At 39.6% G+C, this 51,121-nt stretch carries 49 protein-coding genes and 1 tRNA gene; 19 read left to right on the top strand and 31 right to left on the bottom strand.

The genetic code is table 11. From position 1 onward, the window contains the following. Nucleotides 1–131: 131 nt before the first annotated feature. From D0T57_RS02360 to htpG, 3 genes are all read right to left on the bottom strand, one after another. Complete coding sequence (locus D0T57_RS02360) at nucleotides 132–713, bottom strand: non-canonical purine NTP diphosphatase (protein WP_163270494.1); 582 nt, start codon at nucleotides 711–713, stop codon at nucleotides 132–134. Further along, a complete protein-coding gene (locus D0T57_RS02365; RefSeq protein ID WP_163270498.1) occupies nucleotides 710–1,912 on the bottom strand; it encodes a pyridoxal phosphate-dependent aminotransferase in 1,203 nt (400 codons plus the stop codon). The genes D0T57_RS02360 and D0T57_RS02365 overlap by 4 nt, the downstream gene beginning before the upstream one ends. Before the next feature lie 313 nt (nucleotides 1,913–2,225). Continuing rightward, nucleotides 2,226–4,115, bottom strand: a complete 1,890-nt coding sequence (htpG, locus tag D0T57_RS02370; protein ID WP_163270500.1) for a molecular chaperone HtpG — start codon at nucleotides 4,113–4,115, stop codon at nucleotides 2,226–2,228. A gap of 357 nt (nucleotides 4,116–4,472) precedes the next feature. Here htpG and D0T57_RS02375 point away from each other — a divergent pair, with 357 nt between their 5' ends. Further along, a complete protein-coding gene (locus D0T57_RS02375) occupies nucleotides 4,473–5,003 on the top strand; it encodes an RNA polymerase sigma factor (RefSeq protein WP_163270502.1) in 531 nt (176 codons plus the stop codon). Between the two features lie 286 nt (nucleotides 5,004–5,289). Here the strand turns inward: D0T57_RS02375 and D0T57_RS02380 are convergent, their stop codons facing one another. The 5 genes from D0T57_RS02380 to lepA form a co-directional block, all read right to left on the bottom strand. After that, nucleotides 5,290–5,724 carry a polymer-forming cytoskeletal protein gene (locus D0T57_RS02380; RefSeq protein WP_163270504.1) on the bottom strand — a complete coding sequence of 145 codons (435 nt, stop codon included), beginning with the start codon at nucleotides 5,722–5,724 and terminating at the stop codon, nucleotides 5,290–5,292. Between the two features lie 482 nt (nucleotides 5,725–6,206). Further along, the gene (locus D0T57_RS02385) at nucleotides 6,207–6,935 is read right to left on the bottom strand and encodes a hypothetical protein (RefSeq protein ID WP_163270506.1); all 729 of its coding nucleotides are present in this window, start codon (nucleotides 6,933–6,935) and stop codon (nucleotides 6,207–6,209) included. A 55-nt stretch (nucleotides 6,936–6,990) separates the two neighbouring features. Next, nucleotides 6,991–8,883 carry a biosynthetic arginine decarboxylase gene (speA, locus tag D0T57_RS02390; RefSeq protein WP_163270508.1) on the bottom strand — a complete coding sequence of 631 codons (1,893 nt, stop codon included), beginning with the start codon at nucleotides 8,881–8,883 and terminating at the stop codon, nucleotides 6,991–6,993. 77 nt (nucleotides 8,884–8,960) lie between these two features. Further along, nucleotides 8,961–9,473, bottom strand: a complete 513-nt coding sequence (locus D0T57_RS02395) for a flavin reductase family protein (protein WP_163270510.1) — start codon at nucleotides 9,471–9,473, stop codon at nucleotides 8,961–8,963. A 315-nt stretch (nucleotides 9,474–9,788) separates the two neighbouring features. Further along, nucleotides 9,789–11,576, bottom strand: a complete 1,788-nt coding sequence (lepA, locus tag D0T57_RS02400; RefSeq protein ID WP_163270511.1) for a translation elongation factor 4 — start codon at nucleotides 11,574–11,576, stop codon at nucleotides 9,789–9,791. A gap of 218 nt (nucleotides 11,577–11,794) precedes the next feature. Between lepA and D0T57_RS02405 the strand changes: the two genes are divergently transcribed. The 4 genes from D0T57_RS02405 to D0T57_RS02420 all read left to right on the top strand — a co-directional run bounded on the left by D0T57_RS02405 (nucleotide 11,795) and on the right by D0T57_RS02420 (nucleotide 16,320). Next, nucleotides 11,795–11,879: transfer RNA gene (locus D0T57_RS02405), tRNA-Ser, on the top strand. Between the two features lie 220 nt (nucleotides 11,880–12,099). Then, nucleotides 12,100–13,272: a site-specific integrase gene (locus tag D0T57_RS02410; protein WP_163270513.1), complete on the top strand. Its 1,173-nt coding sequence runs from the start codon at nucleotides 12,100–12,102 to the stop codon at nucleotides 13,270–13,272. A gap of 165 nt (nucleotides 13,273–13,437) precedes the next feature. Then, complete coding sequence (locus D0T57_RS02415) at nucleotides 13,438–13,731, top strand: hypothetical protein (RefSeq protein WP_163270515.1); 294 nt, start codon at nucleotides 13,438–13,440, stop codon at nucleotides 13,729–13,731. Nucleotides 13,732–13,752: 21 nt separating this feature from the next. Continuing rightward, nucleotides 13,753–16,320: a hypothetical protein gene (locus D0T57_RS02420; protein ID WP_163270517.1), complete on the top strand. Its 2,568-nt coding sequence runs from the start codon at nucleotides 13,753–13,755 to the stop codon at nucleotides 16,318–16,320. 36 nt (nucleotides 16,321–16,356) lie between these two features. Here D0T57_RS02420 and D0T57_RS02425 read toward each other — a convergent pair whose 3' ends face one another. The 15 genes from D0T57_RS02425 to D0T57_RS02495 form a co-directional block, all read right to left on the bottom strand. Continuing rightward, complete coding sequence (locus D0T57_RS02425; RefSeq protein ID WP_163270519.1) at nucleotides 16,357–16,881, bottom strand: hypothetical protein; 525 nt, start codon at nucleotides 16,879–16,881, stop codon at nucleotides 16,357–16,359. A gap of 178 nt (nucleotides 16,882–17,059) precedes the next feature. Continuing rightward, nucleotides 17,060–17,416 carry a hypothetical protein gene (locus D0T57_RS02430; protein ID WP_163270521.1) on the bottom strand — a complete coding sequence of 119 codons (357 nt, stop codon included), beginning with the start codon at nucleotides 17,414–17,416 and terminating at the stop codon, nucleotides 17,060–17,062. A 206-nt stretch (nucleotides 17,417–17,622) separates the two neighbouring features. Continuing rightward, nucleotides 17,623–19,569 (bottom strand): hypothetical protein, encoded by a 1,947-nt coding sequence (locus tag D0T57_RS02435; protein WP_221412273.1) that lies wholly within the window; start codon nucleotides 19,567–19,569, stop codon nucleotides 17,623–17,625. A gap of 227 nt (nucleotides 19,570–19,796) precedes the next feature. After that, nucleotides 19,797–20,075, bottom strand: coding sequence for a hypothetical protein (locus D0T57_RS02440; protein ID WP_163270524.1), 279 nt, complete (start codon nucleotides 20,073–20,075; stop codon nucleotides 19,797–19,799). Nucleotides 20,076–20,112: 37 nt separating this feature from the next. Beyond that, entirely contained in the window at nucleotides 20,113–21,558 is a 1,446-nt protein-coding gene (locus D0T57_RS02445; protein WP_163270526.1) for a hypothetical protein, read from the bottom strand. After that, nucleotides 21,555–21,998, bottom strand: coding sequence for a hypothetical protein (locus D0T57_RS02450; protein WP_255490462.1), 444 nt, complete (start codon nucleotides 21,996–21,998; stop codon nucleotides 21,555–21,557). Before D0T57_RS02450 ends, D0T57_RS02445 begins: the two co-directional genes overlap by 4 nt. Further along, nucleotides 21,995–22,432 (bottom strand): M15 family metallopeptidase, encoded by a 438-nt coding sequence (locus D0T57_RS02455; protein WP_185154610.1) that lies wholly within the window; start codon nucleotides 22,430–22,432, stop codon nucleotides 21,995–21,997. The genes D0T57_RS02450 and D0T57_RS02455 overlap by 4 nt, the downstream gene beginning before the upstream one ends. After that, nucleotides 22,422–22,922: a hypothetical protein gene (locus D0T57_RS02460; protein ID WP_163270528.1), complete on the bottom strand. Its 501-nt coding sequence runs from the start codon at nucleotides 22,920–22,922 to the stop codon at nucleotides 22,422–22,424. The genes D0T57_RS02455 and D0T57_RS02460 overlap by 11 nt, the downstream gene beginning before the upstream one ends. Further along, nucleotides 22,906–23,250 carry a hypothetical protein gene (locus D0T57_RS02465; protein WP_163270530.1) on the bottom strand — a complete coding sequence of 115 codons (345 nt, stop codon included), beginning with the start codon at nucleotides 23,248–23,250 and terminating at the stop codon, nucleotides 22,906–22,908. Before D0T57_RS02465 ends, D0T57_RS02460 begins: the two co-directional genes overlap by 17 nt. Then, nucleotides 23,250–24,527, bottom strand: a complete 1,278-nt coding sequence (locus tag D0T57_RS02470) for a WD40 repeat domain-containing protein (RefSeq protein ID WP_163270532.1) — start codon at nucleotides 24,525–24,527, stop codon at nucleotides 23,250–23,252. Before D0T57_RS02470 ends, D0T57_RS02465 begins: the two co-directional genes overlap by 1 nt. Beyond that, on the bottom strand, nucleotides 24,527–25,735 hold the full coding sequence (locus D0T57_RS02475; RefSeq protein WP_163270534.1) for a hypothetical protein: 1,209 nt from the start codon (nucleotides 25,733–25,735) through the stop codon (nucleotides 24,527–24,529). The genes D0T57_RS02470 and D0T57_RS02475 overlap by 1 nt, the downstream gene beginning before the upstream one ends. A gap of 3 nt (nucleotides 25,736–25,738) precedes the next feature. Further along, nucleotides 25,739–26,401 carry a hypothetical protein gene (locus D0T57_RS02480; protein WP_163270536.1) on the bottom strand — a complete coding sequence of 221 codons (663 nt, stop codon included), beginning with the start codon at nucleotides 26,399–26,401 and terminating at the stop codon, nucleotides 25,739–25,741. A gap of 124 nt (nucleotides 26,402–26,525) precedes the next feature. After that, entirely contained in the window at nucleotides 26,526–27,062 is a 537-nt protein-coding gene (locus D0T57_RS02485) for a hypothetical protein (protein ID WP_163270537.1), read from the bottom strand. A gap of 65 nt (nucleotides 27,063–27,127) precedes the next feature. Further along, complete coding sequence (locus D0T57_RS02490) at nucleotides 27,128–28,513, bottom strand: hypothetical protein (protein ID WP_163270539.1); 1,386 nt, start codon at nucleotides 28,511–28,513, stop codon at nucleotides 27,128–27,130. 28 nt (nucleotides 28,514–28,541) lie between these two features. After that, nucleotides 28,542–29,342, bottom strand: a complete 801-nt coding sequence (locus D0T57_RS02495) for a hypothetical protein (protein ID WP_163270541.1) — start codon at nucleotides 29,340–29,342, stop codon at nucleotides 28,542–28,544. A 167-nt stretch (nucleotides 29,343–29,509) separates the two neighbouring features. On the opposite strand from D0T57_RS02495, the gene D0T57_RS02500 reads away from it, so the two are divergent. The 3 genes from D0T57_RS02500 to D0T57_RS02510 are packed head-to-tail and all read left to right on the top strand — an operon-like array spanning nucleotide 29,510 to nucleotide 31,145. After that, nucleotides 29,510–29,887, top strand: a complete 378-nt coding sequence (locus tag D0T57_RS02500) for a hypothetical protein (protein ID WP_163270543.1) — start codon at nucleotides 29,510–29,512, stop codon at nucleotides 29,885–29,887. After that, nucleotides 29,884–30,387: a rhomboid family intramembrane serine protease gene (locus D0T57_RS16045; RefSeq protein ID WP_163270545.1), complete on the top strand. Its 504-nt coding sequence runs from the start codon at nucleotides 29,884–29,886 to the stop codon at nucleotides 30,385–30,387. The genes D0T57_RS02500 and D0T57_RS16045 overlap by 4 nt, the downstream gene beginning before the upstream one ends. Then, a complete protein-coding gene (locus D0T57_RS02510) occupies nucleotides 30,384–31,145 on the top strand; it encodes a hypothetical protein (protein WP_163270547.1) in 762 nt (253 codons plus the stop codon). Before D0T57_RS16045 ends, D0T57_RS02510 begins: the two co-directional genes overlap by 4 nt. Here D0T57_RS02510 and D0T57_RS02515 read toward each other — a convergent pair. The 5 genes from D0T57_RS02515 to D0T57_RS02535 are packed head-to-tail and all read right to left on the bottom strand — an operon-like array spanning nucleotide 31,126 to nucleotide 45,693. Next, nucleotides 31,126–31,629 carry a hypothetical protein gene (locus tag D0T57_RS02515; RefSeq protein WP_163270549.1) on the bottom strand — a complete coding sequence of 168 codons (504 nt, stop codon included), beginning with the start codon at nucleotides 31,627–31,629 and terminating at the stop codon, nucleotides 31,126–31,128. The genes D0T57_RS02510 and D0T57_RS02515 overlap by 20 nt on opposite strands. A gap of 3 nt (nucleotides 31,630–31,632) precedes the next feature. Continuing rightward, nucleotides 31,633–33,627 (bottom strand): hypothetical protein, encoded by a 1,995-nt coding sequence (locus D0T57_RS02520; RefSeq protein WP_163270550.1) that lies wholly within the window; start codon nucleotides 33,625–33,627, stop codon nucleotides 31,633–31,635. Between the two features lie 7 nt (nucleotides 33,628–33,634). Then, entirely contained in the window at nucleotides 33,635–43,756 is a 10,122-nt protein-coding gene (locus D0T57_RS15760; protein WP_163270552.1) for an LPD38 domain-containing protein, read from the bottom strand. A gap of 12 nt (nucleotides 43,757–43,768) precedes the next feature. After that, the gene (locus D0T57_RS02530; protein ID WP_163270554.1) at nucleotides 43,769–45,175 is read right to left on the bottom strand and encodes a hypothetical protein; all 1,407 of its coding nucleotides are present in this window, start codon (nucleotides 45,173–45,175) and stop codon (nucleotides 43,769–43,771) included. A gap of 11 nt (nucleotides 45,176–45,186) precedes the next feature. Beyond that, nucleotides 45,187–45,693, bottom strand: a complete 507-nt coding sequence (locus tag D0T57_RS02535) for a hypothetical protein (protein ID WP_163270556.1) — start codon at nucleotides 45,691–45,693, stop codon at nucleotides 45,187–45,189. Between the two features lie 196 nt (nucleotides 45,694–45,889). Between D0T57_RS02535 and D0T57_RS02540 the strand changes: the two genes are divergently transcribed. The 6 genes from D0T57_RS02540 to D0T57_RS16050 all read left to right on the top strand — a co-directional run bounded on the left by D0T57_RS02540 (nucleotide 45,890) and on the right by D0T57_RS16050 (nucleotide 47,834). Further along, nucleotides 45,890–46,270: a hypothetical protein gene (locus D0T57_RS02540; protein ID WP_163270558.1), complete on the top strand. Its 381-nt coding sequence runs from the start codon at nucleotides 45,890–45,892 to the stop codon at nucleotides 46,268–46,270. Further along, the gene (locus D0T57_RS02545) at nucleotides 46,263–46,619 is read left to right on the top strand and encodes a hypothetical protein (RefSeq protein WP_163270560.1); all 357 of its coding nucleotides are present in this window, start codon (nucleotides 46,263–46,265) and stop codon (nucleotides 46,617–46,619) included. The genes D0T57_RS02540 and D0T57_RS02545 overlap by 8 nt, the downstream gene beginning before the upstream one ends. A gap of 5 nt (nucleotides 46,620–46,624) precedes the next feature. Then, nucleotides 46,625–46,774 carry a hypothetical protein gene (locus D0T57_RS02550; RefSeq protein WP_163270562.1) on the top strand — a complete coding sequence of 50 codons (150 nt, stop codon included), beginning with the start codon at nucleotides 46,625–46,627 and terminating at the stop codon, nucleotides 46,772–46,774. Nucleotides 46,775–46,898: 124 nt separating this feature from the next. Next, nucleotides 46,899–47,258, top strand: coding sequence for a hypothetical protein (locus tag D0T57_RS02555; RefSeq protein WP_163270564.1), 360 nt, complete (start codon nucleotides 46,899–46,901; stop codon nucleotides 47,256–47,258). A 154-nt stretch (nucleotides 47,259–47,412) separates the two neighbouring features. Continuing rightward, the gene (locus D0T57_RS02560; protein ID WP_255490463.1) at nucleotides 47,413–47,700 is read left to right on the top strand and encodes a helix-turn-helix domain-containing protein; all 288 of its coding nucleotides are present in this window, start codon (nucleotides 47,413–47,415) and stop codon (nucleotides 47,698–47,700) included. A 23-nt stretch (nucleotides 47,701–47,723) separates the two neighbouring features. After that, nucleotides 47,724–47,834, top strand: coding sequence for a transposase (locus tag D0T57_RS16050; RefSeq protein WP_221412274.1), 111 nt, complete (start codon nucleotides 47,724–47,726; stop codon nucleotides 47,832–47,834). A 638-nt stretch (nucleotides 47,835–48,472) separates the two neighbouring features. Here the strand turns inward: D0T57_RS16050 and D0T57_RS02570 are convergent. The 3 genes from D0T57_RS02570 to D0T57_RS02580 form a co-directional block, all read right to left on the bottom strand. Beyond that, complete coding sequence (locus D0T57_RS02570) at nucleotides 48,473–48,676, bottom strand: hypothetical protein (protein WP_163270566.1); 204 nt, start codon at nucleotides 48,674–48,676, stop codon at nucleotides 48,473–48,475. 115 nt (nucleotides 48,677–48,791) lie between these two features. Continuing rightward, nucleotides 48,792–49,376 carry a helix-turn-helix domain-containing protein gene (locus D0T57_RS02575; protein ID WP_163270568.1) on the bottom strand — a complete coding sequence of 195 codons (585 nt, stop codon included), beginning with the start codon at nucleotides 49,374–49,376 and terminating at the stop codon, nucleotides 48,792–48,794. 6 nt (nucleotides 49,377–49,382) lie between these two features. Then, nucleotides 49,383–49,754, bottom strand: coding sequence for a hypothetical protein (locus tag D0T57_RS02580; RefSeq protein ID WP_163270570.1), 372 nt, complete (start codon nucleotides 49,752–49,754; stop codon nucleotides 49,383–49,385). A gap of 163 nt (nucleotides 49,755–49,917) precedes the next feature. Here D0T57_RS02580 and D0T57_RS02585 point away from each other — a divergent pair, with 163 nt between their 5' ends. The 5 genes from D0T57_RS02585 to D0T57_RS02605 form a co-directional block, all read left to right on the top strand. Then, nucleotides 49,918–50,136, top strand: coding sequence for a hypothetical protein (locus D0T57_RS02585; RefSeq protein WP_163270572.1), 219 nt, complete (start codon nucleotides 49,918–49,920; stop codon nucleotides 50,134–50,136). Nucleotides 50,137–50,150: 14 nt separating this feature from the next. Next, nucleotides 50,151–50,411 carry a hypothetical protein gene (locus D0T57_RS02590; protein ID WP_163270574.1) on the top strand — a complete coding sequence of 87 codons (261 nt, stop codon included), beginning with the start codon at nucleotides 50,151–50,153 and terminating at the stop codon, nucleotides 50,409–50,411. 111 nt (nucleotides 50,412–50,522) lie between these two features. Further along, the gene (locus D0T57_RS02595; RefSeq protein WP_163270576.1) at nucleotides 50,523–50,663 is read left to right on the top strand and encodes a hypothetical protein; all 141 of its coding nucleotides are present in this window, start codon (nucleotides 50,523–50,525) and stop codon (nucleotides 50,661–50,663) included. A 4-nt stretch (nucleotides 50,664–50,667) separates the two neighbouring features. Continuing rightward, a complete protein-coding gene (locus tag D0T57_RS02600) occupies nucleotides 50,668–50,901 on the top strand; it encodes a hypothetical protein (RefSeq protein WP_163270577.1) in 234 nt (77 codons plus the stop codon). Between the two features lie 26 nt (nucleotides 50,902–50,927). Continuing rightward, a partial coding sequence (locus D0T57_RS02605; protein WP_368666893.1) for a hypothetical protein occupies nucleotides 50,928–51,121 on the top strand: 194 nt, incomplete at its 3' end.

Below are 51,121 nucleotides of genomic sequence, written 5' to 3' on the forward strand. Positions count from 1 at the left end.
GTAGAGATGACAGACGATCTACTTATCTTTACGTCAAAAGATGAGTCTGATATAATAATCCGTCTCAGGCGGCTGAAAGAAGAATATTAGTAACTTGGCAATGTGCATTCGTGTGAAAATTAAACAGTTACTTAAAGTTTAGCTAAGAATTCACACAATTTTTTTACAGCCAAAGCCCTGTGGCTTACTTGGTTTTTTATGTCGTTGCCCAGTTCGGCAAAAGTTTGGTCGTAACCATCGGGCATAAACACGGGATCGTAGCCGAACCCAGCCGATCCTTTTTCTTCTTCAATGATCCTGCCCTCTATTTTTCCTTCGAAGAGGTGTCCTCCCCCGGTCAGTACAAGGGCTATAACGGTGCGGAAGCGGGCTTTTCTGTTTTCCACTCCCTGCATTTCGTGCAACAGTTTTTTCATGTTTGCTTTGGCATCGTGCCCGTCTCCTGCATATCGCGCCGAATAGACGCCCGGAGCGCCATTCAGGGCATCTACTTCCAGTCCGGTATCGTCGCCGAAACAGTCGAAACCATATTTTTCTTTTATATAGCCGGCCTTTATCAGTGCGTTTTCTTGCAGTGTAGTTCCTGTTTCGGCTATGTCTTCGGTACAGCCTATATCTTTAAGGCTCAATATTTGGAACGAATCGCCGACAACGTTCCTTACTTCTTCCAGTTTGTGGGCGTTGTTGGTGGCAAATACTAATTGAGGTTTCATTTCTCTTCGAGTGAATTGTAGGTTTCCAATGCTTTTTCCAATACGTTCAGCGCATTTGCAAGGTCTTCCTTGTTGAGTACATAGGCTATCCGTACTTCATTTTTACCTAGTCCGGGAGTAGTATAGAAACCTGAAGCAGGAGCCATGAAAATAGTTTGTCCTTCGTATTCGAAATCCGAAAGGCACCATGCACAAAATTTATCGGCATCGTCGACCGGAAGGCGTGCCACAGTATAAAATGCGCCCATAGGGATGGGAGAGTAAACCCCCGGAATACGGTTGAGTCGGTCGATAAGGAATTTGCGGCGTTCCACATATTCATCGTACATATCCCTCAGGTATTCAGGATCGGCATCGAGCGATGCTTCGGCTGCTATTTGCCCGATAAGGGGAGGGCTGAGGCGTGCCTGGCAGAACTTCATCACGGTTTTGCGCAGTTCCTTATTTTTGGTAATCAGTGCACCTATACGGATGCCGCATTCGCTGTACCGTTTCGAAACGGAGTCGATAAGCACCACGTTTTCTTCTATCCCTACCAGATGGCAGGCTGAAATATATGGCGAACCTGTATATATAAATTCGCGGTACACCTCATCCGAAAACAGGTAGAGGTCATATTTCTGAACCAAATGTTTTATCTGGTTCATTTCGGCACGCGAATATAAGTATCCTGTCGGATTATTGGGGTTGCAGATCATTATACCCTTTGTGCGTTCGTTGATTAGTTCCTCAAATCTTTCGATAGGGGGAAGCGCAAAGCCTTCCTCTATGCTCGATGGCACTGTGCGGATAATGGCTCCTGCCGACACGGCAAATGCCATATAGTTGGCATACGCAGGTTCGGGAACGATAATTTCGTCACCCGGGTTGAGGCAGGCAAGGAATGCAAAAAGTACAGCTTCCGAGCCGCCGGTAGTGATGATGATATCGTCGGCCGATACGTTTATATTATATTTAGCATAATAGTTTACCAGTTTTTCCCTGTACGAACGGTTGCCGTCGCTGGGGCTGTATTCCAGTATCTTCCGGTCGATATTCCTTATCGCATCAAGTGCCGCTTCGGGTGTAGCCAGATCGGGTTGCCCGATATTCAGATGATACACTTTCAGTCCCCGGGCTTTAGCCGAGTCGGATAGGGGAGCCAGTTTCCGTATTGGTGAACTTGGCATTTCGACACCTCGCTGCGAAATTTGTGGCATAATGAAATCGTTAAGATAATTATTGTTTACAATGAGACGCAAAGATAAGTATTAGTTGCGATTTATAGGCTACAAGGTGTGATAATTTCTTTTCAGTTTATTTCCTAACAAAACAAAGGAAGTGTCCCAAAAGTAATCATCTGCTTCATTGCATCATTTATTAGCCATCGGTCACATGTTTTAGTATGCTTCCTTCTGTTTAAAAATGAGCGGCTTCGCATTTAATCACTTTTTGAACACTTCACTACATAAAACACAAAGAAGGTGTCCTTTATTACTTTTGGGGCACCTTCTTTGTCTATACCATATATTATTATATACTATCCATATTTCGCTTGATAAATTTATCCAACGCTTCGCCTTTCAGCATGCCATTGGATAACAGGGCGAGGTCTATCAGTTGGCGGATGCTTGCATCTTCGTTAGCATAGGCTTCTACAGCCTCCTTTTCCTTGCCTGTGGTTTCGGTTAGTATATTCTTTATTATAGGATGCTCGGTATTCAGCACAAGGTTGTAATTGTTTGGCATATCGCCGTAGAAATTCATACCTGTCTGCATGGCCGACATTTCTTTCATGCGGCGCATAAATTCGTTTTGCGTGATTTGTACAGGTTGGGCATTCATGTCCAACGCTTTATATTCCACGGTAAATTCAGTTTTATCTATAGTCGGCATTTGCGAAAGGAATGCATCTTTCAGCGCATCTTTTTCCTTGTCGGTAAGCGAAACCTCTTTCGAGTCCTCTTTCTGTATCAGGTTTTCAACCGTATCGCTATCTACACGAACAAAGCGGCTTTTCTCGAATTTTCGTTCAAGCAGGCCTGCCATGTGTACATCGAGTTGCCCGTCGAACAAGATTACATCGTAGCCTTTGTCTTTGGCTGTACCTATATATGAATATTGTTCATCGCGGTTGCTGGCATACAGGTAAATCAGGTTTCCGTCTTTGTCGGTCTGATTGGCAGAAATTAGTGTTTTATATTCTTCGAAGGTGAACGCTTTGCCATCAGTATTTTTCAGCAAGCAAAATTTCTGTGCACGCTCGTAAAATTTCTCATCTGTCAGCATACCATACTCAATGAATATTTTGAGGCTGTCCCATTTCTCTTCGAACTGTGTGCGGTCATTCTTGAAAATTTCCTCGAGCCTGTCGGCAACCTTCTTGGTGATATGACTTGAGATTTTTTTCACATTCTGGTCGCTTTGCAGGTATGAGCGCGAAACATTTAATGGTATATCCGGCGAATCTATCACCCCGTGCATCAGTGTAAGGAATTCTGGCACAATACCTTCCACCGAATCGGTGACGAATACCTGATTGCTGTACAACTGTATCTTGTTGCGGTTGGGATCTACATTGCTCTTTATTTGCGGAAAGTAAAGGATACCTGTCAGTTTGAAAGGATAGTCTACATTGAGGTGTATCCAGAACATCGGTTCGTCGGTAAATGGATACAACTCCTGATAGAATTTCTTATAATCCTCATCTTTCAGGTCGGCAGGCTTGCGCGTCCATAGCGGATTGGTGTCATTTATTACATTATCTTCCTCTTTTTCAACCGATTTGCCGTCTTTCCATTCTGTTTTTTTGCCAAATATGACAGGCACGGGAAGAAAACGACAGTATTTTTTGAGTAATTTTTCTATCTCGCTATTTTCCAGGAAATTTTTATTTTCATCATCTATATATAGAATAATGTCGGTACCCCTGTCATTTTTCTCTACGGCCTCTATTAAAAATTCAGGAGAACCGTCGCAACTCCATTTTACTGCTTCTGCGCCTTCTCTAAACGATTTAGTGACTATTTCTACCTTTTTGGATACCATAAACGAGGAATAGAAGCCCAATCCGAAATGCCCGATGATGGAATTGGCGTCATTTTTATATTTATCAAGAAACTCATTGGCTGAAGAAAAGGCTATCTGGTTGATATATTTATCTATTTCCTCGCTAGTCATACCTATTCCCCGGTCGGATATGGTAAGAGTCCCGTTTTCTTTGTCTAATTTCACACTTACAGCTAGATTTCCTAGCTCACCTTTGTATTCGCCTAAAGATGAGTATGTTTTGAGTTTTTGGGTGGCGTCAACGGCGTTGGAAACTAGTTCTCTGAGAAAAATTTCATGGTCGCTATACAGGAATTTCTTGATAATTGGGAAAATATTCTCAGTAGTTACCCCAATTTTTCCATTTTTTTTCATAATTAATTTGTTTATTATGTAAATATTCACTTATTTTGTATCGTATAAAGCAAATGGAGTGCCAAAAGGCTTATATATGTCAAAATGACCGAGCTCTTTAATGTATTATTTATTGTGGATCCAATTTTAATAAATAATATTTATGACATATATATCCTATCATTCTTCTTGCAATATGTTGAATAAAAGCAAATTATACAAGCATGCGTGTTTCTTATTACTGTAATGATGTAACTGTGATAAAATTTCTATATTTTTAGAAAAAAGTACACGATCTTTGTCTTGTTATTTTAAAGGAAATTGAAAAGGAATTATTAACAGCTGACATAGCTAGTATGTCGTAACAACTACAAAATTATGGCAACATTGGAAAAAAACAAACTGTTTGAAAATAAATTGATTGAGTTGCAAAACAATATGATGAATTTTGCACTTACTCTGACTTCTAACAGAGAAGAAGCGAAAGATCTGTTGCAGGAAACTACTTTGAGAGCCCTTGATAACAAAGAGAAATATTATGAGAATGTAAATTTCAAAGGATGGGTTTTCACTATCATGCACAATATATTTGTCAACAACTACCGCCGCGTGGTGCGTAGCCAGACTATGATAGACCAAACTGAAAATCTCTATCACTTGAATATGCCACAAGATTCGGGCTTCGATACTCCTGAAGGTGCATATACGATTGCCGAAATCATGAAGGTTATCAATAGCTTTGCCGACGAATACCGGGTGCCTTTCAGCATGCATGTATCGGGCTATAAGTATGAAGAAATTGCACAGCAACTAAAATTGCCGATTGGTACTGTCAAAAGCCGTATCTTCTTTGCACGTAAGAGGTTGCAAGAGCTCTTGGCTGATTATAAATATCAAGATAGAGAATAACGGCTAGCCCTAAAAACCGTTAGGGGTTTGATTAGGCGAATAACTAATAATTTACGAAAAGAGGCTGTCCTGCTTTTGGGATAGCCTCTTATCTTATTATTGACTTCTCTGGCACCTGGTGGGGTTGCGGTAAACATCATACTCCCAGTTAGTTATGCAAAATGACCCGCCCATTTCTGTATGGACAATATAGCATCATTGTCGCCAAAGCCACTTGTAATTTATTCAGAGCCGCTCTTAAATCTGCTTTTTTATTTTTCATCAACGGTTCAAAAAGACTAGCCCCCTATTCGGCTACATCTTCCTCCTGAACAGCAACAAACGGTTGCTCCAGACTTTGCTGGTCTGTCATCCTGCAATTTCCGTAGAAATTAGCACCTGCTTCTATTTCAATGTTTTCGGCAGTTATCTCACCTTTGAAGAAGGATGTAGATTTCAAGCGCATGATTTCGGTAACTACAGCATCTCCTATAATCTTACCCATCAATTCTATGCTTGCCGCCTTTATATTTCCTGTTATACAGCCATCTGTACCTATTATGACTTTCCCTTCGCACGAGATATTCCCTTCTACATGGCCATCTATCCTCAAGTCGTCTTTTGATACCACATCGCCCGTAAATGTTGTAGATGGTGATAAAACACTGTGCGACCGTCCTAATGGGGCTACCGGAGCTGATGATGTAATTGTGCTTTCGTTCCTATTGCTTTTTTTAAACATACGTTAGTCTTTATATAGTTTATTCGTTCAGTTAGTGCGATCCAAATATAGTAATATATTTTCTTTTAGCAAAAACGTAGATCGCTTTTAAATTGTTAAATACATGCCCGTTGGTTTATCTTCATGCCTTAGTTTCAATATCAAGAGTAGACCATATAGACAGAAAATAAGCTATAAAGGAATAGCACAAACATAATGGCAAAAAGATTTATAATTACCAATGCCAGCGACTTTAGGTTGACCAATGCCCGGTTGCCACCATAAAACCTGCGGCAGCCCCTAAAGAAATAAAATGTAATATACATCATCAGAAATATCCACATCAATGCACTCAACTCTATATCGATATGCTCGAATATGTACAAAATATTCGGCTAGTTGACTGCCATTTTAGAGATAATTTTTTCTTCCGCGAAGCGATAGTAGCGGGCTACTTGAGCTGAGTGAAGGAAAAACTATTCGTATAAAATCTAAACAGTTACTTACTCTGTTTCTATTTCTATCGACAATACTTCGGAAGGTTTGGTTATTTGTGTTCCCGAATATTGCACAACAGCAGTCTTTCCATCTATGGTAAGCGTTGCATCCTGGTTGCTTATCTTCTTAATCTTTTTAGGCATATGGTATTTTACTATCAGCTTACCTTGTGCAAACATCTTTTTCATAGATTCATCTATCTTTCCGTCATCTTCGTCATCGTTTTCTCCCGACGATTTTGTGATGCGTTTAAAAGTTTTGCCGTCCCATGATAATTGCGAGTGTGCGCTAAATCTTTCGATAGGGAACTTGCCTGAAGGATTTGCCTTAAGTTCTTGCGCTTTGCTGCTGAGCTTGCCCAACGAAGCAAAAGCTTTGCTATAAGCATCGGTATTTTCAAACTCGCCAAACAGAGATATCTTTAATATACCAGTTTCGTCATCGTTCTGGATACGCACAAAGAGTGGTTCTATATTTTTCAGATCTTCTTTTATATCATCTGATATCTGTAAGGAGTCTTTTGCCATTTGGGCGAAACTGATTACACTGTCTTTGGGCAGCTTGGTTTTCGATGGCATCGACGATTGCGATACCATAGCCATCATTTCGCTGGCATCTAATGTCATATTGTATTTCAGCCCGTTGTTCTCCAGCAGATAGATATCTTCGTAAACCGAACAACTTGCAAGAAATATAGTAATAATAAGCGAAAGCGTAAATAATATCTTTTTCATGATATTTGATTAAAAAGGCTCCATCTCTTTTCGACAGAAGACGGAGCCAATATTATTATTCTAAATAAGTATAACCGTAAAGGCCCGAACGATAATTAGACAGGAATTCCTTACCCTCTTCTACCGTAATAGTACCTTGCTTGACGCTCGACGTAACCCATGTTTCTACTGTGCGTACAAGCTTCTTTGCGTTATATTGTGCATAGTCAAGCACTTCGGCTACAGTTTCGCCGTCGATCATCTGCTCTATCTTATAGCCGTCTTTATCTACGGAAATATGCACAGCATTGGTATCGCCGAAAAGGTTGTGCAGGTCGCCCAGAATTTCCTGGTAAGCACCCACAAGGAACACACCCAGATAGTATGCTTCATTTTTCTTCTTGGCGTGGACAGGCAGGTACGACGATTGGTTGCCGTTCGATATAAAGTTGTCTATCTTTCCGTCCGAATCGCAGGTTACGTCTTGCAATGTAGCCGTACGGTCGGGTTTCTCATCCAGACGATGGATAGGTATAATAGGGAACACCTGGTCGATAGCCCATGAGTCGGGCAACGACTGGAACAACGAGAAGTTGCAGAAATACTTATCCGGCAACAGTTTCGATAGTTGCTTCAACTCTTCGGGTGCATGCTTGGCACGTCCTGCAATCTGAAATATCTCGCGGGCGATGGAGAAATACAGGCGTTCTACCTGTGCGCGCGTTTTCAGGGTAAGCATACCCAGGCTAAACAAGTCGAGTGCCTCTTCGCGTATCTGCTGGGCATCGTGCCATGCTTCGAGCATACGGGTCTGGCTCAGGTTGTCCCATATTTCATACAGTTCGCGCACCAATTCATGGTCGTCTTCCGAGATATCTGCATTGTCGTCCCATTCGGGCAAGGTTGCGGTTTCCAGCACCTCGAATACCAGGATTGAATGGTGGGCGGTCAGCGAGCGTCCCGATTCTGTTATAATATTGGGATGAGGTATGTCATTCTTGTTGGCAGCATCGACCATCGTAGCGATGGAGTCGTTCACGTATTCCTGTATGGAATAGTTCACGCTGCTTTCGTTGTACGACGAGCGTGTGCCGTCATAGTCTACGCCCAAACCTCCGCCAATGTCTACAAACTCTACCTTGAAGCCCATAGCATGCAATTGCACATAGAATTGGGCAGCTTCGCGCAAGGCTGTCTTTATGCGGCGTATTTTGGTAATCTGGCTACCGATGTGGAAATGTATCAGGCGAAGCGATTCCTGCATATTGTTCTTTTCGAGATATGCCAACGCTTCGAGCAATTCGCTTGAGTTTAGCCCGAATTTGCTGCCATCGCCTCCCGATTCTTCCCATTTGCCACTGCCCGAACTTGCCAGCTTGATGCGTATGCCTATATTCGGCACTATTTTCAGCCGCTTGGCTATTTTGGCTATCAGGGGTATTTCGTTTAATTTTTCTACTACGATAAATATGCGTTTACCCATTTTCTGCGCCAGCAGAGCCAGCTCTATGTAGCTTTCGTCTTTATAGCCATTGCAAATGACGAGCGAATCCGAATCGGTATTGATGGCTATCACGGCATGCAACTCCGGTTTAGAACCCGCTTCGAGCCCGATATTGAATTTCTTACCGTGGCTGATAAGCTCTTCTACCACAGGGCGCATCTGGTTTACCTTTATGGGGTAGATAATATGGTTTTGCGCCTTGTACTCATATTCCTCGGCAGCTAGTTTAAAACAGGTCGAAATTTTTTCGATGCGGTTGTCCAGTATATCGGGAAAGCGTATCAGTACGGGAGCCGATATGTCACGAAGTTGCAGTTCGTCCATCAGTTCCTTCAAATCAACAGCTACCCCGTCTTTACGTGGAGTTACCACAACATTACCTTTCTCATTCACCGAAAAGTAATTGATACCCCATCCTGCGATGTTATAAAGCTCGGATGAGTCTTCGATACGCCATTTTCTCATTCTTTCGTGTAAGTGTAATAATAATTTAATTTGTTTTTAATGTCCGGTGTTCTGATATACTAATTCAGCCGGCATCTTCAATCGCGGCTTTCCATAATTTTTGTTATCTCGGCAATATACAGGTAATGAAAATCCTTTGCCGGGTACCATTGCCCTACCAGCTCTTTATCCAGAAAGGAAGCTTCTTCTATTTCTTGTACAAACAGCTTTTTGACAAACATAGCTGTATGGGCTTCGGCAAAATAGGGTACGCCGTCTTCGAAGAGCGGGTTAAAACCAACTTTTGCTATTTTATCTTCGTCGCGTCCTGAGGTTTTGCCCAGATAGCCGAGTTCCTTGAGGTACTTCTTGTCGAAGAAGGTTAGTGAAAACGAATCCGCACTATCCACAAATTCTTTGGTATAACGTTGCGGACGGATTACCACATAGGCTACTTCTTTGTTCCACATCACGCCAAACCCGCCCCAACTGGCGGTCATGGTATTTATACTGCCATCAGGTTTTGCTGCCGTAATGAGCATCCATTTGTTTTTCAACCCGAATGTATCGGGAGTAAAATCTTTTATATTTATTTCCTTAAAATCAGCCATATACTTATCCTTTAAAATACATTATATTGTTAAAAAGTAACAGATGTAACAGTTATTTTTAGTTATCAGTTAACAATATTTTTTCTCTTTAGATACAAGTAAACAAGATACGAGATACAGGTTATGTTTTACCGGAAACCAAGTCGTTAACTCGTCTACGGGTATCTTGTATCTCTCTAAAAAGTAACAAAAGTAACACATTTCTGCTGTTTTTTTATTGTTACTTTTTTTAGGTAGTACATCTTACTATCACCCTATAGATAAAAAAGTTGCAATAAAGTTGTGATTATAATTGCCCTTTCGTAAAATGCAAAACTAATCGAGTTTCAATACTGCAAGGAACGCTTTTTGTGGTACCTCTACGTTACCTACTTGTTTCATCCGTTTCTTTCCTTCTTTTTGTTTCTCAAGAAGCTTGCGTTTGCGCGAGATATCGCCTCCATAACATTTGGCCGTCACATCCTTGCGAACAGCCTTGATCGTTTCGCGGGCGATAATCTTCGCACCTATGGCGGCCTGTATGGCTATGTCGAATTGTTGACGTGGTATCAGTTCTTTCAACTTCTCACACATACGGCGTCCGAAATTAACTGCATTATCTATATGGGTAAGAGTCGACAATGCATCAACAGATTCCCCATTGAGCAGTATATCCAGTTTCACCAACCTGGCTTCGCGATAGTCGTGCATGTGGTAGTCGAATGATGCGTATCCTTTCGAGATACTTTTCAGCTTGTCGTAAAAGTCGATTACGATTTCGCCGAGCGGTATATCGTATATGATTTCTACACGGTCGCCCGAAATATATTCCTGCTTGATGAGGATACCGCGCTTGCCGAGGCACAGGGTCATGATAGGCCCTATGTATGTGGTGCTGGTAATTACCGATGCCCGTATGTATGGTTCTTCGATGTAGTCGATGAGGGTTGGGTCGGGCAATCCGGCGGGGTTATGCACTTCTTTGGTATTGCCTTTCTTGTCGTGCACAATGTAAGATACGTTGGGCACGGTGGTGATTACATCCATATTGAACTCGCGGTCGAGCCTTTCCTGTATGATTTCCATGTGCAACAACCCAAGGAATCCGCAACGGAATCCGAATCCCAATGCAACGGACGATTCGGGCTGAAAGGTGAGTGAGGCGTCGTTCAACTGCAATTTTTCGAGTGATGCGCGCAGGTCTTCGAAGTCTTCGCTCTCTATTGGATATACTCCGGCAAATACCATTGGTTTCACTTCTTCGAAACCTTCGATGGCTTTGCTGGCCGGCTTTTTTACATGGGTGATGGTATCTCCCACTTTTACTTCTTTCGATGTCTTTATTCCTGATATGATGTAGCCGACATCGCCGCATCCTACTTCATCTTTTGGCAACATTGTTAGTTTCAATACGCCTACTTCGTCTGCGTCATATTCTTTTCCCGTATTAATAAATTTAACCAGGTCTCCTTTTTTGATGCTGCCGTTTACTACTTTAAAATAGGCTATAATCCCCCGGAATGAATTGAATACAGAATCGAAGATCAATGCTTGCAATGGGGCTTCGGGATCACCTTTGGGGGCAGGGATGCGTTCGATAATTGCGTCTAATATATCGTAAACCCCTTCGCCGGTTTTGCCACTGGCACGAATAATTTCTTCCCGTTTTACCCCTAGTAGTTCAATAATCTGGTCTTCTACTTCGTCGGGCATGGCGCTAGGCAGGTCTATCTTGTTGAGGATAGGAATGATTTCGAGGTCGTTATCTATGGCCATATACAGGTTGGAGATGGTTTGCGCCTGAATGCCTTGTGCTGCATCAACAATCAGCAGAGCTCCTTCGCAGGCTGCGATGGAACGTGAAACTTCGTATGAGAAGTCGACGTGTCCGGGGGTATCTATCAGGTTGAGTATGTATTTTTCCCCTTTGTATGTATATTCCATTTGTATGGCATGGCTCTTGATTGTGATTCCTCGTTCACGCTCCAAATCCATATCGTCGAGCAACTGAGCCTGCAAGTTTTTACCTTCTACGGTTTTGGTATATTCCAACAATCTGTCGGCAAGCGTACTTTTTCCGTGGTCGATATGTGCAATAATGCAAAAGTTTCGTATTTTATTCATTTATAGTAATTGATTCTTTTTATAATCATGTTTGGGTATATTACCCCAATTTAGACTGCAAATATACGAAAGATATATCAACTTTTATCTATCTGTAAAGAATAGGTTTTCTAATTTTATTGAACAAAAAAAGAAAAAAGATAAATTTTTATTTTGAGATTAGAAAAAAGTGCATATCTTTGCAACGCTTTTGAGGAAAAGCAACGGTGCTATGCACTGGAGAGATGGCAGAGTGGTCGATTGCGGCGGTCTTGAAAACCGTTGAACTGCGAGGTTCCGGGGGTTCGAATCCCTCTCTCTCCGCAAACCAAAACATTAAAAGACGGCTTGTAGTCGTCTTTTTTCGTATATATACCTCTACGATACTGTTTTAACCCCTATATGTTAGTGTGTGTAATTGTATGCCGATATGTGCCATAATATGGCAATATTTGGCTCTTGTGTAACGAAATTGCCGAAACGTTACACAAAGCGTTACACAAAATTTTATATCTTTGAAATATAATCTTAAAATCAAAACAATATGGATAATGTTGTTGTGTCATTTGTATTTGACTTGAGGGGAGTAACAAAAGACAATGCAAAGAAAGAAGCTCCTATTCATGTTCGGGTATATGAACCTAAAACCAGAATAAGAAAATACATTCATACTAATGAATTTATATTGAAGAGCCAATATTCAGATGTTGGTACAGGTGGTTTATCCATAATCAAACATCCGAATGCAGCAGCAATCAAAGCACGTATAGATAAAATCTTCGCTAAAGTACAAGCCTTCGTCTATTCCGATAAGTGCGAGACAATGGAAGATGTAGAGAATTGGGACAAAGAAGATGATCTATCAACTACTAATGTCGTAGAGTTCATCAAAGCTGATCTACAAAGACGTGAAGTTTCGTTGTCTGTACTGGAGTATAACAATTCATTTATCAAACGTCTGGAAGAGTTTGGCAAAATAAAAACATTTGCAGACCTCACATATAGTAGGATTGAAGACTTTGATCTACATCTAAAAAAAACAATCAAATCACAACCGACATTGTACAAACGTCATTCTCTTTTCAAAGGCTATTTAGAGAAAGCCAGGCGAAGAGGACTGATTGAACGCAATCCTTATGATGAATTTACTTTCAAGAAAGGTAAATCGGACGATCCTGTATATCTTATTGAGTCGGAAGTAAAACAAATAATAAATTATAAACCTAAAGGTGCAGCAAAAGAAAGTCTTGAACGAGTAAGAGACTTATTTATCTTCCAATGTTATACTGGCTTATCATATACCGACCTCGAATCGTTTAGCAGAGATAGTATACAAGTTATTAACGGACAAAAGGAAATTCACGGCACCAGAAATAAAACAGGAGTACCCTATGTTGTTTTGCTTCTTCCGATAGCTGAAGAGATAGCAGATAAATACGATTATACACTACCTGTTATCAGTAACCAGAAATATAATGACTATCTGGGTACGTTAATAGAACGAATCGGGATAGACAAGAACGTTACCACTCATACAGGGCGACATACTTTCGGGACCTATCTAATAAACAAAGGAGTAAGTATAGAAGCTATCCCTAAGATTATGGGACATACTAATATGAAACAATCTCTTTTATATGCTCGGATGCTCGGAGTAACAGCCATCAACGAAATGAAAGAAAAACTACTCGATAAAGAAGAGAAGAACGCAAAATAAGAAGAATAGAATTGTTAAACATTTATAAATCTTTCTATATTTTCACACACTACCATACAGCAACATACAAAGCCATATATTTACATATAAATATCTAATTTTTAGCATTTTGTTTGCTTTTTAGTTATATGTATATTGCCTTTATTTTCTAAAACACATAAGGCAATGGATACAATATTAACCCTCACAGAGTATTCTGGATACATCGGAGTACCAGCAGAAGAAATAAATGGTCACTCCCGAAAATACGAACACAAAATACCTCGGCACCTATATTGGCTGTATCTGAACAAAAACGGAATAGGTAAAAGAACTATAGCCCGAAAATTCAATATGGTTCACTCTTCAATAGTGAACGGCATCAATACTATTTCCAATCTCATAGAAACAGAAGATAAAATACTTTCAGATTACGAAGGTTTTATATCTACTTTTTTGCATCAACAAGAATGCAACTAATATTTCATCAAAAACCAAAATATGTCAGAAAGAGTACAAACCCCATTCAATGGTATTACTACCATGCCTGCGTATCAGGAAGGCGATATGCTTTCACTGGTAAACTTACGCCCCGAAGGCGGTGTTTTAAACCCCGTTTCCCCCCGGAAAATAACACATGAACTATCACAGCAATACGACATTGTTTTCATCCATCAGAACAATGACTATAAAAACTGGATAGGAGTAATCAACCAAAACGGATATGCATCCGTATATTGGGATATATTGAGCGACAACCCCAAAACAATTACATCCTACATTCAAGATACCATACACAGCATTCAGCAAGTAGGAAATACCCTTTCGCTAATATCAGACAGTAATATATATTACCTGTTCTATCAGAATCAGGAATATACATTCTTAGGCGAACTTCCCGAAATACCTGTTATCCGGCTCGGCACAAACGCTACAGCTAAGGCGCAACTCTACTATGCCAACGAATATGGTAAAAACACCATTAGCAAAAACAACTTTGTCGATGCCACAAAGGGGCTGCTCAACAAAGGCAGGGATCAGCTTGTCGATCAATACGGTCAACAGTTCTTCGATGGGTTTATACTGCGTTATGCATTCAGGCTCTACGATGGCACTCTGGCTAAACATTCTCCACCGATACTGGCATTACCGCCAAAAGATATTACAGAAATAAAGCAGTTGCAGTTCCGCTTCTATTTCTATGATGGCGAATGGCTGACAGACGACTCCTTTGTTACTACCGAAGGCTTTACCCTCAATCTCGGCTACGATTTAACCGGGGAACTAAATAACTGGACTGAGATCATTAAGTCTGTCGATATTTTCATATCCCCTCCGTTGGGCATTTCCAATACCGAAGATATCGATTCCAATATACTAAACGATGTAACTAGTTTTTGGAATGTTATCAATATTCCTAAAACGTACACATCCGGCATCCTGTCAAAAGTAAGGGATGCTTCTACATTCTACCTTATACGAAGCCTTGATATCGGCACAACATCCGGTTTCCTCGGCGATATACTTCCCGATAAAGAAAAAGACGTTTCCCTGCTCGACAACCTCATCTATCAGGAGCTAATGGCTAACGACAACTTCTCGAACCATAAATACGGCGCATCCGCTACCTATGTCTATAACAACAGGCTGCATCTTGGAAATATAAAGACCACATTCTTTCGGGGCTTCCATCCAGGATACTTCAATTGGTGGACAGCCTACAACGGCGTTGACAAAACTACCGGCACTACCAGGCGCATAGTTACCGAAGTAGAAGTACAGGCCGGCACATCTGTCGGCAAGGTATATTCCGCTTACAGCGATTACTTTTCAGTCAGCAAGCTGTTCTCCAGTGCTATGATATCATACCCCGATCCGCGCGCACGCCGTATCACTATCTACGAGGTCGATGACAACAATGTATGGACACGCGTGTTTACCGCACCCCTGCAAACGCACAACTTCCTCAATGTCGCATATTACCTGAACGGGGATTTAAAGCCGATAGTGGGTGAAACAACACCACTACCTGTAACACCACCTGATACATCCAAAGAAGTCACCCTGTCGGAACCAAACAAGATAAAAGTATCCGAATTAAACAACCCTGTAGGTTTCCCCAATGCAAATACCTATCAGGTAGGCAACGGCACTATACTCGCTATGGCCACCAATGCTATGAACGTATCCGACCGCAACTACGGGCAGTACCCGTTGTATGTATTCACCACACAGGGCATATGGAATATGAATATCGGCGATGGCGAGGTGCTTTATTCCACTTTGTCTGCTCCCACATCATCCGAAACGCCCACTACTGCCATTGTAGGCGAAACACCCTATGGCGTTGCATTCACCACGCAGCGAGGGTTGAGTATTATCAACGGGCAGGCAGTACAATTTATCTCCCCGCAAATCGAACAACGCCCGTTGCCTTTAAGCATAGAGACAAACGCCCATTGCGATGGCGTTGTGTTCCTACCGGTCTACGAAAAATTTTCCGATATACTGAAGGGTATTTCCGCATTGATCTACAACCCGTATCACAACGAACTTATTATTAACACGCCCGGCAAAGATTCAAACTTTGTACTCCGGTTGGACTATAACCAGTTCTACCAATCTACCGAAAAGGTTGATCTGGTAGTCGGCAATGCCTTTCCCGAACTTTTGGTTATAGGCGACAATAAGGTAAAAGATTTTTCTTTATCTCAGCCCCCGTCCACTCACGTCAGTTTCATCATGCGCCCTTTGCAATTAGGCATTGTGGGTATCAAGAGGCTCGAAAGAATGATTATGAGAGGTACATTGTTCAATGTAAAGAATCCGGCGGAGGACAAATTCTCTATGGCTATTACATACCACTCCAACGATGGTGTCAACTTAATGGCTCTTCGCGGACTGTCTTTGCCGCAGGGCAATATCAGGGATAAGGATATGGGATTGTTCGGTTCTGGTAAATTCAGCCGTTTTTCATTCCTGTTTGCAGGTATGCTCGACGACAACAGCCAGATACAGTTTCTCGAATCGGTTATCAATGCAGAATACAACAATACCAAAATGAGGTAATAATTAAGGGGCTTTAAATCGACAAAGCCCCTTGTTCTATTCCGTTATTTTCGAATATTCGGATATGGTGTAGATATTCGGATGCACCATATTCTCAAACGCAACCATTTCCATTATTAGCTTATTGCCGTTGAGCTTATATTTTATACAAACTTTTTGATCTGAGTTTGCAATCCACTTTAGATAGCCGTCCTCTATCTTATAAGAGATAGCTTGGTCTTTCTCTAAAACAGATGAAACAATAATAGAATTTTTGTTATTTATTTCTATTCTAACTTCTTTTGCGTTAAATAATCCAGATTCAGGTATAATATCCGGCTCTCCATAATTACCCAAATACTCAGTAACCACCGCATCAACAGGATAAAGCACATCGCCTTTTTCCTCATCATACCGTGCCGGATTAATGGTCTTGCTATATTCCACCTTCCACTTGCCTACTATCTTTTCATCTATCATACTAGTTCCGTTACCTTGTTTGCCTCCGTCTGTTCCGTCATCATCCGATGAGCATGATGCAAACATCCCTATCAATAAAAATATATACAATATATGTTTCATTTCATGTAAAGATTAATCGTAAGCCAAAGTTAATAAAATATTCATATTTGTAGTATATGTATTATAAAAAGGTATGCTGCATAAAAAAATAGGGCTTATCTCACGACAAACCCTATCTCCCGATTAACCTTTAATTTAATAATACTGTATGAAACACATAATTTATCTTTACCGAAGATCAACTTCGCATATATTTTTTAGCATACTTCATATATTTCTTTTTGGCCGCTTTTCTTTCTTCGGGAGTCGATTTGTTATTTCGGCTCAATGGCGTAGAATAGAAGAAAGACGTTTGTTTGAGACTGAGCATATCTACATGCTTTGGAATCCATTTCTTACGTTTGAATCTGTTTATATCCTCCCTATTTACAGATACAAGTTTATTGCTGTATCGGATAACCTCTTCTGTCTGTTCATTTCCGTTAGCATCTTTCGTCTTTACTCTTTCTCTTACAGGCACTTCAAGAAGCATAACATGATACTGTTTGTTGAATGCCTTTTGCTTCATATCAGCCAAACGAATAGCAAGATTCATTTTTAGTGAGTGACGCCAATAGAAAAACCAATTACACAATCCTATGTAATATTCTTTAAAATCTGAACGTATAATACTTATAACTGACATCCTGTAGTAATGATAATTGTAAACAAAGAGGCTTGCAGCCTTTCAACTGCTAATTTACATATAAGCTTTTGTTCATGGCAATAATATGACCGGTAGTTTTCGACCACATAGCAATATTAGAAACTTGACTCTCCTACAGGTATTCTCAATCTTTCTCTGTCTTCTTCCTCTTTTATTATAACAGGCAAAGGCATTTCATAGAAACAAATATGAAGCCCTATCATGCGAGTCATAATAATATCATCGTGGTGTCCATCTTTGGCACCGAACGATCCGTTTTGCTTTTGTTCATATACTCTGGCTTCGTCTAAGGCATCTTCCGAACGCTCTATATAAGACTCTTCACGTAATACAGCCACATAAGTAGCACGTATCATCGGCTTAGTGCTCTTATTGGTATTAAAGCCATATTTGGCAGGAACACCCTCTTTTATCTTGTCGGCAGGAGTACGGCTATACAATTCATCGTAATATTCAGCAAGGATATTGAATATAGTTTCTGCATCATCTTCCTTCGATTCAGAGTCGTAAGTATTGCTTTCAACTACTAACAGGGCATTATTGTAATATTTGGCTATCTGTGCTGCAATCCAGATAGTAATATCCTTATCTATCCTACCTTTCCATTGTGCTACTATCTCTGGCTTGTCTCCGTATATCATGCCGAAACGGTCTATAACGGTAATGACACCCCAGTCGGCACCTTCCGATATTCCTTTCTGCGGATCGAAAACAACCAGGTATCTGTCCGATACCTTTTGTGTAGTATCTGGAAAATCCCAGATACACAGTTTATCCCTACTCTTGCGTTGTCTAAGTTTAGGATCACTACTCTTCATTGCCCCAGTAGCTTCCTTATCTTCTGCAAAACGGATATTAGAAAGAATAGTTTTCAAGTCTCTGTCTTTCATTTTAAACATAGTAGGACTTGCATCTGCGACAAGTTCCCCGACAGCAACAGGCGGTTTGCATTTGCTTCGCATTCTCTCTATATGTTTCGCCCTGAATGCAGGTAACCCGGAATCCTGGAATGCTTCTATATCATCACTAGGGAACTCTTGCATCATAAGTTCGTCCGTGTCCATTTCCGCATTTTTACCACGGTACCAGTTTAGATTTTCAAGAGTACATTCTTCGTGATTGGCAAACAGGTCTAGTTCTCGTTCCGTCAATGACAGTATAAAATCGACTATGTCTCCTTCTACTTTTTTGCCAGACTCATTATTATAGGATCCGTTTATAGGCTCTGTATATCTGTCATCATAATACCAGGGTAAGAAAATCGGCTCGAATGCTGTTTCTTCTTTTTTTGCTTTCAGCCATTGTGAGTGAAAATAATCTCCTACACCATTGGCTGTACTCTCATAGACAATCATAGTAAGAGGAACACGTTTGATAGGGCTTATTATACTACCGATAAGTTGTGAAGTCCCTTTTTTGGTAGTATTCGGATAGAAGGCTATTTCCGATAAGTGTGCTAATTTAGGGTTTTGGCTTCGGACAGACTCCGGTGCTTCGGCCGACCCAACAGTAATACGGCATCCTGTTTGATGAACTATTTTTATATTCTGGGTATTATTGAATGGTCCTATTGTATATTTTTCTCCGCTTATAGGTGGCATATTCTGGATAACCTTATCAAACATAGCGCGTATAGTATTGGCACTATCTTTTACGTGGGCAGCAATAACGCTATGCCAGTTCTTTTTATGTACTATCTGAATCCACGCCATATACAACTGCGTAACAGTTGATAGCCCCATTTGTCGGGCTTTGAGAATAATTATGCGTATCGGCACTCCGGACAACCTCATTGCTTCCAGTTTAGCAAGAAACCTTCTTTGTGCTCTTTTTAGCCGGAAGGGTATATCTTCTGCCGTATCTCCGTCCTCTATGGTCTGATAGGCTACGGCAAAATACTCGAAGTCGTATTTTATGCGCACCTCGCAAAAAGTAGTCCAGAATGCGAAATATGTTTTTATATTTAGCTCTATCCCTGTTTCTTCAAAGAGTTTAGCAACCGAACCGTATTTTTTCAGTTGCCTGCAAATCTTTGTTTTCATCATTTTTTCAGGAAGATAGAAAATACATATCTCTGTGTCTATATTAGATGTTAAGAAACAGGGTGCATCTGCTACTTTCAGGCACACCCTTTTCCCAACACACCCCTCTCCTGTAATAGGGTCATAAGGCTTATCTATTTCCTTATGCTTATGTGTATTCCTTTTTATTATATCATTTACATCAAGCAAGCTAAGGTATAATTATATGATAGTAAAAAGCCTGTTTTTCACAAAAACCTCCTAAACGGCGTCTTCGGCCTTTCCTCCTTAAAAGATCCGAACAAATCCGCCCTATTTCCTGTCTTGAAGCACACGTTAAATAAATAGTCGCTCCAAACCGGTTCACGCGTGTCTACCTCCCCTTCCTCCAGTTCGATAGGAGGATTGAGGTTTACTTTGCCTACTGCGTCTATCACAATGTCGCTGTCTTCGTAGTAGTTACCTTTAAAACTGATTACATTGTCGAGGTCTTCTCTTTCTTTGCATGAGTAATATTTTGTTTCCATAATTGTTAATTGATTAATTGTTCTTTTTCTTCATCGGTCAAAATGCGGTCGAATACTGCGAGTTGCAGAATGCCTTCATTGTCGAGGTCTTCGTGAATATTCCATGTGAGCAAGCATTTTCCATATCATAGGTCAACAGGTCGGCGGTGCGGGTTACCTGCGTATTTGTCGGTGCGGGTATATATGATGTAACATCACCTTTTTCCACTTGAAATCCTGTAAATACAAAATCTTTCGTGTCGTATTCCTTTCTTTTCTGTAATCCAACATACCCGCCCGAACCTGCGGCAGTGTACGTGGAGGGAGCTCTAAACGAAACTCGGCTATATGGCATCCTGACTGCCGTCATCTCTCCAAAGTCGGCATCATTTATATTATATTTGCTCCGTTCCCACCTTATACCCGCAGTTAGAGTTGAACGCAAATCAAATTCTCCACCGATATTGTCATTGTAGTCTTTAACGAAAACAGAATAATGGTAGGTAACACCATCTTCGGTATATCCATCAAACCGTCCCCACCAAATAGCGTAAGACATTGATTCGTCAGGATATGGCATCGCTGCCGTTCTTGGAAACACATCGAAACCGTCGCCAAATGCCACAATACTTGATTTTAGAGGATTTGCATCCTGATCTATACCGGAACTGCTTAAATAGAGATTAGTCGATTCCTTTTCTATCAGTATTTTAGGTTTTGAGGAATAATAACCATAATCTAGCCGTGGCATATTGGCTTCTGTCATTACTATATTCTTCGCCTTATTAAATACGCTTGCGCCCGATGCCCTCGAAAAAGGAAAAGACACCACATCGCCCGTGCGAGGGTTCATGCCATAAATCACCCCTATGTTATATGCTCCGGGAATAAGTACCGTTTTTGCGGATTCAAGAACCAACGGCGGCAAGGTGGCGAAAGCATTGCGCAAAGTGGGTAAATCATATTGCACAGACAGTGGCGACAAGTTGACTATAAAGTGATTGAGGGCTGTAACTTCGAAGCCGAAATCTTCCATCATTTGCAGGAAGTTTTTATTTATCCATTTGTTGTTTTCGAAGATGGGAATGTCGTTTGTCTGCGGGTTGGAAATCGCAATTTCACCGCCAAAGTCTGGAATCGCCCGATATCCACCCGTTTGCATATCCCACCTATACATTGTGTTTGTGGATTCATCTATATATATCACGCCTGGTTTTCCTTCTTCGGGGAAATCGTCAACACTAGCACTAGGCTTTATGCCATTATCTAAAAAAAAAAGTGCCTCGAACTTTTCGTAGATATTCTCCGGAGTGATTTCTTCGCCATCGAGGGTGATGCCGTCTGTCCATTTACCGGATAAACTCCATTCTGGTTTTCCTGCTATATAAAAACATACACCTTTTTCAGTAGGATCGTAGATTATCCTATTCTTTGCAACACCCATATAAACCACACCATTGTTGCTTATATTTATCTGGCCCTCTGTTGTCTTTATTGTAATCATGTAAATCTGTTTTTAATTATTTTGAAACCAAACCAACCCAAAAGTATTAACAACAATATCCTGCCACACCATACCTGAAATGATTGAAAAGATGTAAGGCGGTTTACTTCTTTTTCCACATCTACGGGATAAGTCACGCGGATAGTGTCGTTTATATAGATAGAATCCTTAACTATCTTATCTTTCCAGTAATACCTGTCTTTATACATAAATTGATATACGGTATCTCCCTTCTTATATTCGGTAAAGTATATTGAATCACGGATATACACAGAATCGCGCCCCTCCGATTTATTATATTCATTCTTTGAACTTTCAACAGGCACATAAATAGTCTTTGCCTTGCAGCCAAACAGACCAACCAGAATAATAAATATAATTATCAGCAGACATAACCATTTAGGAGGGGTTGAAAAATCGTCCTTTTTTTCTTTTCTCATAACTTCAATTCAAAATGTGGATAATCCCAGCCCCAATCGCCACCCCAGACAACAGTTAATCCCAGTTCTTTCGCTTTTGCTTTTATATGGTCTGATATCAGTTTCAGGCATCTATGTGTGTCTTTGTGGTTTACCTGCACCTGTCCCTTAAAGAATGGGTATATATCAACCGCGCAACCTAAGCCGTCTTTCACGCCGTCTGCTTCATCCTGATGATTACTTAGCTTTTTCACACCGTCAACTTTGGTAACTATCGCTCCCGGTTTGGTTCTCCCCTGAGCGTATAACTCCTGTTGTCGTTTAGTTGTCCGCAATCCTTCTACTACCGTGAAATCCACAGGGCTATCCGGTATAGATGCCATTAGCAGCTCAACCAGTAACGGGTGAACACCTTCCATATTCTTAAGGCTCCGTTCTCCAAATTTATACACCATCTTTCTTTTCCTCCTCTGCTTTATTCATAGCGTCTTTTACACTATCAGGTAATAATTTAATAATCTGAAAACTAACTAAGTGATATACCGCTTTTATCCATAAATGATTAGGATAGGCATTCGATAAGTTTCTTAATCCATTGCGGAAATAGTAATAAAGAGCTATCCATGTGAGCACCTGAACGGCATATACGCTTTTTTCGTTATGCGCCATTAAATCCATTATCATTTTTAGTATATAGGTAATGCCTACAATAATAAATAGTTCTACAAGGCTATCCTTGAACTTCTTTTTCTTGAAGTTTCGCCAATTTTTTAGGCTTACATCATCGGCGCGCATTCCGGCAAGTATATTGAATGCGAACGCAGCAAATAGGGCATACATGAAAGTTATTGTACTATCAAAGTAAGCTGCTGCCATGCTAAATAGGCTTATTAATATTGTTTGCAGGCTTCCCATAAATGGCATTTTGTCAATTATCCGTTCCATCTTTCAAATACTTTACGAAAGCAAAAAGCTTTCTATTTTTCAAATATTCCAAATTACCATCATTCGCATATGCTTCGCGCTCGAAACTTATATTATAATACGCCTTGTTTCTGTCACGATACTGGATTATCCTTATCACCCATTCTATAATATACCATAGGTAGAAAATAAGCCAAAGCATTTCTCTTCCTTGTCTGGTATGTATGGCTTCATGGTTTTGATTTGTATCACTCAGCAGTCCTTTATCTTTACGGGCAAAGACTACACCGAACAGATTTATTGCCTTGTATTTCTTTCCTGGCAGGTATGAATTATAAATTATTTTCATCAGGATATTTGTATTTTATAAGCACTTGTTTCTTCTCCACCGGCAGATGTTTCCTTCGGAATATATACGACATCCGTATCAGAACCATAAATATTTTCTTTCGAAAATTCAAACAGGGGGGCAAAGACGGTAATATAGGGTGAACCATAATGTGCAGCTGCTAAAAAAGACCCTCTATTAGAAAAAGAAATTCCTGTCCCTGTCCCGGCTAACGCCTCCAATGCCGGCATTTTCACATATGTTGTACCATTCCATTGATATAGGGTGATACAGGGAGAACTGCTGTGCGCCACTGCAATTTTGTTTCCGTCAGGAGAAAAAGAAATACCATTGCCTACCTGTGGTAATGCCTCCAATGCCGGCATTTTCACATATGTTGTACCACTCCATTGATATAGGGTGATACAGGGAGTACCCACATGAGTAACAGCAATTCTGTTTCCGTCAGGAGAAAAAGAAACTCCATTGCCTGTCCCGGCTAACGCCTCCAATGCCGGCATTTTCACATATGTTGTACCATTCCATTGATATAGGGTGATATAGGGAGAACCGCTATGCGCCACTGCAATTTTGTTTCCGTCAGGAGAAAAAGAAATACCGCGACCTCTTCCCGGCAAAGCCTCCAAAGCCGGCATCTTTACATATGTTGTACCATTCCATTGATATAGGGTGATATAGGGAGATCCTACATGAGCAACAGCAATTCTGTTACCGTCAGGAGAAAAAGAAACATCTGATCCATTATCAGGCAAAGCTTCCAAAGCCGGCATTTTCACATATGTTGTACCATTCCATTGATATAGGGTGATATAGGGAGAACCGCTGTGCGTCACTGCAATTTTGTTTCCATCAGGAGAAAAAGATGCACTAGACCCATAGTCTGGTAACGCCTCCAATGCCGGCATTTTCACATATGTTGTACCACTCCATTGATATAGGGTGATATAGGGAGAACCCACATGAGTAACAGCAATTCTGTTACCGTCAGGAGAAAAAGAAACATCTAATCCATTATCAGGCAAAGCTTCCAAAGCCGGCATTTTAGTATAGGCTTTTACTTTTCCATATATCACATCGCCCTTATTTACATCCATACCAAATGAAATATCTATGACAGGAGCATTTACTTCTATTCCTGTATTAATAGACCTTATCTTGTCTCCATATTCTCTTAAAAGAGTCGTATCAGTGATAATTACCCCTTTTTCTCCTATGGCCGACTGTATGTCTTCGACAGAAGTTGTTAATGCCTGAAGTTTCTGTTCTGTGGTTCCCATTATATAACCTCCCTGTTTATTGCGTCAAGTACGTTATTTATATTGCCGATACTGGCTAGCTGAGTATAGAACTCTTTTTCTGTCCCTGTGTATCCATTTTCCTTTGCCTTGTCATAAGAAGTTTTATATTCAATAAAACGACCGTCTCCTGTCGAGTTGCTATCGGGACTCCAAACATATTGTTTAGATTTATCCATATCTTTCTGATTAAGAAGCCTCATATTACCCTCTCCGGGTTTACCTTCTGGCAATTTAAAATTGACCTTATAGATAGGTATTCCGGCAGGAGTTTCCCCGTCAGGCACAATCTCCACCTCTGCCGGTTGTCCATAAGGAACACTGGTTGTCGTTCCGGCTTCTATGACAGGTATTTTGGATGAATCAGAAACTTTCCAGTTATTTTCTTCTAGCCATTCAGACAAAGACTCTCCTACAAACTGCTCTGATATCCATTCACCCGAAACCAATGAATATGTTAGTTCTTGTCCTAAGCTTCGTGATGCTTCCGGCACTGAACTTCTGGCGGTTGTTTTATCCTGATAATCATAAGTATCATTCAACTGTGATACATTGATATGTGGAAAAATAAACTTATCTTGTTTTCTATCATCCAAATCTTTCAATGTTCCGGCATACCCGCCCGTCCTTGCCATGTCTTCCGGTATGGCAATATCGCTTCTCTTTGTCCATCCCCTTTCATTATCTTTGACAACATAAGCATATATACCGTTTTTCGACTCGTCTGTATCACTTATTACAGAAACAAGCTGTCCGTTCAGTATAAACCTGCCATTATCAGCTATAGGGCTTTCTTTATCAGCATACATCAAATCATAGGTATCATAGGTCTTTAGAATGCCCAGATTCATAGCACCTACGACAAACCGTTGTTTTTGCTCATTCCATACCAATATGTCACCTTCACGCATCAGGTCAGATGTCAATATTTCAAAGAATGAGTTTAAACTGTCTCCTTTTATGGGTTTCCAATTACCCCTGTCTTCTATTCCGGGATGGTATGTATAGAATGTGTTCTCATCGTGGACAAATGCAAATGTATATTTTTCATTACCATCTGGGTATTTCTCGTACAGTTGAACCACAGTATCCACAGGAGCTTTCATATACCTGAATGCCGGTAACAGCATGAGTGCTTTCCAAAAATCAGAAGGAAGGCTGCTAATTGTATTATTTTGGCAATTATTCATAGATCAATGTATTATCTCTGTTGCTTTATTTTCCAATACCTGCGCTATATCAGGCTTCTCAAATATGTAAAATACTTGGCTCGCACATAAATATGCAAGCGGTACGAATAACTTATCGCTTAATCGGGGTTCATTATCCAGGGTTGGTATAAGAGGTATATACAAAGCTTCTTCTACTATATGTTTGTATCCTTTAGGTAAGGAATAATACTCAATCACATTCTTTGCTGCCAGTGTTATATTCTCCCCAATGCGTTCTTTTATACCTTTGCTGTTAAGGACGCATACCGGTCGCACTACATTTCCCCGTGTATATTCATTTGCCTGTATTCGGGCAATAGGATCGGAACTGTCAATAAGTGTTTCTGCCGCGACCTGCCAGCCTTTCATTTTGAAAGAAGCAAGAATATAGAAATCTTCGGGCAAAACTATATAGCCTGTTCCCATCGGTACATCAGGCACTAACTTGTGATTCGAGAAATCGTTAATTGTAAAGTATGTCTTCGGTAACATATTGACCGCTTTACGCCACGCATCCACGAAAACACTTTCTATATGCCCTTTTACCTTAGTGGTATCCGAACCGATAAAAGCATTCGACTCGGTATCATTCCATCCGAGCTCATTCATTATTTGCATCACACGTGCTATAAATTTTGCTTTCATCTTTTCTCTTTTTTTATGCGTCAGCCAATTGGCACATTTTCATATTGGCTTATTTGCTCATTAAATAAAGGCTGCTAGCATTCTAGCACTAACAGCCTTTTTATAATATTCTTCTCAGAGTTGATTACTCTATTTTTAAGTCTGGGAAAGAAACACCTAGCTCTGTAGCTTTCTTTAGTATTGCTTCTGGATTCTTCTGTACTCCTTGTGGAGATACACCGTAAGTTTCAATCAGAATATCTCTGGCATCGAGAGGACTTGTTACGCCTGTATGAACTTTTTCTTCGGCTTTCCCCTCTTCTGTTTTCTCGGTTCCTGAACCGGCAGATTCTTCTTCTGTTGCCGCTTTTAGGGCATCAGCCTCTTTCTGTGCATTTGTTCTCGAGTCAGAGCGAGCCACATTTAGCTTATCTTCTGTTTTCTCGGTTCCTGCCAATCCGCTAACATCTTCATCAAATCCGCCTGCGGTAGTTCCGGGCGCGACACCGATACGCCCATCTTTAAAATATTCTGAATCTTCAACAGCCTTTTGTGTTGCTGCATCTTGAATTATACAGTCTTTCTCATTGCCTTTGAATGAAACAGACTTAATTTTCCCATTTACACTTACCAGAAATGTATATTTTACTCCTGTTTTCGATATATATCTTTTTGCTGCCATAATTATAATTTGGTTGAACAGATAATAGCAGGAAGGGGATAGCCCCCAACCTGCATGAATTTATTTTATGTTAGTGAAACTCGTGAGTGTGCATCTGGGTTACGGAGTACCAGTCCGCATATTTCTATCAAAGCACGTCCATCGGAGTCCGATTGACCGGATTTTCTAAAATCAAAGTCTTGTACTCTCCATCCGAAGGTCCATTTTCGCAGGAAGTCGATATCAAGAATAAATCCTTTGTCTGCCATACCCATATCATCCAACGTCTGGTCATGGGCAATCAGCAACCTGCCGAACTTAGATACTATCTGTGTATATTCTACTCCATGAGACTGAACTGTAGAGCCAACATAAACAACTTTAGTATATTCAACCTTTTCAAGGGCTTCTAATAGGTCACTACCAACAATCAATGTTTTACGCTTGCTAGAATTGTTTCCAGTAAAGGCATGTTTCATTAAGGCTACGATGCTATCGGCTGTCACGCTCAAACCGCTAAAGCTAAATTCTTTACCCGCTTGCGTCCATATGCCTTCCGTGAAATATACATCCTCAGCCTTTTTGTTGTGTGCATTTGGAGTGACAATTTTCCATTTCACACCTAGCCAAAAAGAAACGTTCATTGTACGCCTCATATCGAATACGGCCTCTTCTTCCTGGTCTGTGAAAGTCCATTTTACTTCTTTCTTGGCACGTTCAAACAGGGTAGATACTTCTACCTGTGCCATGAATTTTTGTAGGTATTGGTAAAATTTGGTAGGAACTGCACTGTAAGGGTCTGTTTGTATCTGCGTTTCCGAACCGGCCCTACCGGCGCGAATTAATTTTGTTCCAACAGCAATAGCAGGAACGGTTGTGCCATCTCCACTTGCGGCAGGCTTACCATTGACTGCTACAACAATCGGATGTCCCGAACTATCTTTATTGATTACATAAAGCATCAGGGAGCGAAGCGGGTCAACTGCCCCATTCGGCAAATAACCTTGTATTCCTTTTGCTATAATTGTTTGCTCATTAGCAAATATTTTTTTATCTGACGTCTCCAGCACTACTTGCGAAGCTCCTGTGTCATCAATAGCAGTAGTGACGGTGGCCGTAAGTTCAATAGTGCTTATGGCATAATGTTCTACTTCCTGGTTTCGTGATGTTCTTTCTCCGTCTCCCAGAATCTTCTGGTCGTCTATTGTTCGGGCAATGGTGTCGAGGATAACATCATGTGGCCTGATCTTGGTGACACGTTCATCAAGCTCTGCCATTATCAAGTCTTCCGACCTCTCATTCATGCCAGTAACTTTAGTCATGGCATTAGTGTCGGCACTACCCCCTTTATCCAGAGCAGTAGCATCAGCAGTCATAGCCGAACCATCACCAACTCCAATTATGGAGCACAGTAGCATAAGCAATATCATAAATGCTCCGCTATCCTTCAATTTCAATAATTTCTGTTTCATTTTTAATAAAAATATTAGTTTGCAATATTTATTCTTTTACTTCTTCCATGCTATCATAGTAGCTACCTCCCGTATTTTTAGATCGGGTTTTATTTTTTCCCGCGCCTGTACCTCCGGCCATATCCGGAATAGGACTTTTGTCAGATGTAAGTTTTCTCAATGCAGGTCTTATCGCTTCGCCTTTCCCTTCCACATATCCGGTATCGGCAGCTTCCTGTACTCTCTGGTCACTTGTCTGCCCTTTGTCGATAAGCTCAAATATTTCAGCGGGAATATCCCCCATCAAGAAACTATCAGCTAATTGCATAATCCCTTCGTAAATCGCGGTTTTTCTTTCTTCTGGCAATTGGTTGTCAGTTACGTATTGGTCAAATCGCTTAAGGGATTCCTGGAAATTCTGTTGAGCCTGCTCTTGTTCTTCCCTACTCTGAGCCTGAGAAGCTTCGTATTCTTTCACGCCTTCCCAAAAGTCTTCATCTTCTTGTAGCACATCTCCATAAGCTCGGCCTATAGCTCTTCCGACAGGTACTTTATCTTCCCCTTCTCCATAGCTGGCTCCTATAATACCCCCAAATCGCGGATTATTGACAAGAAATTCGCTAAACCTTTGTTGAGATTCCATGTTTTTTTTATGAGCTCCTTTTACCGAATCGTAATCTTCACCGGCGTAACCCCACAACTCTTCATCTGTCGGCTCTCCTTGATAATCCGGATTAGCCTTCATGAATTTAGAGAGAACTCCGGCGCGCCCCCTAGGCGTTTCAGCCTGCTCAACGACAATTTCTCCTTCTGGTGTTTGTTTTGATGCTTTATCTATTTCTGCTGCCATATTGTAATATTTATACAGTTACATAATTATGCGTAACAAATAAATAGAATATAAAAGATGATCAATGTTGTAGATGAAAAAACTATCGGGGTGGTCGAAAAGTATGAGGATATAGGTTTATCAATTGCTTTGCTTTCAGGTAAATTTGTATTGTTTAATATACTTATATGGCAGAGTTATTTTATAGAGAAGACCGGGATCAGGATTTTATGAACGCCTGTGATATTATAAGGCAGAATTCTGATGGAAATGTCTCTGTTTCTCAAATTGTTGGCAAAGCGATATTGATGCCTGCAAGGTCGTTTTATATTCACCCCAGAGAATATGCCAAAATAATACGCAGAGGAAAAGAGAATCTCCCCAAAAGTGAAGCGTCTAAAGAGCTTCATCTTGAGATACTTAAAAGATATGAAATTTTAAAAAACGGGTGTCCGTCCCTAAGAGACGAGGAGATTAATAAAATAATTTCCGAACAATCAGCACCACGATTTTATATCTCTCAATCCAGAGGAATAATATTGTATTACGAATTGATGAAAAAATGAAATATATATTTGTCTTGGTTTTTATTCTGGTATTTATCTTGTTTGATATAAGAATTGGATATACAAACACGTCTCCATTATATACCCACTTGACCTATATATTTCAACACGCATCTATATCGCACCTGATTATAAATTCAATTTCCTTCATTGTCGTATTTTCAACTCTGGAACAGTTTGTAAGTAGAAAAATATTTCTTCCAGTATCTTTTGCTATTGCTGTTGTTACTTCTTTTCTGACTATGTACAATGTTTCAACTGTGGGTGTTTCTTCGGTTATATACGCTATGGTAGGATTATATATTGGCGTAACCTTATTTTATAGGGAGATAAAAATAGTAGATACCCGAAGATATTTGCTGAATATTTGTATGGTTTTAATAGGATTGACTATAAGCATGTTAAAAACAAATAGTAATTTTTATATACACATATATACTATACTACTTGGTTTTATTTCTGGGATATTATTATCTTTGAAAGAAAATCGAAATACATGAAATACATTAATTACATCCTTGCACTGCCTACACTTATATCATTATATATAATTTTTACAATAGAATTAGATATCCAAATTTTAAAATTTGGAGCACTTGAAAATGCTGACAAAATAAATAAAATTTTAATAAATATTTCGTACAGTTATTTTGCCGGTTTAGTCTTTTATCTACTTGTTACTTATATACCATATTATGAAAAACGAAAAAAGGCAGAGTATGCTATAGCTTATTTTATTGATATGATATATCACAAATCATTTGCCCCATTTTCATACTTGAATAATGGTTGTGAAACGCCAAATATAAACTATAAAATGTTGGATGTTGAAACATTAAAGAATATATTATCAAATAAGACATTGTCCAGCCATGTTAATAACGATCCGAAGTTAAAAACAATACATTCAGCCTTGTTAGTTAATAGAAAAGAGACAAAGGAGATAATTATTGACTTATTTGCATACATGGAGTTCTTGACTGGCGACCAAATACAATTGTTGTCCAAACTTGCAAATTCAAATTATTATATATTACTTAATGCTCCATACCTTCCAGATGTTGGAGAAGATATCTGTAACAGAGATCTTTCAACATGGGTAGAATTTTACAATTCTTTGATTGATTTTAATTCACTAGTACATAAGTTATACGACAGTATTGATAACTCGATCTACAAAGAGTTGAATTTAGGAGAATATTCAACTCAAAAGACAGTGTTCCATTTTGACATTAATATCAAAACATCTGATGATTAATTTTAGGTCTTGTAGTCCTGCGCTCCAATAGTTCTTTTGCTTCGTCTTTTACTTTTGCTGCACGCTCCATGTAGATAGCTGCATCACTCGGTAATTTTATTTCAAGCCATCTGTACATAATATAAGCTATGATAAACTGCCTTATCTTAATGTCAATGGGATGTGTCATATGTCTGTCGTAATCTTCTGGCATAAGAAGATGAAACGTATAATCCCTATCTTTCGAGAAGTCTTGTATCTCGTAATATGCAGTATCAACGGGAACCTCTCTCATATAAGCAGATAGGGCAGGGCTTATTTCAGCCTGTGCATCGAAAAATAATTCTCTGAACTTCGAAAGATAGGCCTCGTCAAACACAAGCTGCTCAAATAAATTGTTGCCATCTTTATCCACTTTATTTTTATACGATAAAGAACTTTCCTGTTTTACTCCTTGAAATATATTATCATGGGAGTATATAAATATCAAAGGTATTCTATTCATATTTTACGCTATATTTTTGTTCAACATCTGTGTAATAACAGGGTTAGACTGGCTCTGAACGGCTTGAAGCACATCCTGCGGAATGCCATTTTGCAACCCCGGCTGCACACCTTGTTGTCCTTGAGCCATAGCTAATTGCGCTTGTTCTATTTCTTGTTTTTTAGTCCTGATTGATTGCAGAAGTTTATCAGCGAATGGGAAGTTCCCATTTTCCAGTAATTGTTCTACATCAATAGCTCCTGCGCTCCATAACTGCATAAGCATTTCATTTATCATAAATCGGAAGGTTGGTGTTGATGAGCTTTCAGCAATACTTAGTTCCATTTCTGCATCCCTTACTACACTAGGGTCATATAATATTGCATTTTCGCTCAAGTTGTTACCATTAATTCTAACATATATAGGCTCATCGTAATATTGTTGAATCAATTTCATAGTTTTAGTGTACATGCCTTTTTTCAATGAACTGAAAGATTCAAACAACTCAGTCAGAGAAGTAGATGAATTTTGAATTTGCATTTGATAAAGGGCGGCAGGTGTTCCGGCTTTCGGTGCTTGCCCCTGCAATGCGCCCTGTACCCCCGATATGTCTTCCAATAACTTCAGTTGTATTTGGAGCATATCAATCAAACCTACATTAGTCGAATTATTTACAATCTGTTCTGGCAGTTTTCCTTTTTTACTTGTGTATAAAATTACTCCATTATAAGATGCCCACTCATCTGCATACATTTTTTCAGTCCATCCTTCCGGTATCGCATCTTTATCTATTGCAAGAACCCCTTTTGCCGATGCACGGGTAACAAAATCCTGCATAGTAATAAGCCTGTTGATATACCGTTGCTGATCTATAAAATCAGAAACGAAAGGAAATACCTGTCCGTCAAAAAATGGATATACCTTTAATGAGTATGGATGCTCCCCGTGCCAAAACGGTGTTTCTCCTTCTTTCAACACGTCGCCTTGCGGAGTCAGATAGTAATAATACCAATAGTTATCAATAAACCATACATAATCTATAAGTCTCATATCCTCTGGGGCAACCCCTTGTGCTGTTTGCTCCTGTATGCGATTTTCGTTTAGTCTGATTAATTGCAGTTCGTCCTCAATTTCTACTTTATAGAAATCACCATTAAGTGTATCATGGCACAAAAATCGCTCTTTACTCTCTTTTTTCCATACTTCGATTACCCTGCATCTGGTTTCGTCAGAAGGAGTAAAAAAACTTAATTGCCTCCTATTGCATTTAGTAAGATTTTGAGCGTAAATAACTGTTCTGCCTCTGTCGCACTCTCTGTAAATTTCTCGGATTCTTTCTGCTTTCTCTGGCGAACCATCAGCAAATTGAGCCATGACGTCGTACAATCCGACATCATGTATTTCACCCACTAAGTGGCAATCCCAGTGACGTGGGTCTTGTATATGATTATCAAAAAATATCCGATTGAAGTTTATCTTATCAATCCAAACATTCATTCTTCCATTTCTCCAACCGTATGTATTTTTAAATCCGCCGATACCCGTAACCAGATAATCAAGGAATACTGAATTATTCAACTCATTCAGTTCGTTCAACTGTGAAACATACTGAATTGTTGCTGACATAATCTCTCCTTTTTTCTGGCTATCCCTATCTCTGGCCCAGCATACCGGCTCTGTTGGCTGAGAGCGCATAACACCGGAAACTGAACGGACAATCCCCCTTATACGATTATTTTGCAATGGTATATTTCCCTGATTCAATATATTTTGCCTTTCAGTAATCCAACCACATTTGGTTTTCACCTTATCCGACCATTGATCTACAAAAGTATACACCTTGTTTCGCTCTGCCATATCCCGAAAACTTTCCAGACCCGCCCATGCTGTATAAGCATCCATCATCACATCATCATTTCTCCCAAAAATGTCATTGTTTCGGACAGTATCTATTTTTTTTCTTTCTTTATTTGGATATAGTTTAGCTGCTAGCTTTGGATTTGCTGTTCTCTGTACCATAACTATTCTATTTTATGCTGTTTATTTCGATTACTTGTTTCTTCATATCGGCAATTATTCGCTCTGCTTCTTTCTGCTCCTCTCCGTCTAAATCTTTCAGGGCACTCTCATACTTCTTTATTTGCTTCATATATGGATAGAGGCGTTTATACTTTTCAATATCTGGAGCAAACGTGTTTATCTTGGCAGCAAACTCTTCGGTTGTCAAATCTCCGCTAAGTGTCTGCTCTTGGTAGCCTTTAATCTTTCTCCGTGTCTCCTGCATATCATCCGATATTTTAAAATACTTGGAGTTTAAACCGCTACTTGTGGTCTGCAAATCATCAGCAGAAGTATAGAATGTTTTTAATGGAGTTTCACGCACTTTCAGTTTGAACTCTCCTGTATCTGAAAGCTCATATATTTTATCTCCTATAGTTACTACCTGTGTACCTATGGTATATAAGCCACCGAAATAACCTCTAAGAATATGGTTTACTTCATCTGGGTTAAAGCTTATTAAGCCTTTTTCTACGCCATCACCTCCTGTTATATTATCTAACGATTCTGCTAGTTTCACGAGGAATGCAGGTGCATAAGCTTCTCCCTTTTTATTTGTCCTTACACGTAAATATCCGGGCTTGTTTTCGTCTGCCCATTCGTTGGTTATTCTCCCCCCCGTAAAATTCTTGTTAGCTGCCAGTTGAAAAAATGGTTTCGTTGCATCCGGCATTATATCAGCCCAACTTCCTTGAACCGCGCCCATAGGATTGGCAGGTATAAGGTCGCTGAAACCTAATAAAACATCCAGGAATGACTCTATAGCATCCTTCTTACCGAAAGCGGCTTGATATATATTGTCTCCCATAGCGTGGAATACACGCAACTCGTGAGGAAGAGGAATTTTTATAAATCCATTACCTGTATATAGGCAAAGATTATTTTGACGCTCCCAATCGCTCAACTTCATATATTCATCCAGTCCGTCATCCCCTCCTATAAGAACTGTAAGCATAGGCATTAGGAAGCCTGTCATAGCATAGCCGGATATAAGCATTGCTGTTTTGCCTTTATTCTTCTGTGCTACTTTCGCAAAGTTCGACAATGCTTGAATACCTGCATTCACGAATAGATATAAACTTCTGAACCATGCTGCACCATATCCGCCTGCACCGCTACGGTTAAAGTTTACGGTTACTTCTTTGGCATCCGATATAGATTGAGTGATAGAGCGTCCCTGTTCCCTGCTTGTGATATATACCGATAGTCGGGATAGGTTTTCAGCAAATTCATTACAACCTTCCAGAATATCAAGGAAAGAACGGAATACATTTTTACTTTCTCCGTTTTTAATCTCACGCTCTATTCTCTTTTGTATTGTATCAAGTTCTACAATATGGGAAAACCCTGTTTTTGCCCCATTCATTATATACTCGATAACATATTGATCTTGTTTCTTTGTCAAATCAGCTTTACCTCTTATGTAGCGTTGCAAAGCTCCTGCCGAACGCGGTATATTACGTTGGAACTGTACGGCATACCTCGCATCTTCTTTTACAGGAAGAATAGACGAAGCGAATATATAGTCACGAGAAAAGTTTGTTGCAACGAATATCGGGTTACGAGTTGTGAAGTTAGCAGCCATCTGGCGAGACACCTTAGCTATGAACCGTAGATCTTTATGTAAATCTTTTGCATTTGTTCCATTTATCGCACGGGCAACGGCCGGGTTAGCGTTGATATATACAGTATATTCTTTCCCGTTCTGCCATACATGAACCTCGTGCTGATCGGCTTGATTACGTTTGATGAACATACCTCCAATATCAAGTTTGCTTCCACTTGGATATGCAAAACCCTGTTCTGCTAACTTCTGCATCCGCTCCTCAAACTCTTCTATATTTTCCCTGTATTGTTCTGCGTTTTCAGAGAATGTAGGGGATTGAACTGTATATGTTGGCACTCCGTCCGCACTCATTCCGTCCATTACGTACCACGACTGACTGACGCCCATCAATCCAGTTGTGTCTTTACGAGCCAGACGGAGCATAGTTTGATTGAGCCAGTTCCTATTGGCAGAGTTAATAGAACTTTGAGCCATTGAAAAGATGTAAGCGAACGGACTTTCCGATCGTGTCTTTCTTCCTTTGGCTTTGACAAGCGGTGCCACGAAGTAAGTACCCATGCTAGTGTAATCCCAACGGTCTTCTGCTGTTTCTGCATCATGTCCGCGGAGAGGTATATAATAATCGTATCTGTTAACAAGATCATCAAAGGTTTTTTTATCTATCAGTCCGCCTTCCAGTTGCTTGTTTATGGAAAATTTAGTAGCATCTTTAACTCTTTTCCAGAAGTTATCAGTTAGTTTTTTACCTGCTTTGTTTTCAAATTCGGCAATAAACTCCTCAGCACTCATTCCCACCTCTTTTTGTACAGCAGTTATACCAGAGTAATCATCTGGAAGTTTAGCCTCGAAACGACTAATTTGTTCTTTAGTAGCATCCGGGTGTTGTTCTTTATATTTATTGATAGCATCTTGACGCATCCACTTGTTGCGCTCCAGTCCATGTTTGAGTATAGCGTAATTCTCTATTTCCCGATAGTCAAAGCCTGCTTTTTCAAGGTCAGATATAGCTTTATTTAATGGTTTCTGAAACGTCTTATTGTAATGTTCCAGTTGAGCGTCAACCTTTCCGTTTATATGAGTAGCTTGCTTGTAATGATCATTGTGTTCTGAAACATCAACGCCATTCTTGCGAAGGGTGTCTAAGAATACTTTTACAGGTAGATACCTGTCTTCCCATTGCTCGCGTAATCGGCTTCGGAAACGTTTCAATTCTATATCTAGTTGGTTGCGCACATCCTCTGTCATGGCAGAGTTGGCGGCATCAGCCACATCATTCGCCGATTGAAAGCGGATATTCGCATCCAGGCTCTCACGAGCACCCAGGCTGTCATAAATAAATATCTGATCATTTCTTGATACATCTTCTGTGTCTCTCAATAATGAATTTAACCGTTCCTTATTTGACATATTCATTCGAGACTGAACATTGCGGGCTTCTACTTCTCCTGCAAGCCTATTATATTTTACGAAACTACTTTGATTATCCAAGTCATCAAACAGTTGCCAACGATCAGCATAACCATATTGCATTGCGAGTCTATCAAGTTTTTTTCCGTAAAAATTGATAGGAGCTAAAGAGCGATCACCATTCGGACTTTCAGATAACTGATTAAATAAATCTATAGTACTACCTCCTTTGAATTTAGTATTTGTTATAAACTCAATACTGTTTAATATATTGATATAATTATCTTCGAACTGAGAAGGATTTCCTCCCTGCGCAAATCCTTCTATATCTTGTATAGCGTGTTGAATCTCATGCAGCAAAACATTTCTAAACCCTTCATCAATTGCATTAACATCAAATATCTCATCCGATTGAAATTTACCGTCTTTGTATGCGGGAAGATAAGCTGATAATTCAATAGTTTTAGACGAAGAATTCCATGAGCCGAGCTCTGTTCTCGTATCAACTATTTTTACGTTTACATCTTTCAAGGATGGATAAGCATTGAATAATGTTTCATCAATCAAAGCCTCTTCCAATTTGATGGAGTCTCCGACATCTAAGTCTTTAAATTTCTGAGTTGTTTGACTATCGGAAATTTCATACCTCCATTTACCATCAGCGCCACGCTCCCATCCAGTCGCAAGCTTTATTGACATATCATCCTTCTCTGCGCTTTCCATCCCCCTTGCAATCTGTAGGTTATCAAGACGGACAGTAGCCTCTTCTGCTTTATCTAAATTTGAAACACCTTGCTCTCCTATTAATTGAAAGCGGATGTCATTCATATCACTATTGAAATCCCCTTTGTTTTCGGTTGCAGACTTTATTTGGGTAGAAGCAAATACTACCCATTGATTTGTTGTATAAGCATCCGTCCGTTCAGCCACAGGATCATAGACATTACTTAACATCAATCCATCTTTATTGGCTTCTATTGCATTCTCTATTGAATTTAGAACAACATGTCCATCAAAACTGTCATTCATGTTCATAGATTGCGGATTCCTTATATTCAAAAAAACCTCAATTATTCGTTGTCCACCTTCTTCATCACGTATAGCCCCAAGCTCTAATTCTTCCAATTCCAGAGTCAACCTTTCAGACAAATCCCAATTGCCATTCCTGTTAGCCTGTTCTATTTGTTTTAATAGTTCCTCTGATTTTTTCTCAACTTCAACAGCATTTCTTATCTGAGTCCTAGCAGCCAAATCAGCATACTCTTGAGCTTCATCTACGTTTTCAGTAAAGAAAAATTCGACAGAACTTTGAGCAGATGTATTCTGGCCTAGACGCTCTCTTGAGAAAGTGAAAAAATCTTGATTAGTTCCATGATACACAACCATAGGCTCACCATTCTCATCCACAACCTTCGATGCAGCTTCCGGGTTATTGATCCAATCACCGAACCAGTTTTTGAAGTTAGCAGTACGCACTTGCAACCATTGGTTCTCATTTAGTTTAGTTGATTTTCCGTTTGGTGCAAGCATGAATGTACCATTGGCAATAGAACTTTGTTTTATCTGTTCCATTTCAGATATATCCTGTGCGGAGAATACAGTAGGTTGCATTACATCGACCAATCTTTTTCCTTCCAACAGGTTACGGACAGCCCTTCGTGTGAAGTCGGATAACGTCATATCCTCGATAGCAACATCCGTTTTGAAACCGAATAACTCCCTGATAGAGTTCCATACATCCTTCACCCACTGCCTTATCTTTCCTACAATACCTTTGTCTTGTAACCCGTAACTCGTAACTTGTAACTCTCCAAAATCGCCTATCGCCATTGCAAGAGCCTCATCCACCTTAGCCTCATCAGATAGATCACGATAAGAAGGATTATCGTTTACGCGCTGCCAGTATACCGATTCTTTTACCAGTTCAGCACCACGATTATACAGTTCTGCATTGTTCTCTTTTACAAAGGAGTTCCACAGGTGTCCGAGCTCATGGATCGGAGTATTGGCATTCATCCGGGTACTGTCAAGCCAAACAGTTCCATCAGGAGTAACGAAGCCATATACATCACCCACACTAGTACGCATGAATTGAACTTGTTTAGCAGTAGCATTGTCATTGATAACCTCATCCAGTTTTGCATCGAAAGCAGCTTTGTCTGTAATAATATCACGAGCAAGCCCTGTCTTACGTAATTGAGATATTACTGAGTTAAATATTCGTTCATTGACAGGCTTGAATATATTCTTTGCTGATTGCAACCTCACGCCATTCACATAAGGCAGGTTAAACTCATTCTTCCAAATAAATACCCTGTGTGGGTTGGAGTTTTGTCCTTCCATGTGAGTTGAAGCATCATAACCATAATTCAGTAATGCCTCTTCAACCGCATACTGCCCATCATTTGCGCTATGCTCATCATTGTATATTGCTATCAGATCATTATAAGTATCCATGTTGCTTCCTGATAGATTATCGACAGGGATACCTAAATCACCTGCTATCTCATTCCACATCTGGATATTGACAGGGGCATCCATATTAAGCACTCTCACATTATTGGGAAATGTTATGGTAGTAACTGCACCTTTTTTTACTTTACGATTTTTGCTTGCTGTTTTTCCATTAGCATAGTCCTGTGCTTTGTCCCTGCTTTCTGTTGTGTAAAATCCTATGCCCTCTCTCCAATTTTGGGTATGGGCGTATGGATCTATTGTAGTTATCTCTCCATCGGGCGATCCGTGAAACAGTTCCTTTCCTGCATAATCAGAGATATCGAAGTCTGACATTGCATCATTCGCATCCTGTATTTCCTTATACTCTGCAAACGGCTTGATGCGTCTTGTCTCGCTATCCGTCCATTTTCGGAAAGTATCAATATCTACTGCGGTAATATTACCAAGTCCTTGCCATCCTTTTTCGTAGTTAGACAGATAAGCTCTTTTTGCGGATAACGCACTTTCAAAGCCTAGCATTACCTTATGCTCGTCAAAACTTCCGTCTTGGTTTACCTGATCAATAACGAATACGCGGCTACTCTCTGGATTATTTCCTAAGAAAACATCAATATGATCTCCGTCTTTTCCCTCAGTACCACGAATATACCCATAAGTATTATTCATGGTAATGCTCCATTCTTTGCCGTTGGCATCCACACCACTACGAACAGAGCCTTGCGGTTGTTCTATTGAGATATTGAAACCTTGTATAGTAACCTTACCTTTTTTATAGTTCCCTGCTTCTTTCTGTGCTTCAGTAGGGTTGGTATCAGTCTCGGCTTCGGCGGCGTCTATCTTCTCTTTAAGAGTTTGCTCTTGTGTATTCTTCTGTATCTGTGTGTCAATAGGGTATAGTAAACCATCTGCACCGAGCAGCACATTGTTAGAAAAGGCATCGAATACCTCATACTGTCCGTTTGTGTAAGTATCTTCATCTATTTGCTCAAAGCCCAGATTGCGCATATAATCGGCAATCTGCTTAGGTGTAGCTAATTCTTTTCCTTCGGATACATATGGCTGCTCTACAACAGCCGAAACTTCACCCCTGCTATTTCGGGCAAAGCCAATTAATTTATACCCGATGTTTTCAAATAATAGATTATGGGCATCAATACGGTCAAAGAAGTTTACAACATCATCGCCGGCATATTCAAAATTGTTTAATTTAAATACAGAATCTGTATCAGGACTGTAAAGAACTTCATTTTCTCCTCCTCGCGAAAATTCTTCTCCTAATACACTCGTATTCTCAATCCACAGTCCGTTTTCTTTAGCAAACTGCTCTAAGGCTGCTAACTGTTCTTGTTTGCTTCCCTTTCCTCTAACAACTTGTCGTGCCTCTCCTGTTGACGTTTCACGTCTTCCATTGTACGGGGCTGGTTCTTCCACTCGGCTATCGACTTCTTCGATTTCTCTATGTATTCCTTGTGGAACTCGTTCAGGTATTTCTGTTCTTGATTCATCTTCCGGGTTATTTTCTGATCCTAAAGATACAATTTCTTTTTCTCCTGTCAATTGTTCGGTGACACGTTGCTCGATAGGTCGGCTTTGTTGTATGACATTTCTCACACCTTCCCAATATGAAAGACGACTGTTCAATTCTTCTATCTGCTGGTTGGCTTTTTGCTTGTTGGCAATATCCGTTGTTATGTCGCCAGTAGGTTTAGGAGACTTAGCTTTATCAATCTGTTTGCTGATATTACTTATAGTAGCATCCACAACGCCCGATAGCTCGGCAGCATCGCTATAAACTTCATTCAAAGCACCAATAGTAGTTTCAACAGACACCTGCTCAAACAAAAGACTGCCACTTTCATTTTGTGGAATCTGCTCGATATATGACAAATTGTTTTGTTCACTCGGAAGCGTTGTAACACTTTGCTCGTTTCTTTGTGCTTTCTGTTCCGATTCTTGACTATTTGTTATTGTTTCTTCTTGTACCGTTTCTTCTTCTGCCAGTCCTATAATATCGGAAATAGCTACAATATCTCCGTCAATATCCATCATCCCCTGCGGACGTAAGCCGTAAGCATCATTAACCGTACCCTGTACTCTTTCTCCCTTCTCGTTCCTGTATTGAACCAGAGAGCCGTTGTCTACTCCCTGTATATTGTCTTGGTTTATTATCTGGCGTGGCTGTATCTCTGCACGTTGTCCGTTCTGGGTATCAACAATAATATAGTTACCTGCTTCGGTTACTTCCGTTATCTGTCCGGTAAATGGAATACCATTATCATAAGCATCAGCGGTAACAACTTCACCTACTTCGTAAGGTCGCACCTCTTCGTTCTCCTGTTGAGCGATAATAGGGGCAGCAACTTGCTCTGTTGCTAGGACAATGGCATCTTGTGTAGGAATATTCTCAGAGATAGATTCTACAAACTTAATAGATACCGGCACACGCTTCCCTTCTACATCGATTATCGTTACCGATTGGTCGGAAAGGTCGCGGTTTATACTTCCATCTTCATTCTGAACGATATTACCACCTATTACCTGCATAGGATTGTCATAACCACCGATAACGGCAGACATAACAGCGTTCATCTGCGGATTGGTATTTTCCTGTACTGCTTGAGTAATTTCTTCCTGAGCTTGCTGTATCTGTTCGGCTTTTGCTCTGTTCATGCCTGAGTATGCAGAATAGGCTGTAACGTATTCTACTATAGCTCTCTTTGCGTTATCATCTAGCCGTTCATCTTCAATCACTGAAACAAGTTCTTGTCTAAGTGATTCCTCATTGTTACTATCAACCAGATTATTGAATGCAAGCGCAGCTTGTTCTGCATCTTCGCCAAAATATTCAGTCAGGTTATTACTAGATTTGTCATAAGCCTGCTTTGCAGCTCTCTTTGCCTGAACATCCCTTATCTTCCCTATTCCATATCCTGTTGAGTTAATGGCTGTGAAAGGTATTTGCATAATAGCCACAGCCCCGAATGTCTCCAGATTGCTACGCGGATCGAAAAAACCTTCTATCGTCTGTTCGCCCCTCACTATATTGGCCAGATCAGAATATTTTTCTTCCAAATACTCACTAACAGGATTTTGAATACCGGTTGTTTGGCTTAATCTTCTGGCTGCATTTGTTTTCAGGAAAGCAGGAAGAGGAATGCGAAGCCTTTGGAATAATTTATCGAGAACAATTTCCCCCATCACCTCGCTCTGATTCTCTATAAAAGGAGACGTTAAAGAAAAGTCTTTGCGATTATCAAACAAGATGTTTCCCTGCGTATCCCTATCAATAGCCTGTCCTTGCATTTCTTGATAAGCCATAGCATAACTTGAAGGCGAGAACATTGTTTGCACGGCAGGGCGAACGCTGAGGTCAATAGCCCCTTTTGCCAGGTTACTTACTGTACCGCCTATACCGCGTGATAGCAATAGGTTCGCCCCCGTCTTGCCGGCTAACGAAGAAGCACCGCCTTTCACTATGTTCGATGCCGCACCTCCTATCGGCGCAGTAAGCATAAAATCCCGCATAAAAGGAAGCGATTCTTTTGTTGTCTGTCCTATATTATACCAACTGCCCGGATCAACACCGGCTGTTATCTGGTCGGCTATATATTTAGCCTGGACAATTATATTTTCTTCTTTCGATAGCGAGTTGGGGTCTTGCTGATACTTGTCTATAACCTCACTAAGCTTTTTATCGTTATAGAAGCTTTCAGTAAGTACAGCCAGTTCTTTGATATCCTCATTGGTCATATGCAGCCCTTTTCGGAATCCACCACCTTCCCTGTTTGCCGATAATCTCAATTTAGCATTCTTCAACAGGTTCGAAGCCTTATCCAATAACGCATCATTTCTATAATTTGTACTCTTCAGTGCAGATGGGCTTATGTTATGTATTTTTGCATACTCTTCCCTGTCCTTAGCAGTTGCCTCCTGTATATTATTTATTTGCTGCAACAGTGGGTTTATTTCCGATTCTAACCCCTCTATAAACGTCTTGTGAGCCTGAGCATACATTCTGCCTTCTTCACCATTTACTATATAGTCTTTTATAAAGGCTTTTTGCTCCGGCGTATTTTCATATTCTGTAAATGGTAAATAGTCATTACCAACCCATTTATATTTAGTTACAGCCTGCTTATTTCTATCAAGCCATTCTTTTGCAGCAGGAGGCAGGTCTTTATCTTCAATATCTACATCTTGTCTTTCAATGTCAGAAGTATTACCTGCTATCTTATATCTGTCTACCGACATATCAAACATAGCCTCTGTGCTTGCAGGCATATTTTGTCTGGTATCCTGTATTGTTTGAGCAAATGGCCTACCCTGAGCAAAAGGAGTAAGCGAACCGTCCATAACAACAGGGTTAGTCCTATCACCAACTCGTGGCAAAGGTTTTAATGAAGGTATGAAATCCGAAGTTCCATCCTTAAATGTGGTAAATATTCCTGCTAGCCCATCGCTAGGCTGTTGTACAGGAGTTTCTCCGGCCGGAGTATCGTTTTGCTTTGAAATATTCGATTCTCGTGGAGTTGATACAGTGTTTTGTAGATAATATGGTGTATTATCTATCAGTTTTGCATCCTTTCTGCTTTTCTTAAAAGCATCTACCTTATCATCGGGTATATTATATTTCTTTCCGTTACTTTCGTATATTGGCATAATAATAAGCTTTTATGGCATTGCAAACTTTCCCCATTCGTCCGCTTCATTCGGATTCAACTCTGACGGATCACCCTGAGTCCACTCCTGAGGATTATTTTCTAAAAAATTGTAATACGAAGGGCTCCATGTTCCAACTTGAGATACCGGTATCTGTTCAGTAGCATTAGTGTAGCCACTGTCATATATCTCTTTTGCGTAAGCTGCTGCTATCTCATCATCCTTTGCGTAAGTAGTTTTACCTGATCCAGTAAACCTATCAGGACGGCTCAATACTAAATGTGGATGTCTGTCGAAGAAAGAAGGATCTGCTTTCGCTGCACGGGCATAGCTGCTTGCTTCATCTTTCGTGAGGGTAAACACCTTGACTTTCTCTCCCAATTCGTTTGTTGTAGCATTAGAATCATTCGGATTGGCTGCTATCATCAACTGCAATCCATTCTTTCCACCGCCCATATTTATATTTCGCACATAGGCAGATGTCCGGTTTTGCGAATCTTTTACTCTAGCCCATGCTATACCCTCATTGGCTTTATTATGGCGTGCTGTTTCTTTCAGCCTGTCTTCTGCAATACCGTTTTGTTTTTCCCATTGCGCTATTTTTGCTTCCCTGTCAGCATCCTGTTTTGCCTTATCCTGTGCAAGCTTATCATAGGCATAGCGTTGTTTGTCTTCAAATTGAGCCTGCGCCTGATCCATTTTTTGTTTCGCAGCCAGAACACCCTGTACACCCTTTCTGCCATTATTATAATCATCCAGTGCCTTTTGGAAATCTTTTATTCTTGCTTGGAATAGTCCGTCATTATATCGTTGCGACAATTGCAGATACCTGTTTTGTTCTTCTTTTCCTTGTGCTGTTACTTTAGGAAGGGCGAAATCATTGCGTTCTCTCATATGCGCCCCCTTTCCGGCACTAATCATTTGAGAGAGCATACTTAATCCGTCTGCAATTCCAGCAATAGTTCGCCTGTTCCTCAATTTCTTTTCATCGGGAGCAGCCGGCTTTGCCATTGTAGATTCATAGTAGCGTTGTAATATATTTCCCCCACTACTCGGATCAAAAGGAGCGGAAAAATTTGTTATCGCTTCGGGAGAGTAGTATTTAAGCAAGTGTTCATACTCGCCATCATTCAACCCCTGCGGTTTGTTCGGGTACTTCACTTCTGGTAATGCTGCCGATTGTAGTGGTTGCTTAATCTCTACCTTAGCCGGGTCTACAGATATATCGGGAGCATTAACCATAGTCGACGCCTTACCTATTGTTTGTTGCAAAGGTTGTTCGTTATTCTGCTCACTAGCATTAGCTGCATGCATGCCCGAAGTATCTATTACCTCTTCCTGTAAATCCTGATCATTGGTAGGCAGGAATGAATTTACACCCTTTTTGCGCTTGCCTAGTATATTATCTAGTATCGACATATTTATTCTGTTTAGAATAATCCTTCTACAATATTCCCTACCGATCCGCCGAGCAAATTCAATCCTGTATTCATCAGGTTCTCGTACGATTGCGCTTTTTGCCCCATCATCCCCATACGTTGATTGGCTATATTCTCCCGGCGATTCAGATAACGATTAGTTACCTGATCTTTCCATTGTTGCCCCATTGCCCCTATATTCGAGAATGTATCGGATATCGCCTTGTTCGATTGTTCTTTTGCTACAGCCTGCTGTTCCGGCGTAGCACCTGTTACAACAGCCATATTCTCCGATCGCTTATTATTCTTACTTAGATTATCTCTAAGTTGCTTCATCAGATTTTGAGTATCGGCTCTCTGCGTGTAATCAGACAGGGCGTTTGCGTTATAATAAGCTGTATTCTCGGCATCTTGCGTGTTGAGGTATTGGTTCATTTTCCGGCGTTGCTTCCCCGCCTTGTTACCACCGAAAATAGATCCTGCCAACCCTAAACCTGCCCCTATTGCTGCTCCTATCATATACTATTGTTTACTAGATTAATAGATTATTTAGGTCACACGAACCTGTTATCCCACAAATAAAATACTTAGAGAGCTCTTAGGCTGTTGTAGATGAAAAAACTATCGGGGTGGTCGAAAAGAATTTAAAGCATTTAGAGTTAAAGTGCTGGCTCTAATCTACATTTGTAAAACTTTGTAAATAAACAGACGAATCATGGCTAAAAAGGAAGCGAGTAAACCAAAAGATATTACCCCCAAAAAGACAACTGAGAGAAAGAAGCCAGGGCCTAAGAAGGGAACGCCCTCTAATAATCCTTTTGGCAGGCCGGTGGGAGCAAAGAACAAAGTGCCCAATCAGGTAAAGCTCTTACTCGAAGAGTTTGCAGTTGATAAGTTCTATCAGTTCAAACAGGACTTTCAAGATATAACCGATCCTATCGAGAGAGCTAAACTATACGAGAAGATTGCAAGCCGTTTCATTCCTCGACCAATGAACGAAGAGGAAGCCAACGCAAATAAAGATTTTGAAACCGAATTTATGAGACGCTTATTCGGTGCAGCTAAGAAAGAAGAAGACGGCGAAGATAATGAGTGAAACAACGTTCGGCGGTAGCCAATTTTCAGAAAACGAAAAGACAGCATACTACAATGCTCTGGCAAAATTATTCGACAATCTTCGGATAGCTAAAGCAGGTATGTTAGACAAAGCCGTTACTTCTCTGGGATATACCACAGACGAAATAGCCAGAGACATTAACAACAGAGCTAGACGTTTCGAGCTAAAGACAATCAATCACGAAATATCTAACCTCAATCAATATGTACTGTACGATAACCTAAATCGAAAAGCATTCATCATAATGCAAAGCATAGACGGTGCAGACTTCGAGCAGGGATATTCTATACAACAAAACAAAGAAGTACCATTTAATTATTACAGATAAACGCTATGAATTATTTTGAATTGCAAATAGGCAGTATTGTTAAGATAGGTAAAGATGCCCTGTATAAAAATTATAATAAGTATAAAACTAAAGAAATAGATAATCTTTGGGTAGTTAGAACTTTAGGCTATAATATAGAGCTTGAGCTTCTATAAATATCTAAACATGCTACAAAACATATAAATATTTATACCAAACGCTTGCATGATGTAAATATTTACACTATCTTTGTTGTATCAAATTAAGAGAAATATTAACAACGATAAAATAAAAAAAATCATGGAAACAAAAACAATTAATTTAACAGTAAAAGGTAGTTCAGTAAATCATGGTGAAGTTGATATTGACTTGTCTATATCATTAATTGGAGAGACTCCACTATGGAGAGTTGAAATAATCTGTTTGACTGACGGGTTTCATTTTGGTGAACAAACTTCTGGAGTCAGAGAAAACGGGGAGAAAGTTGCAAATTCAGAATTGAATGGTAATAATAAAATAGTATTGTACGGTAAAAAATCGCTTTCTAAGCTTGGATCAAATTTTCTTGTTGTTTATAAGAATGGTCTTGCAGAAAATAAAAAAGATAGGTTTATATTGTCTTTTTGGGGTGTAGATTTACCCTCTCTCATGGCTAAATAAAAAAGGCGAGGATTTCTCCCCACCTTGCATGATTTCTCAACGGAATAATCCTTATCCTAGATTCTTATGAATTTAAGACACCTATTGCATATAGGTAGTTCAGAATCGATTGTAAATATAGTAATTTTTTTTATAAAAACTAATAGAAAACAAAATGATGAAAAATAATAAACAAAATTACAGGGAAGTCCTAGGCGAAAGGCTTAGGGCTTTTCGTGAAGAAAGGGGGCTGACAGCCTACAAGGTTGCGCAAAAAGGGAAAATACAAATAGGACAGGTAAAAGCTGTAGAACTAGGTGATAGTAATTATACAATAGATATTTTTTTAGGTTATATAGCCGGGTGTGATTTGTATATGTATTTTGCCGAAAAAGATAATACAATTGATAAACACGACTTTAACGAAATTATAGAAAAAGGGTTTGATAAAAACCCAGAATGATGGAAAATGGGCGTAGCACACATATGGTTAATAGCTTGCAAGTGCACTTAGTCTGGATAACTAAGTATCGCTACCAAGTATTACAGGGAGATGTACAGCTAAGGTGTATAGATATATTGCGCATCGACTTGTAGTCGAAATTCAGACGACTTATAATCGTTGAAATAACCTATGGATTTTCAATCCATTGTCGTTAAGTTATAAGACACTGTCCCTTATTTGTTTAATAAATTCTTGATATATATCCAGAATAACTATATTGAGAAGAATTATGTTGAAAAATCAATACCATCAGATAATTACCATCTTTTTGTAATACTATTTTATCTCCATTAGTACAAGCAGTGTACCATAAGTTGTATTCTCCCGGAAGGTAGCCTGATTTCCTTTTTTACTCAGCAAGCTAAAATAACCACCGCAACCATAAGTGGGGTAATTCACTATATAAGAATTCTGGCTATAATCACACTCAAGAATCATTTCATAGCTTGTATAATCATTAGAGATCGTACCACTCCAAGTGCCATCAATCATTTCTAAAAAAGAGTTGCTGTTATTACCTGAAGAGTTATCATAAACGTAGTTTCCTGTTTGGTTAGAATAAACACTTTCTTGTACATGTTTGATTGTCTGTTTGATAATTGTCCTCAGAAGAACATTTATTATAGAGAATAATTAATATTGCCAATAACACTATACCACCAAAGCCTGCGCTTTTTGGCTCTTCAAAGATTATTAATAACCAGTTCATCGCTTGATAATTTATAGTAATTCAATCTTTCCCATCTATCGACATTTCAGACTTAATGATTTCGTGAGGAAAATCCCCCAATCCATCTTTTTCTTTCCAGTATTCTATCCCACCTGATATGACATTGTCTAAAGAGGTATAATCGAGATCTATCTTTGGATCATATACAGTAGCTTCAATAGTATAAGTCTTATCACAACATTTTACGGTTATTCGGTATTCCATAAACATTCATTTTAGTATGGATAATAGAATTAATAAAAAACTCCTCATAATATTTAAACTAAATGTTAATTATACATGTTTTCATATAAACGCACAGAACATAAAAAAACAAGAATCATTTTTTTGTCATAATGAAATTTTCAATCATCAATTTATAAGTCTCGATAGTTTGGTCTTTCGAGGCTTTCATCTCCTCGTAGGTTTTGTCTTTCGATTCTATCTGTTTCTCTAAGTCCCTGATCCGGGCTTCGAGAAAGCCGTTTGTCTGCTTCAGTAGCTCTATCTCCGCAGACTGCTCCATCTCTATGCTTATCTCTCCCTCCTTCAATAATTTTTTAACTTTCCTATCACCCATAGACACGTAGTTGTAGCTGCCGGAGTTCTCACCAACCATACCCAGATTAGGGTTATCATTAATGGCGTAGTTTTTATTATTGTCTCCGGCATTTACATTGTTATCCCTGCCGGCATTGTATTCGGTTTTATACATTTCACCTTTGCCTGTGATTAGCCAATCCATTGAATAAGCAGGAAAATTCTCTGCTACTCCATGCATTAACTCAAAATTCGGATTAGAATCTCTTTGAAAAGAAGTTTTTAAAGTACTCAAAGGAATACCAATTATGGTACAAAATATTTCCTGTGTGATATTTTCTGCTTTGATTATTCTTCTGATTCTGTTATTAACTGCATTTTCCATATTTATTTATTCTTTGTGTTGTATATGTATATAATATTCAGAGCATCCGTCTTTAGCTTTAATCAATACCTTTCCCTCCTTATTCACTTTCTCTGTGTTTATTTTATTTTTACCTATACTACCGCCATTTTCAAAAATAATTGTAGTTAAATAATCCCCTTCAATTACAACTGTCAAATCATAGTAGTTACGATGTCCTGTACAAGTATTCTTGTAACTTACTTCTGCTGTATATTTCCCATCTTCAAATGTTTGTCTTGAATATTCTCCATCTTCAACCTCTTTAGAGCTTGTGAAAAATACAAACCTTGCAGCTATAAGGAAAGCCACAATCACAATAAAATTTACTATCCACTTCTTAATTTTCTCTGCTTTCATAAGTGTTTGTTATTTATAATCATTCTAAATTGAATACAATAGAGCACTTTTAACAAAAAAAAGAACAAAAGTATTCATATGAATACTATATTTGCATTGTAGTTATCCAATAGGTATAACCAATGGTGCAAAAATTAATAATACAGCTAAAGTAGTAAAAAACATGAATCAAGAAGCAATAAAAGCAAAAATAATCTCTAAGCCATCTTTAGCGGAGACGCTTAGATCGCTGACTATTGGTAAGCCTTCAACAATAAAAAGCAATCAATTTAAAACCAATTCTGTACGAAATACTATCAGCAGATTAAAGAAAAAAGGTTTTGATTTTGATGCTACCGAAGAAGGTCTTGTAGATGAAATCAGAGTAACCAGATTGAAGTAAGAAAGGACCTACCTATGGCAAAGAAGCAATCGAACACCGGCATCGACTTATCAAGTGTTGATCTAAACTTTATAGAAGACAACTACATGTCTTACGAAGAATGCTTGAAATACCTTTTCATGAAGCGTCCCACCCTTCAACAGCATATCAGGGAAGGTAAGAAGTTTATCCAACCAGGCGACACGCTCATACTTCCTAACAAGAAGCGAGTATTCCTCAGAGAGGCTGTACGCAGAGAAGTAGTAAACCTACTACGAGATAACGGAGTAAAATAAATTCTTAAAGTCAATGAATATGAAAAAGACCAACGAACAATTACTCACATCCATACTTCTGGCAATACTGATATTTCTGTTTATCGCCATCATCGTAAAACACATAATCTAATGGAAATACTTCTTACCATACTCCTATTTGTAGGCTTTATCGCATTTGCCGGAACCATTACAGGCATATTTATCTTCTTGATTACCTCTAACAAAGAGGAGGATATCCATCATAACGATTCAATCACTCAAAACCACTAATCTTATGACACGCAGATACCGCAACGGCATTTACCACTACATCGGCAGTCTCGGCAATATATGTACCGACAGAGACACAGGAAGCGCAAAGCATACACTTCGCTTCGAACTCGGAATGTACCTGAACCGTGATGAAGTAGAGAAAAAGCAAGTAGAATTATTCAGGTCAAAGTATCCCACATTGTCAGATATAGATTTAAAAATAAAGATAGCTACAGCCGAAAGTCTGGCGCGATAATATTTACTAATCACAATAAATAAACAATGAAAACTCAATCAACGATCGGCGGTAGCCAATTAGAAAAAATAGCGGGCATCACGCTAGAAAACAAAGATGGCAAATTGCGCTATGATGGTTCTCTCGACCTACGCGGTACACAGATAACATCATTGCCTGATAACTTAACTGTCGGTGGTTCTCTCGACCTACGCGGTACACAGATAACATCATTGCCTGA

Source organism: Dysgonomonas sp. 511 (assembly GCF_010501105.1).
GTDB lineage: Bacteria > Bacteroidota > Bacteroidia > Bacteroidales > Dysgonomonadaceae > Dysgonomonas.

What these genes read in the sequence shown, in the direction of transcription:
- D0T57_RS02580 (WP_163270570.1), bottom strand. Translation starts at nt 49,754, where the DNA reads ATGAAAGCAGAGAAAATTAAGAAGTGGATAGTAAATTTTATTGTGATT.
- D0T57_RS02495 (WP_163270541.1), bottom strand. Translation starts at nt 29,342, where the DNA reads ATGGCAGCAGAAATAGATAAAGCATCAAAACAAACACCAGAAGGAGAA.
- D0T57_RS02460 (WP_163270528.1), bottom strand. Translation starts at nt 22,922, where the DNA reads ATGGAACGGATAATTGACAAAATGCCATTTATGGGAAGCCTGCAAACA.
- D0T57_RS02600 (WP_163270577.1), top strand. Translation starts at nt 50,668, where the DNA reads ATGACACGCAGATACCGCAACGGCATTTACCACTACATCGGCAGTCTC.
- D0T57_RS02550 (WP_163270562.1), top strand. Translation starts at nt 46,625, where the DNA reads ATGAATTATTTTGAATTGCAAATAGGCAGTATTGTTAAGATAGGTAAA.
- D0T57_RS02570 (WP_163270566.1), bottom strand. Translation starts at nt 48,676, where the DNA reads ATGGAATACCGAATAACCGTAAAATGTTGTGATAAGACTTATACTATT.
- D0T57_RS02475 (WP_163270534.1), bottom strand. Translation starts at nt 25,735, where the DNA reads ATGAATAATTGCCAAAATAATACAATTAGCAGCCTTCCTTCTGATTTT.
- D0T57_RS02585 (WP_163270572.1), top strand. Translation starts at nt 49,918, where the DNA reads ATGAATCAAGAAGCAATAAAAGCAAAAATAATCTCTAAGCCATCTTTA.
- htpG (WP_163270500.1), bottom strand. Translation starts at nt 4,115, where the DNA reads ATGAAAAAAAATGGAAAAATTGGGGTAACTACTGAGAATATTTTCCCA.
- D0T57_RS02530 (WP_163270554.1), bottom strand. Translation starts at nt 45,175, where the DNA reads ATGTCGATACTAGATAATATACTAGGCAAGCGCAAAAAGGGTGTAAAT.
- D0T57_RS02440 (WP_163270524.1), bottom strand. Translation starts at nt 20,075, where the DNA reads ATGGAAACAAAATATTACTCATGCAAAGAAAGAGAAGACCTCGACAAT.
- D0T57_RS02590 (WP_163270574.1), top strand. Translation starts at nt 50,151, where the DNA reads ATGGCAAAGAAGCAATCGAACACCGGCATCGACTTATCAAGTGTTGAT.
- D0T57_RS02375 (WP_163270502.1), top strand. Translation starts at nt 4,473, where the DNA reads ATGGCAACATTGGAAAAAAACAAACTGTTTGAAAATAAATTGATTGAG.
- D0T57_RS16050 (WP_221412274.1), top strand. Translation starts at nt 47,724, where the DNA reads ATGGTTAATAGCTTGCAAGTGCACTTAGTCTGGATAACTAAGTATCGC.
- D0T57_RS02540 (WP_163270558.1), top strand. Translation starts at nt 45,890, where the DNA reads ATGGCTAAAAAGGAAGCGAGTAAACCAAAAGATATTACCCCCAAAAAG.
- D0T57_RS02435 (WP_221412273.1), bottom strand. Translation starts at nt 19,569, where the DNA reads ATGAAAACAAAGATTTGCAGGCAACTGAAAAAATACGGTTCGGTTGCT.
- D0T57_RS02425 (WP_163270519.1), bottom strand. Translation starts at nt 16,881, where the DNA reads ATGAAACATATATTGTATATATTTTTATTGATAGGGATGTTTGCATCA.
- D0T57_RS02555 (WP_163270564.1), top strand. Translation starts at nt 46,899, where the DNA reads ATGGAAACAAAAACAATTAATTTAACAGTAAAAGGTAGTTCAGTAAAT.
- D0T57_RS02415 (WP_163270515.1), top strand. Translation starts at nt 13,438, where the DNA reads ATGGATACAATATTAACCCTCACAGAGTATTCTGGATACATCGGAGTA.
- D0T57_RS02410 (WP_163270513.1), top strand. Translation starts at nt 12,100, where the DNA reads ATGGATAATGTTGTTGTGTCATTTGTATTTGACTTGAGGGGAGTAACA.
- D0T57_RS02595 (WP_163270576.1), top strand. Translation starts at nt 50,523, where the DNA reads ATGGAAATACTTCTTACCATACTCCTATTTGTAGGCTTTATCGCATTT.
- D0T57_RS15760 (WP_163270552.1), bottom strand. Translation starts at nt 43,756, where the DNA reads ATGCCAATATACGAAAGTAACGGAAAGAAATATAATATACCCGATGAT.
- D0T57_RS02430 (WP_163270521.1), bottom strand. Translation starts at nt 17,416, where the DNA reads ATGAATCTTGCTATTCGTTTGGCTGATATGAAGCAAAAGGCATTCAAC.
- D0T57_RS02510 (WP_163270547.1), top strand. Translation starts at nt 30,384, where the DNA reads ATGAAATACATTAATTACATCCTTGCACTGCCTACACTTATATCATTA.
- D0T57_RS02455 (WP_185154610.1), bottom strand. Translation starts at nt 22,432, where the DNA reads ATGGTGTATAAATTTGGAGAACGGAGCCTTAAGAATATGGAAGGTGTT.
- D0T57_RS02535 (WP_163270556.1), bottom strand. Translation starts at nt 45,693, where the DNA reads ATGATAGGAGCAGCAATAGGGGCAGGTTTAGGGTTGGCAGGATCTATT.
- D0T57_RS02575 (WP_163270568.1), bottom strand. Translation starts at nt 49,376, where the DNA reads ATGGAAAATGCAGTTAATAACAGAATCAGAAGAATAATCAAAGCAGAA.
- lepA (WP_163270511.1), bottom strand. Translation starts at nt 11,576, where the DNA reads ATGAATAAAATACGAAACTTTTGCATTATTGCACATATCGACCACGGA.
- D0T57_RS16045 (WP_163270545.1), top strand. Translation starts at nt 29,884, where the DNA reads ATGAAATATATATTTGTCTTGGTTTTTATTCTGGTATTTATCTTGTTT.
- D0T57_RS02365 (WP_163270498.1), bottom strand. Translation starts at nt 1,912, where the DNA reads ATGCCACAAATTTCGCAGCGAGGTGTCGAAATGCCAAGTTCACCAATA.
- D0T57_RS02515 (WP_163270549.1), bottom strand. Translation starts at nt 31,629, where the DNA reads ATGAATAGAATACCTTTGATATTTATATACTCCCATGATAATATATTT.
- D0T57_RS02380 (WP_163270504.1), bottom strand. Translation starts at nt 5,724, where the DNA reads ATGTTTAAAAAAAGCAATAGGAACGAAAGCACAATTACATCATCAGCT.
- D0T57_RS02485 (WP_163270537.1), bottom strand. Translation starts at nt 27,062, where the DNA reads ATGGCAGCAAAAAGATATATATCGAAAACAGGAGTAAAATATACATTT.
- D0T57_RS02560 (WP_255490463.1), top strand. Translation starts at nt 47,413, where the DNA reads ATGATGAAAAATAATAAACAAAATTACAGGGAAGTCCTAGGCGAAAGG.
- D0T57_RS02470 (WP_163270532.1), bottom strand. Translation starts at nt 24,527, where the DNA reads ATGGGAACCACAGAACAGAAACTTCAGGCATTAACAACTTCTGTCGAA.
- D0T57_RS02395 (WP_163270510.1), bottom strand. Translation starts at nt 9,473, where the DNA reads ATGGCTGATTTTAAGGAAATAAATATAAAAGATTTTACTCCCGATACA.
- D0T57_RS02500 (WP_163270543.1), top strand. Translation starts at nt 29,510, where the DNA reads ATGGCAGAGTTATTTTATAGAGAAGACCGGGATCAGGATTTTATGAAC.
- D0T57_RS02490 (WP_163270539.1), bottom strand. Translation starts at nt 28,513, where the DNA reads ATGAAACAGAAATTATTGAAATTGAAGGATAGCGGAGCATTTATGATA.
- D0T57_RS02445 (WP_163270526.1), bottom strand. Translation starts at nt 21,558, where the DNA reads ATGATTACAATAAAGACAACAGAGGGCCAGATAAATATAAGCAACAAT.
- D0T57_RS02520 (WP_163270550.1), bottom strand. Translation starts at nt 33,627, where the DNA reads ATGGTACAGAGAACAGCAAATCCAAAGCTAGCAGCTAAACTATATCCA.
- D0T57_RS02385 (WP_163270506.1), bottom strand. Translation starts at nt 6,935, where the DNA reads ATGAAAAAGATATTATTTACGCTTTCGCTTATTATTACTATATTTCTT.
- D0T57_RS02360 (WP_163270494.1), bottom strand. Translation starts at nt 713, where the DNA reads ATGAAACCTCAATTAGTATTTGCCACCAACAACGCCCACAAACTGGAA.
- D0T57_RS02465 (WP_163270530.1), bottom strand. Translation starts at nt 23,250, where the DNA reads ATGAAAATAATTTATAATTCATACCTGCCAGGAAAGAAATACAAGGCA.
- D0T57_RS02545 (WP_163270560.1), top strand. Translation starts at nt 46,263, where the DNA reads ATGAGTGAAACAACGTTCGGCGGTAGCCAATTTTCAGAAAACGAAAAG.
- D0T57_RS02450 (WP_255490462.1), bottom strand. Translation starts at nt 21,998, where the DNA reads ATGAGAAAAGAAAAAAAGGACGATTTTTCAACCCCTCCTAAATGGTTA.
- D0T57_RS02420 (WP_163270517.1), top strand. Translation starts at nt 13,753, where the DNA reads ATGTCAGAAAGAGTACAAACCCCATTCAATGGTATTACTACCATGCCT.
- D0T57_RS02480 (WP_163270536.1), bottom strand. Translation starts at nt 26,401, where the DNA reads ATGAAAGCAAAATTTATAGCACGTGTGATGCAAATAATGAATGAGCTC.
- speA (WP_163270508.1), bottom strand. Translation starts at nt 8,883, where the DNA reads ATGAGAAAATGGCGTATCGAAGACTCATCCGAGCTTTATAACATCGCA.